The sequence below is a fragment of the Kineococcus rhizosphaerae genome, assembly GCF_003002055.1.
Lineage (GTDB): Bacteria > Actinomycetota > Actinomycetes > Actinomycetales > Kineococcaceae > Kineococcus > Kineococcus rhizosphaerae.
In genome coordinates this window covers 1-53,201 of record NZ_PVZF01000018.1, presented here as the reverse complement: position 1 = coordinate 53,201, position 53,201 = coordinate 1, and the positions used below count along the sequence as shown (strand labels likewise).

Here is a 53,201-nt window from a genome sequence, read left to right as displayed (position 1 = left end):
AACCTGGCTGCACCTCTACAACCATCACCGCCACCACACCGCCCTCGGCGGGCTAACGCCCGCCTCGCGCGTCACCAACCTCAGTGGTCAGTACACCTAGTGCACGTCCAGCCACACCGTCTTGCCCGGCGGGTCGGCGCGCACGCCCCACGCCGAGGCCAGCGCGTCGATCAGCTGCAGCCCACGACCTCCCACCGCCTCGAGGTCGATCTCGCGGCGCACGGGCGCGGCCGGGGCGGCGTCGCTCACCTCGAGGTGGACGCGGTCGGCGTCGACGTCCAGGACGAGGCGCACCGGGCCGCGGCCGTGGACGACCGCGTTCGTGACGGCCTCGCTGACGAGCAGGGTCGCCGTGTCGGCGGTCTCGTCGGGGATCCCCGCCAGCCGGCAGCTCTCCTGCACCAGGTGACGGGCGCGGGCCGCCGCCGTCGCCGTCGGGGGCAGCAGCTCGTCGAGCCGGGGACCGCCGACCGGGACCGCGCGGGCCAGCAGCAGGACCACGTCGTCCTCGGCGTCGCGGGCCAGTTCGGCGACGAGGCGGTCGCACAGCTCGTCGGGGGACAGGTGGGCGAGGGCGGCGGTGCGGGCGCGCAGGTCGGCGATGCCGTCGTCGACGGGGCGGTCGCGCCGTTCCACGAGCCCGTCGGTGTACAGCAGCAACGTCGCCCCGTCGGGGAACGGGTGCTCGTGCACCGACCGGCCCGTCCCCGTCCGGCAGCCCAGCAGGAGTTCGGGGTCGCGGGCCAGGACGTCCACCGACCCGTCGGGCAGCAGCACCAGCGGCGGCGGGTGGCCGGCGTTCGACCACCGCACCGAGCGCGTGCCGTCGGCGCCGGTGTGCACGGTCAGCAGGACCGCGCTGGCCAGGGCGTCCACGCCGAGGTCGAACAGCGCGTCGTCGAGGATGTCGAGCAGCTCGCCGGCGTCGGCCGGCACGGCGTAGGCGATGCCGCGCAGCAGCGACCGCACCTGCCCCATGAGGGCCGCGGCCTTCCCGTCGTGGCCGCTGACGTCCCCGACCGTCAGCGTCGTCGTCCCGTCGGCGGTGGAGAAGCCGTCGTACCAGTCCCCGCCGACGCGGGCCTGCAGCGCCGCGGCCTGGTACCGCGCGGTGACGGCCAGGCCGTCCAGCCGGGCGGGTCGCGGCAGCAGGCTGCGCTGCAGCGTCTCGGCCAGGGCCAGCGCGTTCGCGGCGGCGAGCCGTTCCACGTCGCGGGCGCGCAACCGGACCACCGTCTGGCCGTACTGGGCCGCGGCTGCCTCCACGACCCCGCGGTCGACCTCGGACAGTTCCCGCGGCTGCTCCCAGCCGAGCGCGTACTCCCCGAGGGCGATCCCGTCGACCACGACCGGGGCCTGGACCAGGGTCGTGCACCCGGCCGCCGTGACGACTCCGGCGGCCGTCCCGGGCGGGTGCTCGTCGAGCAGGGTCACGGCGGCGCTGGTGGCGTCGAGCACGAGCCGGGCGAACTCGCGCAGCACCTGCTGCGCCTCGGCGTGGGTGCTCGCGTCGGTCAGCTGCAGCGCGACGAGGGCCTGCGCCGCGACGGTGCGCGCAGCCGCCTGCTCCGCGCGCCGGGAGGCCTCCACCTCCTGCCCCCGCACGAGCAGCTCGGTCTCGACGCGTTCGCTGCGCGCCCGTTCCAGGACGGTGTCGGTGATGTCCTCGATCCGCTGCAGGACGAACTGCACCGTCCCGTCGGGACCGGGGAGGGGGACGTTGGCGATCGACCAGTGCCGCAGGTGGCGCTGCCCCGTGCGCGGGTCCAGCACGTCGTACTGCAGGGCGGGCAGGACGTCGGTGCCCCCGGCGAGGGCGCGGCGGAAGGACCTCTCCAGGGGGTGCACGCCGTCGGCGTCGAGGTTGGCGGGGTCCGGCGGGAACACGGCGAAGACGGGGTGGCCGACGAGTTCCTCGCGCGTGCGGTCCAGCAGGGCCGTGTAGGCCCGGTTCACCTCGGCGACGACCAGGTCGCGGTCGAGGAGGAGGTGGGCGGTGGGCAGGTGCTCGAAGACGGCCGCCAGGTCCGGCGCGTGCGGCATGGCCCCTCGATCCGTCGCGTTTGATTACACGTCGTAGCCCGTCGCTACCCTATGCGCGCGATCGTGCGGTGTCCGGAGAACGGCGAAGTCGCTACCGCCAGCAGGCCCGCAGGCTGTCCGCGGCCAGCGCGGTCAGCTCCTCGTCGCCGAACCCGGCCTCGTCCGCCAGCGCGCGGTAGTTGTCGCCCACGTAGCCGCGGAAGTAGCTCGGGTCGTCGGAGTTCACCGTCACCAGCACGCCGGCGTCGACCAGGGCCCGGACGGGGTGCGCCGCCAGGTCCGGCACCACCCCCAGCCGCAGGTTCGACAGCGGGCACACCGTGAGGGGGACCCGCTGGGCGGCCAGCAGGCGGACCAGGTCGGGGTCCTCGACGGAGCGGACGCCGTGGTCGATGCGCTCGGCGCCCACGTCGAGGGCCTCGCGGACGTAGTCCGGACCGCCCTCCTCGCCCGCGTGCGCGGTCGCGTGGAAACCTCGGTCGCGGACCGTGGCGAAGTACCGGGCGAACCCCGACGGCGGGTTGCCCAGCTCGGTGGAGCCGAGGCCGAACCCCACGATCCGCTCCGCCCACGGCATGACCGCGTCGAGCATCGCCAGGGCGTCGGCCTCCGGCCGGTGCCGCTGCGCCGAGGTGATGAGGGCCGCGTCGATGCCGGTCTCGGCCCGGGCCCGGTCGAACCCCTCGAAGATCCCCTCGAGCTGGTCGGCGAGGGGGACGCCGAGGGCCAGGAACGTCTGCGGGCCGAAGAACACCTCGGCCCGCACGACCCCGTCGGCGGCCGCGCGCGTCAGGTAGCGGTGGGCGAGGTCGGCGAAGTCCCGGCGCTCGCGCAGGACCCGGCAGCCGACGAAGAACACGTCGAGGAAGGACTGCAGGTCGCTGAACGCGTACGCGGCCCGCACCTCCTCCACCGTGCGCCAGGGCATCGCGACGTCGTGCCGGCGGGCGAGCTCCAGGAGGTGGTCGGCCTCCAGGGTCCCCTCCAGGTGGACGTGCAGCTCGGCCTTGGGCAGGTCCTCGACCCTCACCCGGTCCTCCTCACGCGCTCTCCCGCAGGAAGGCCCGGTTCGCGGCGATGTTCCGCTCGACCATCGCCTCCCAGCGGGAGGGACTGCGGCGCAGGAGCTCACGGCGGGTGCGGTTCACGGCGGCGACCACCGGGACGACGTGCTCCCACCCCCCGGCCGGCGGGACGCCGAGCGCGTCGGCCAGGTCGCCCTGCAACCGGCGCGCGACGACCCGGGCCAGGGTGAGCCCGACGCGGTGCGGGATCCGGGTGAGGTCCGTCAGGCCGTTCGCCAGGGCGTCCAGACCGGCGGCCGTCAGCGCCCGGGAGTCGGCGTTCGGGGGCCCGGTGAGGGCGTCGATCCGCTGCAGCAGCGCCAGCGCCGACGGGCGGTCCACGACGTGCGCGATGAACCCGGGGGAGATCCCGAGGAGTTCGCCCAGCACCCGCCAGTGGGCGAGGAACTGCGCGTACTCGGCGTCGGTGAGCCCGAACCCCAGGCGGTGCGCCGACCGGGGTGCGACGACCGTGAAGTCCAGCCAGGTGCGGACCTCGTCGAACTGGTTGATGCCGGTGCCGCCGGGCACCGAGCGCCGCACGAGGGCGTGCCCGAGCCGGACGTGGGCGGTCGCCCGCCAGCCCTCCGCGCCGCGTTCCAGCCCGCCGGGCAGGGAGGCGGCCGTCAGCCAGCGCGCGGTCTCGGTCAGCCGGTGGTGCGTGTCGTCGACGAGGCGGCCGGTGCCGGTGAGGATCGTCGCGGAGCGCGGCGGGCGGTAGGAACTGATGAGCGCACCCGCGCCGACGTCGAACACGTGCACGGCCTGCGGAGTCGTGAACGTCGCCCGCGCCCCCGCGCGCAGCAGGTCCGGGTCGGCGTCAGCGCTCACCCGTTCCAGGTGCTCCACGAAGGCGTGCACGGGACCGGACGCGGTCTGCGACCCCTCGCGCAGGGCCCTCGACAGTTCCCGCCGCACGCCCGGGTCGGCGTGGACGGCGTCGGCCAGGGCGTCGGCGAGGGGGTCGCCGGCGAACCGCGCGTCCTCGAGGTTCACCGCCGCCCCCGCAGGTCGTCCATCTCGCGCCGGTCGCGCTTGGTGGGCCGCCCCGCGCCGCGGTCGCGCGTCCCGAACGCGCCGAAGAACTCGTCCTTCGGAGGGGGAGGGGGCGACTTGTCGATGTACGCGGACTGCGCGATCGGTGCGCCGACGCGCTTCTCCAGGAGCTGCACGACCTCGAACACCTTCTCGTAGCCCTCCGCGCGGACCCGCACCTCGTCCCCGACGTGCACGGTGGTGGCGGGTTTGGCCCGCTCGCCGTTGAGCCGGACGTGCCCCGCCTTGACCGCGGCGGACGCGACGGACCGGCTCTTGTAGAGCCGGACCGCCCACGTCCACTGGTCGATCCTGGTCATCGGCGCCTCAGGACCCCAGAACGCCGTCCACGAGTTCCTGCGCCTCGCGCTGCACCGTCGCGAGGTGCTCGGCACCCTTGAACGACTCCGCGTAGATCTTGTACACGTCCTCGGTGCCGGACGGGCGCGCGGCGAACCACGCCGACTCCGTGACGACCTTCAGGCCGCCGATCTTCGCGCCGTTGCCGGGGGCCTCGGTGAGCTTGGCGACGATCTCCTCACCGGCCAGCTCGGTCGCGGTGACCTGCTCGGCCGACAGCTTCGACAGCGTCGCCTTCTGCTCGCGGGTCGCGGCGGCGTCGGAACGCTTGTACTCCGGCGCCCCGAAACGCTGCGTGAGGTCGGCGTAGTGCTCGCTGGGGGTCCTGCCCGTCACCGCGGTGATCTCGGAGGCCAGCAGCGCCAGCAGGATCCCGTCCTTGTCGGTGCTCCACACCCCGCCGTCCTTGCGCAGGAACGAGGCGCCCGCGCTCTCCTCGCCGCCGAAACCGACGGAGGAGTCCAGCAGACCCGGCACGAACCACTTGAACCCGACGGGGACCTCCAGCAGGTCGCGCCCCAGCGAGGCGGCGACCCGGTCGATCATCGAGCTCGACACCAGGGTCTTGCCGATCGCCGCGTCCTTCGGCCAGTTCTCGCGGTGGCTGAACAGGTACTGGATGGCGACGGCCAGGTAGTGGTTCGGGTTCATCAGCCCGTCGGCCGTCACGATGCCGTGCCGGTCGGAGTCGGCGTCGTTGCCCGTGGCGATCCGGTACTGGTCGCGCTGCGCGATGAGCGAGGCCATCGCCGACGGGGAGGAGCAGTCCATCCGGATCTTCTCGTCCCAGTCCAGCGTCATGAACCGCCACGTCGGGTCCACGAGCGGGTTCACGACGGTCAGGTCCAGCCGGTGCCGGTCGGCGATCGCCTGCCAGAACTCCACGCTCGCCCCGCCCAGGGGGTCGGCGCCGATGCGGATGCCCGCGTCGCGGATCGCGTCGACGTCCAGGACGTTCGGCAGGTCGTCGACGTAGGTGCCGAGGAAGTCGTAGCCCTGCGCCGCGGCGCGGGCCTTCGCGAACCCCACGCGCCGCACCCCGTCGAGCCCCTTCTCCAGGTACTCGTTGGCGCGGTTCGCGATCCAGCCCGTCGCGTCGGTGTCGGCCGGGCCGCCGTTCGGCGGGTTGTACTTGAACCCGCCGTCGCGCGGCGGGTTGTGGGACGGGGTGACGACGATGCCGTCGGCCAGGCCGGAGCCCGTGGTGCGGATGGAGGACCCCTGCCGGTTCGCGGCGAGGATCGCGTGCGAGACCGCCGGCGTGGGCGTCCAGGAGTCGCGGTCGTCGACCAGGACGGTCACGTCGTTGGCGCCCAGGACCTCCAGCGCCGACACCCAGGCCGGTTCGGACAGCGCGTGGGTGTCGCGGCCGATGAACAGCGGGCCGTCGTAGCCCTGCTCGCGGCGGTAGTCCACGATCGCCTGCGTGGTGGCGAGGATGTGGTCCTCGTTGAAGGCCGCGTCCAGGCTCGACCCGCGGTGGCCCGACGTGCCGAACGCGACGCGCTGGCCGACGTCGGAGGGGTCGGGCTTCGTGGCGTAGTAGGCCGTGACGACGTGGGCGACGTCGATCAGGTCCGAGGGTTCGGCGTGCTGTCCTGCCCGCGAAGTCGTCATGGCTTCCTCGTCACTCCCGCTGATCCGGCTCGGCTCTCAGTGCTCGATGATGCTGCACCCACCCGGGACCCGGCGCCACCGCCCCCGCCGCACGGCCGGCCGGCGTCCCCTCAGCGGCCGACGTGCGCCCTGCCGTGCCCCAGCCACGCCGCGACCAGGGAGATGAGCCCCGCCAGCGCGAGCCCCGCCCCGACGTGCCAGCGCAGCAGCGCCGCCCCGACCGCGGCCCCGGCCAGGATGAGCACGACCGCGCCGAGGCGCCGCCGCCACCCGTCCCCGGTGCCGCCGGCCAGCCGGGAGTCGGCCGCCAGACCCGTCAGCGTCGACGTGACGACGACCGTCGTGACGTCCTTGACCCCCAGCCGCCGGGCCGCGGCGGCCTGCCCGCCCATGGCCAGGCCCAGCACGGTCGTCACCAGGACGGCCGCGGGCGGCGGGCTCGTCCCCGGCTCCACCGGCACCCCGTCCAGCAGCGAGGTGACCACGGCCAGCGCCCCGAGCACCACCCCGACGAGGGCGAACACGACGCTGGAGGCCGTCGTCCACCCCGTCGCGGCCCGGCGCAGCACCCGGCCCACCAGGGCCGCCCCGCCCAGGAAACCCAGCAGGGCCAGGACCGGGCCCACGATGGGCAGGTCCTGCGAGCCGGTGAGGGCCATCCCGAGGATGACGACGTTGCCCGTCATGTTCGCCGTGAAGACGCGGTCCAGGCCCAGGTACCCGACCGCGTCGACGATGCCGGTGGAGAACGTCAGCACCAGCATGAGGGCCGTGTGCCAGTCCAGGGGGTCGCGTCGCGTCACGAGCGGCGATCGTAGGCGTCCGGCGCGTTCCCCCGTGACGCCCGCCGCGTGCGCCACCCTCCCGCCTTCCCCGCGCATCGCACACGTCGGACCCTCTTTCCCCGTCCAGGAAGGTCCGACGTGTGCGATGCGCGGGAAAGAGGGGGCGTGGGGACGGGGAGGAGGGGTCAGGGGAGGGTCTGCTCGGCCGAGCACCACCACGTCGTGCGGCCGCCGACGGTGGCGCGGACCATCTCCCCGCCGCACCGCGGGCAGTGGTCGCCGGCCCTCCGGTGCGGGACCACCTCGCCCGTGTGGACGCCGCCGTGCTTCACGGCGTGCCGGATCGCGCCGCGCAGTTCCCGCCGCAGGTGGTCCAGCTCGTCGACCCGCAGTTCTCCGGCGGGTCTCAGCGGGCTGAGACCGGCTCGCCACAGCGTCTCGTCCGCGAGGAGGTTCCCCACCCCGGCGAGCACCGACTGGTCCATGATGCGGGCCTTCAACGGGGCCGTCCCGCGACCGACGCGTGCGCGGAACTCCTCGCGGCCGACGAGTTCGGCGTCCGGGCCGAGGTCGCCGAGGTCCGGGTCGAGGCGGACGCGCCCCAGCCGCCGCTTGTCCCGCAGGCGCAGGGAGCCGCCGTCGGCGAAGTACAGGGAGAAGCGGTACCAGACGTCCCGGTCCGGCTGCGTCTCCGGCCGGGGACCGCCGTAGTCGCCGCCGATCGTCAGCCGGCCGCCGGGGTCGGTGATGAAGACGCGCCCGCTCATGCCCAGGTGGATCCCGAGCGCCGGCCCGTCGCCCGACGTGTCGCACCACATCGACTTCCCGCGCCGGTGCGCCGCGGTGAGGGTCCGGCCCACGAGCGCCGCCTTCAGGTCCCCGGGCGCGTGCGGGCGGCACTCGAAGGTGTCCGTGTCGTCCACGTCGGCGATCTCGCGGTGCAGACCGGCGGCCTCGATGGCGGCGCGGGCGGTCTCGACCTCGGGGAGTTCGGGCACCTGCGGAACGTACCCGAGGACGGGGAACCCCGCCGGTGGACGCCGGGGTGACCCCCGCAGAGCCACCCGGCGGCAGACCGGGCCGAACTACAGTGCGCGGGTGCGGAAGGTGTGCGGAGCGGTCCTCGCGGTCTCGGTGCTCGTCGTCGCGGGCTGCTCGTCGCCGGAGGACCCCGCGGGCCCGGACCGTCCCGCGCCGCGGCCCGTCACGATCGCCGTCGCCGGTGACGTGCACTTCGACGGCACGAGCGAGGCGGCGCTCGAACCCGGTGGGCTGCAGGCCGTCGCGCCCCTCCTGGAGGGGGCCGACCTCGCCGTCGTCAACGTCGAGACCGCCATCACCGACCGCGGGAGCGCCGCGGGCAAGAAGTACACGTTCCGGGCCCCGGCGAAGGCCCTCGGGGCGTTGAAGGCCGCCGGCGTCGACGTCGCGGCGATGGCCAACAACCACAGCCTCGACTACGGCCGCCAGGGGCTGAGCGACACCCTCGCCGCGGGGAGGTCCGAGGGTCTGCCGATCATCGGGCTCGGCACCGACGCCGACGCCGCCTTCGCCCCCCACCGCACCACCGTGAAGGACAACCGCGTCGCGGTGTTCGACGCGACGCAGGTCGTCGACTCCTCGCTCGCGACGGCGTGGACGGCGACCGACACCCAGCCCGGTCTGGCGTCGGTGCAGACGAGGTCCGGCCGGGAACGGCTCGTGGCGGCGGTGGAGGCCGAGCGGTCCCGCAGCGACTCCGTCGTCGTCGTCCTGCACTGGGGCAAGGAGTTGCAGACCTGCCCGACCGACGACCAGCGGGGGATCGCGGAGGAGCTCGTCGCCGCGGGCGCCGACGCCGTCGTCGGCTCGCACGCCCACGTCCAGCTCGGCCAGGGGTACCTGGAGGCGGGCGGGAAGAAGGGGTTCGTCGACTACGGGCTGGGGAACTTCGTCTTCTACGCCAAGAAGGGCGCCGCGGTGGAGACCGGTGTCCTCGAGCTCACCCTGCCCGGGACGGGTGGGGTCTCGGCGGCGCGCTGGCAGCCGGCCACCATCCGCAGCGGGGTGCCCGTGCCGCTCGAGGGGGACGCGGCCACGAAGGCCCTGCGGCACAAGGAGTCCCTGCGCGCCTGCGCCGACCTCGCGGCGTCCTGAAGCGACCTGCGCGACGCACACGTCGGACCCCTACCGGCGCGTCCCCGGGGCGCGACGTGTGCGTTGCGCGGTCGAGGCGGGGTGTGGAGGGTCCGACGTGTGCGTCGCGCGGGGAGGCGCAGGAGGGGTCAGGCGCGGGGCGTGAGGAACGGGTAGTCGGTGTACCCGGCCGCGCCCTGGCCGTACGACGTCGTCGGGTCCAGCTCGTTCTCGGGGTGCCCGCCGGTCCAGCGCTCCAGCAGGTCGGGGTTGGCCATCACCGCGCGGCCGACGGCCACGACGTCCGCGGCGCCGTCGGCGAGGTAACCGGCGACCTCCTCGCGCGTCGTCACCTGCGCGAACCCGGAGTTCACCATCAGCGGGCCGCCGAACCGCTTGCGCAGACCCTGGACGAACTCGCCCGCCGGGTCGGCGTGCAGGACGCTCAGGTACGCCAGCCCCAGCGGCGCCAGCGCCTCCACGAGGTGCGCGTACGTCGCCTCGACGTCGGCGGGGTCGGTCTCCAGGGCGTCCTGGATGTTGTGCGCGGGGGAGATGCGGATCCCGACGCGGCCCGCGCCGATCTCGGCGGCCACGGCCGTCGTCACCTCCACCGCCAGGCGGGCGCGGTTCTGCGGCGACCCGCCGTAGGAGTCGGTGCGGTGGTTCGCGCCGGGCGCGAGGAACTGGTGCAGCAGGTACCCGTTGGCGGAGTGGATCTCGACGCCGTCCAGGCCCGCGTCGACGGCGCGGCGCGCGGCCGCGACGAACTCCGCGACGACGCCGGGGATCTCGGCCTCGGTGAGGGCGTGCGGGACGGGGTAGGGCTTCTTGCCGTCGGCGGTGTGGGCCTCGCCGGCGATCGCGACGGCGGACGGCCCGACGATCCGGTCCGTGCCGGTGATGTCGGTGTGCGAGACGCGCCCGCCGTTCATCAGCTGCACGACGATGCGCCCGCCCGCGGCGTGGACGGCCTCGGCGACCCCGCGCCACCCCTCCTGCTGCTCGTCGGTGACCAGCCCCGGCTGGCCGGGGTAGGACCGCGACTCGTGGCTCGGGTACGTGCCCTCGGCCACGATCAGCCCGACCGAGGCGCGCTGGGCGTAGTGCTCGGCGACGAGGGCCCCGGGCACGCCCGCGGCGCCGGCGCGGGTGCGCGTCAGCGGGGCCATGACGAGGCGGTTGGGCAGGGCGAGGTCGCCCAGGGCGACGGGAGAGGTGATGTCCACGAGGGGCGGCAACAACCGGACTGCGGTCCGGATTCCCGCGCCCGTAGAGTTCACCCCCGTGTCCGGTGTCCTCGTCGCGGTCCTCAGCCTCCTGGCGCTGGTGGTGGTCGTGTGGGCGGTCGTCCTCGTCGCCCGGGACCGCCGCGTCGGGCGCGCCACCCTCGTCGCGCTCGGCGTGCTCGAGGTCGCCGTCCTCGCCGTCGCCGTCGACGGCTTCGCCGCCCTCGCCTCCGGCACCCGCCCCGTCGAGACCGCGACCTCCGTCGCCTACCTCGTCGTCGCCCCCTTCGTCGTGCCCGCCGGCACCTTCTGGGCGCTCGCGGACCGGTCCCGCCCCAGCACCCTCGTGCTCGCCGTGGCCGCGTTCGCCGTCATCGTCATCGCCTACCGCGCCTTCCTGCTGTTCGCGGTCACGAAGTGAGAGGGGTCCCCGTGCAGCAGCAGCGGCGCACCACCGGGCTCGGCCGTGTCCTCGTCGCGCTCTACGCCGTCTTCGCCGTCGCCGCGGTCTCCCGCGCCGCCGTCCAGATCGCCACCGACTTCCACACCGCCCCCGTCGCCTACCTGCTGTCCGCGTTCGCCGGGGTCGTCTACGTCCTGGCCACCGTCGGGCTCGGCCGCTCCGGCCCGCGCTGGCGCCGCGTCGCGTGGGTGGCCTGCAGCGTCGAGCTCCTCGGCGTCCTGGCCGTCGGCACGCTCAGCCTCACCGACCCCGCCGCGTTCCCGAAGGCCGCCGTCTGGTCGCACTTCGGCAGCGGCTACGGGTACGTCCCCGTGGTCCTGCCGATCCTCGGGCTGGTCTACCTGCGCCGGGAGGCGCGCCGGGCCCGCACCCCCGACGCCTGACCCGTTCGCCCGTCGAACCACCGGTGCGCGACGATGCGGGAGCCATGCAGACCTCCGCACCCGCCCCCCAGCGCGCCCGCCGCACCGCCGTCGTCCTGCTCGCCGGGCTGCTGCTCGTCAGCTGCGCGATGCGCGCGCCCCTCACCGGGGTCGGGTCCGTCCTCGACGAGATCTCCGGCGACCTCGGGCTGTCCGCCGCCGCCGCCGGCGCCCTGACGTCGCTGCCGCTGCTGGCCTTCGCCGGCAGCTCGCTCGTCGTCCCCGCGCTCGCGCGGCGGCTCGGGCAACGGCCCACGCTCGTCCTCGCCCTGTTCCTGCTGGCCCTCGGCGCGGGGCTGCGGTGGGTGCCCGGCGTCGTCCCGCTGTTCGCCGGGACCGCCGTCGTCGGCGTCGCCATCGCCGTCGCGAACGTCCTCATGCCCGCCCTCATCCGCACCGAGTTCCCCGGCCGCATCCCGCTGCTCACCAGCACGTACGTCGTGCTCATGCAGGTCGTCGGGAGCCTGGCCTCCGGCCTGGCCGTCCCGCTGTCGGAGTCCCTCGCCGGGGGCTGGCGCACCGCCATCGTCGTGTGGGCGGCCCCGGCGCTGCTCGCCGCCGTCCTGTGGCTGCCGCTCGTGCGCGACCACCGCGCCGCCACCGCCCACGGGCGCGCCCGAACCCCGTGGCGCTCCCCGCTGGCCTGGGCCGTGACCGCCTTCATGGGCTCGCAGTCGATCCTCTTCTACGTCCTGCTGTCCTGGCTCGCGACCATCGCCCGCGACCGCTCGGGCCTGGACCCCACCGAGGCCGGCGTGCTGCTGTCCGTCCTGCAGGTCGCCGGTGTCGTCGGGTCCCTGCTCGCCCCCGCGGTCGCCGGCCGGTCCGTCACCCGCACCCGCTGGGCCGCCGTCGGCTCCACCGTCCTGTCGGCGGCCGGCCTCGCGACCCTGCTGCTGGCCCCCGGCGCCGCCCACGCCGCCGTCGTCCTGCTCGGCCTCGGCGGCGGCGGTTCGGTCGTGCTGGCGCTCGCGGCCGTCTCCTCGCGGGCGGCGGACGGGGCCGGCGCGGTCGCGCTGTCGGGCATGGCCCAGGCCGTCGGGTACGGCGCGGCGGCCGTCGGGCCCGTCCTCTTCGGCGCGCTGCACTCGGTTACGGGGAGCTGGACGCTGCCGCTGGCGGTCCTGACGGCCGTCGCCGTGGTGCAGCTCGTGCCCGCCTGGGCGGCGAACCGGGACGCGACGGTCCGGGCCTGAGCGCCGCGCCCGGTGGCGCGCCGGGGCAGCGGTGGTTGGCTGGCGCCATGCGGATCTTCTTCACCGGGGGCAGCGGCAAGGCCGGTCACCACGTCGCCCCGTACCTGGCCTCGAAGGGGCACCAGGTCACCAACGCCGACCTCACCCCGTTGCGCCACCCCGACGTCGCCGACCTGCGGGTCGACCTGACCGACGCCGGCCAGGTCTACTCCGCCCTGGCGGGCACCCCCGCCGACGACCTCGACACCCCCGGCCCCAGCACGGGCGGGGGCTCGGCCTACGACGCGGTCGTCCACTTCGCCGCGATCCCCAGCATGTTCCTGGCCCCCGAGGCCACGACGTTCCAGACGAACATCGCCGCCCACTACAACGTGCTGGAGGCCGCGACCCGGCTCGGCATCCGCAAGGTGGTCTTCGCCTCCTCGGAGACCACCTACGGGATCTGCTTCGCCCGCGGGGAGCGCAAACCCCTGTACGTGCCCGTCGACGAGGAGCACCCCGTCGTGCCGGAGGACTCCTACGCCATCTCCAAGGTGGCCGGGGAGGTCGTGTCGCGCTCCTTCCAGGCCCGCACCGGCGCCGACGTCTACGGGTTCCGGATCAACAACGTCATCGAGCCCCACGAGTACGCCGAGAAGTTCCCGGCCTTCCTGGCCGACCCGTCGCTGCGGCGGCGCAACGTCTTCGCGTACATCGACGTCCGCGACCTCGGGCTGGCGACCGAGCGGGCCCTGCTGACCGACGGCCTGGGGTTCGAGGTCTTCAACGTCGCGAACGCGGACATGTCGGTGGCCGCGACCACGCAGGAGGTCATCGACACCTTCTACGCCGGGGTCGAGGTGCGCCGGGAGATGGGCCGCGACGAGACCTTCTACAGCATCGACAAGGCCCGGGACCTGCTCGGGTTCTCCCCGCAGCACTCCTGGCGCGACGTGCTGGAGGACCCGCGCGCGCAGGGCTGAACCCACCGGACCCGGGTGCGGGCCCGGTGGGACCACCTCTCGGACGCCTGCGCCGGGGCCGGCCGGCTCGAAGCACATTTCCGCGACGCCGTCGAGAAGGGGCGACCGTCGTCATGCGCGGGCTACGGCCACAGGGGCCGGGCTGGCACCACCCGCTGGCGCTGCTGACCGGAACCACCCCGCGGGTGCGAGTCTCCGACGAGGAGGTCTTCGGGCCGGTGGCTGTGCTGTCCACCGTCTCCAGCCGCCAGGAGGCCATCGACATCACCAGTCACCCCCAACGGGTTGGGGTCGAGCACCTGGGCGGAGGACGAAGAGGAGCTGCGGCCGCGAACTCACCGACCTGGGCGTGCACACCGTCACGAACGGCGTCGGGCCGCCCAGCGGCGAACAAGGCCAGCGCGACGCCTCCAGCGTCTCCAGGGCGGGTCCGTGCCTGGGACCGAGCCCGGTGACGGTCTGCGGGACGGCGTACGCATCGTGCTGCGCCCGGTGGGCAGCGGCCTACCCGGGGGTTCTTCGCCTTCGGTGCGGGATGGCGCTGCTGGGGGTCTGGACCTGGAGAGCGTCCCCCGTCGGGCAGTCCCCTCAGCTGAGCTGGACGCTCATCACGGTCGTCACACCGGCCGAGCTCGTGGCAGCGCTCATCGCCTCCGCTTCCCGTGACGGCCCCGCCGGCACCGGCCCGGGTCTGTTCGCCGCCGCGTGGTCCGGGACCGGGGCCTCCGGATGGGGCCAGCGCGGTGCCGGGTGTGCACCTGATCGTGTTCAGCACCGCGGTCGGGTTGCTGGCTCTCGCGGCGCGGGCGGCCGTCGACGGCTGTCGTCCTGACGCCGTCGGCGGTGCGCGGGTACTCCGACGGGGCCCACGAGTCAACGGGCCGGGCGCGGACCGCGCGGGCGTCCTGGCCCGGGTGATCACCCCGGCGGCCTTCCACGGCGTTCTGACGGGGCGGCTCAGCGACCTGCACCCCGAGCCCGGGTGCGCCGACGTCCGTGAGGGGCACGCCCTCACGGTGCGATGCTTCGTCGTCGTGTGCCTGCTCGAGCTGATCCGCTCGCGGCGCAGCCGGGATCGCAGGCGCAGGACGGTGAGGGTGCTGCCCCGCGCGCCGACGTCGACGACCGCGGGGCTGGTCCTCGGCGAGGTCGTCGTCACCTGCGCCCGCCTCGCCCGCCGCCGGTGGCTGGGCGTTCGAGGTCGCTCTCCTCGCAGCAAGGGGCCTGCTGGTCACACCGTTGGCCGCCCTGGGACGACTGTGGGCGTCAGCCGGGGGTGGCGGGTTCCGCCACCGCGTACCTCGCCCCACCGGCAGGGCTCACGTTGCGCACGTGCTGGTCGTCACCTGGTGGGACCGCTGTCACGCGGCGCGACGACCCGACCTCGGGCGGCGGGTTGGACGGCTCGGACCGAGGACGACGCCCAGCCACCTCCCAGGTCGACGGTGCGGACGGGCAGATCGCCGGTCGTCCCTACGGCTCGTAGCGCAACGCGCGGGCCTCGATGTCGAACAGGACGTCCTCGGCGGCAGCCGTGCCGACCTCGCCGCGGCGGCGTGCCTGCAGGACCGCCTCCCGCTCGGCCTCGCTGGCCCGCGCGAGCAGCCGACGCAGGTGCTGACCGGCGTCCTGACCCCCGGTCTCGGTCTCGAGCAGGTCGTCGACCGCCTCGCGGTAGTGCAGGCGTCCCTCGTACTGCTCCACCACCGCGCGGCGCACCTCGGCCGGTACCTCCTCCGCGTCCGGCTCCCGCCGGTCCCCTCGCCCAGCGGCACCGCTCCCGGTGGTGAGGAACCGCAGCCCAGCGCCGGCGGCCAGGTGGTGCAGGTGACGGACGTCGGCGGCGGGATCGGCGTCGCTGGCCACTCCCAGCCCGCGGATCAGGGGGGCCAAGGTCAGCCCTTGCAGCACCAGGGTGGCGATGACGACGACCAGCGCCACCGTCACCACCTCCTGCCGGTGGGGGAAGTCCCCCCCTCCGGCCACGCTCGCCGGCAGGGCCAAGGCAGTGGCCACCGTCACCACCCCGCGCATGCCCGCCCAGGAGGTCACCGCGGCCTCCCGCCACCCGGCGGGGGTCGCAGACTCGGCGCGGCGGGCACGGTGCCCGGCCACGGCGCTGGCGGTGAACATGGCTCCGACGCGCAGCAGGACCAGCACCGCCAGCACCGCCCCGGTCAGCGTCCACGTGGACGAGCGGCCCAGGGTGTCGTCCTCCTCCAGCACGCTGGTGAGTTCCACGCCCAGGAAGGCGAACAGCAGACCGCTGACGGCGAACTCGACGTACTGCCACACCGAGCGGCCCAGCAACCACCCGGCGGAGGTGACCTGGTCGGACACCCGGGCGCGGAGGAACAGGCCGGCCACCAGCACCGCCAGCACTCCCGAGGCCTGGACCTGCTCGGCCACGACGTACAGGGCGAAGGGCAGCGCGATGGTCACGGTGGTCTCGGCCGCGGGGTCGTGCAGGTGCCCGAGCGCCCACCGCGCCAGCCATCCACCGACCAGGCCCAGGACGAGCCCGCCGGCCACGGCCAGCAGCAGGGCCCAGCCGATCTGACCGACCGACACCCCACCGGCCACGACCGCCATGACCGAGACCTGGTAGACGACCAGGGCGGTGGCGTCGTTGAACTGCCCCTCGCCCTCCAGGACGCTCACCAGGCGGGCCGGCAGGTGCAGCCGGCCGGCGACGGCGCTGGCCGCGACCGGGTCCGGCGGGGCCACGACGCCGCCCAGGACCACGGCCACCGCCCACGGCAACCCCAGGGCGTGTCCCACGACCGCCACGGCGGCTGCGGTCAGCAACGTCAACCCGACGGCCAGTCCGAGGACGGGGCGGGCGGCCTGGCGCAGCTCGCGCACGGTGGTGGTCTGGGTCGCGGCGAACAACAGCGGGGGCAGCACCAGCGGCAGGATCAGGTCTGGAGCCAGGTCGGGGGCGGGCACGTGTGGCACCAGACCCAGGACCAGCCCGTAGACGGTCAGCAGCACCGGCTGCGGCACCTCGATCCGCTCGGCCAAGGGGGTGAGCACGATCAACCCGAGCACCAGCAGGCCCAGCAGCACGACGTCGTCCACGCCCCGATCCTGGGCGCAGCAGCGGTGTGCGACCACCCGGGCCCCTCGCAGCTGACCTCGTGCAGCAGGGCCACCCCAGCAGGGCCGTCGGGGCGCGGGGCGCCGTGGTCGCCGAGGATGGTGCCCACGGTCAGGGCTCCGACCCGGGTGCTGCGCCGGGGTGCTGGGCGACGTGCACCACGGCCCGGGACCCGACCTCGGGCTGGTGCATCGGCGCGACGGCCGGGGGTGGCCGGGCAGGTCGTCGGCGACCCGGGTGAACTGCAGCGTGTTCACGCCCGGCACGTGGACCGTGCACACCCGCACGTGACTGTTGTCGTGCAGGAGTTCGGTGATGACGGACTCGGTGAACCCGACGACCGCGTCCTCGGCGCCGCAGCAGGTCGTCCGCAAGGGGTGCCCCGGTGGGCCAGGGCGCTACCCGCCTGCACCAGGACCCGCGGTCGCGGGTCTTCATCCGCTTCAGCGCCGCCCGGGTGCCGTTGACGAGACCCAGGTACGTGACGCGGGCGGCCCGCTCGAAGTCGGCGGGGTCAACCTTCGGAATCCGGCGACCACCGAGGCCATCGTGTTGTTCACCCACACGTCGAAGGGACCCGGGACGGGTTCGACCTCGTCGGCCGCGGCCTCCACCTGCACGTGGTCGGCGACGTCGGTGACGGTGCCGACCGCGCGGTGCGCGGCAGCGGCGAACTCCTGCACGACGGCTCGGCCGTGACCCGCCGAACCGTCGGTCACCACCACGACTCCCCGCGAGGGACGGGTCCTGGTCCTGGTCGTGACACGCGGTCCGATGGGCCGACCGGTCGAGGACCGCACCGCCGGACATCGGCCCTGCGTCCAGGTTCACACGTCCTGGCGCCGTTCCTGCGCCCTCCGGCCGCCCGCCTCCGGGGACGGTCGCGCCGCTCGATCGGTGAGCAGTTCGTAGATGGGGCGTGAGCGCAGACCGACCGCGACGAGCATGGCCACGGCGCACGCGCCCAGCATCGGGAACAGCTGGTTGGTGCTGCCGCTGAGTTCGGTCGCCAGGACGAGGCCGGTGACCGGGGTGTGGACGGTCGAGGTGAAGAACGCCGCCATGCCGACCACCGCCAGCGCTGCGGGCGGTGGAGTCGAACCAGGGGCCAGGTGGGTCCCTACGATCCCGACGAGCAGACCGCTCTCGGAGCCGAGCACCAGCATGGGCGCGAACAACCCGCCGGGAGTGCCCGCGGCGTAGGAGACGACGCCCAGGACGAACCGCACCAGCAGCAGGCACCCGACGGCTGCCAGACTTCCCCGGCCGAGCAGGGCGTCCTGGGTGAGCCCGTCGCCGCCGCCGACCACCTGCGGCGCGGACCAGACGAGCCCGCCGACGGCCGCACCGACGAGAGCGGCCCGGGCCTCGGCCGGCCACCGGCTGGAGTCCGCGAGGCGCAACCCGGTCATGACGGCCCGGTTGTAGAGCACTCCCAGGACTCCGGTGAGGACCCCGACGGCCAGGACCCAGCCCGCACCCACCAGTCGGGGATCGTCCAGCGGGGGAACGGCGAACTCGGGATCGCCGTGGACGAGGGGGAAGGCGACGGCGAACCCCGCGGCGGAGGAGACGAGCGTGGCGATCGTCGCGCGGGGGTGGAACGACTTGAGGAGTTCCTCCAGCACGAACACCCCGCCGGCGATCGGGGCGTTGAACGCCGTGGCCAGGCCGGCGGCGGCACCGGCCGCCACGAGCAGGCGCAGGTCCTGCCGCGAGCGCCGGGTCGCGGAGGCGACGATCACGGCGACGGTGCTGCCCATCTGCACCGAGGGCCCCTCGCGGCCGAGCGCGAGGCCGCTGCCGATCGACAACAGGCCTCCCACGTACTTGACGGGCAGGACCCGGAAACGCCCGGGTTCGGTGCGCCCACGCACGACGGCCTGGACGTGGGGGATGCCGCTGCCCTCGGCGTGCGGTTCGACGCGGCGGACGAGCGCCGCGGCCAGGGCGGTGGCGGCGGCGCAGCCGGCGACGACCAGGACGGCTCCGGGGACACCCAGGTCGTGGGCGCGGGTCGCCAGCCGCTCGCGCACGTCGGAGGCGTCGGTGAGCAGGAGACGGAAGGTGGCGGCCGTCAGCCCCGTCAGCGCGCCCACGCAGGCCGCGGCCAGGGCGAAGCCGACGAGGCTCTCGGCGCCCTCACCGGTGTCGTCGACGGGGTGCGAGGTCGGTCGCTGCCACCCTGTGAAGGTGCTGCGCAGCCAGCGGAGGGTTCGGTCGGGATGCATTCCACCACGGTCCGGTCGAGCGGTCGGGACGGGACGAGGATCGCGCACCCGCGGTCGTCGACGTCTGGTCAGGGGGTGGTGAGGAGCGAGGCGTAGTCCGCGGCCGCGAGGTCGGCGGCGGTCAGCGCACCGCCGGGCAGGGGGACCTCCCGGTCCGTGCCGTCGCGTTGCAGACGGACGGCGTCGACCCCCGGAGCGGAGGTCAGGGTCAGGACGATCTGCCCGACGGCCAGCGGCAGGCGGTCCGCAGGCAGGGCCTGCGACAGGTCCGTGACGTCCACCAGCGCGACTCCGTCGTCGATCGAGGTGAGACGGAGAGCGACCTGCGGGCCGATCGTGCTCTGCAACCCGGCCGCTCGCTGGGCGTCGGTGGGGCCCGAGGTCAACTGCTCCAGGACGTCGGCGGCGGTGTCCGCGGAGTCGGCGGCCACCGGGGTCAGGTGGAGGTCACGGTCCACGAAGTACGTCCGCGGTTCGTCGCCGGCGGCCGGTGCCGGAGGTGGCGCGGAACCCACCGCGGCGGGCTGCGACGGTGCGGTCAGGACGTACGGGACCTGCGAGGGGTCGATCGTCCGGGCCCGGCCTCCGCTGGGGACGCCGCACGCCGACAGCGCCGGGAGCAGCGCCAGGGCCAGCCCTGCTCCGAGCACCGCCGCGGGACCGGGCCGGGACCGGGCGACGCCCGCCGCCTTCACGCGCGGACCCCGTCGTCGGGCAGAGGCAGCCGCAGGAGGAACCGGGCGCCACCGCTGGGGGAGCAGGTGCACCGCACCGAGCCCCCGTGCCCCCGGACCGTCTCGGCGACCAGGCTCAGACCCAGGCCCGAACCGGGCAGGGCGCGGCGTGAGCCGGCGCGGGCGAAGCGCTCGAAGATCCGTTCCCGCTCCTGCGGGGGTACTCCGGGTCCGTCGTCGTCGACCGTGATCACGGCGCTCGCCCCCCGCACCTGCAGACCCACCCCGGTCGATCCACCGCCGTGCCGGTCGGCGTTCTCGAGCAGGTTCACGAGGGCCCGGGCCACCTGCTCCTTGTCGACGATGACGAGGACCGGTTCCGCAGGAGCGACGAAGAGGGTGCTCTCCCGGTGGGTCCGGGACAGGACCTGCCGCACGAGGTCGACGGCATCGACGAGCACGCGTTCGTGGTCGGCGACACCGGCCTCCAGGCGCCCCAGTTCGAGCAGGTCGTCCACCGTGCGCGTGAACCGGTCGAGTTCACGGGACACGAGGTCGAGCGCCCGCCGAGACCGCTCGGGCAGCTCGGCGCGGCGACGGTTCAGCACCTCCACCCCGGTGACCAGCGTCGTCAACGGCGAGCGGAGCTCGTGGCTGACGTCGGCAGAGAACCGGGACTGCCGTTCGATCTCCTCCTCCAGCGCGTCCACCATGCTGTTGAACGATCCGACGATGGTCGCCAGGTCCGGGTCCTCCGTCGTCTCCAGTCGGGTCCCCGTCTGGCCGCCGGCGATGGAGGCCGCCGCCCGGGCCACGGCGTGCAGGGGGGCGACGGCCCGTCGGGAGGTCCACGAACCGAGCGCGGCGCCTCCGGAGGCGATGAGCACGGCGCAGCCGGTCAGCGCGAACCGCAGGGTGGACAGGGTGCGGCTCAGTTCATCCGTCCGCACCACCTCGAAGAAGCCGGCGTCGACGGCCGGCAGCGGTACGCCGACGACCAGGACGGCGTCCCCGGCGATCGTCGTCCAGGCCAGTCCGGCGTCCCCGGCCTGCACGCCGTCGGTCACCGTGGCCGGCAGGCCGTCGGCGGCGACGTCCAGGCTGGAGGAGTACCACTGCCCCTCGCGGTGCACGAGCACGGCGGAGCCCGCCGGGCTGCTCACCGAGCCCAGGACGTCGCTGACCTGCACCCCGGAGGTGCGCAGCCCCTCCTGCACGAAGGAGGCGTCCGCGAACGTCTGCCGCGTCGCGGAGTTCTCCCGCTGGCTCAGCAGGTACCCGCGGGCGATGGCGTACGTGCTCAACGCTCCCACCACGGCCAGGACGGCGGCTCCGATGGTGAACATCAGGGTCACGCTGGCGCGCAGGCCCAGTGTCGTCGACGGGAGCCTCACCGCAGGTCCAGCCGGTACCCCAGACCGCGGACCGTGGCCACCAGCCGCGGGGACGACGGGTCCCGTTCGACCTTGGTGCGCAACCGGCGGACGTGAACGTCCACGATCCGCTCGTCGCCGAAGAACCCCCGGTCCCACACCCGTTCCAGCAGAACTCCCCTGCTGAGGACCCGGCCGGGTGCGGCGGCCAGTTCGCACAGCAGCCGGAACTCGGTGACGGTCAGGTGCACGAGGTCGCCGCCGCGGCGGACCTGCCCCCCGTCCACATCGAGCTCGACCGGTGGCCAACCTCCTTCCCCGCTGTCCAGCACCACCGTCGTCGGAGTGGGGGTGGTGCCGGAGAACCGGCGCCGCAGCGCCTTGAGCCGGGCGGCGAGCTCGTCCACGTCGAACGGCTTGGTGACGTAGTCGTCGGCACCGACCTCCAGCGCTGCGATCACGTCGGTCTTGTCCCGGCGGGCGGAGACCACGATCACCGGAGCTCCGCTGAGGGGGCGCACCCGGCGGATGAAGGAGAACCCGTCGATGCCGCCCAGCATGAGGTCCACGACCATCACGTCGGGCTGCTGCCCGTCCTCGACGAGGGACGACACGAGCGTCAACGCCTCCTCGGCGGTGGCCGCGCTGCTGACCTCGTACCCCTCGTCCTCCATGGCCAGGGCCAGGGACGTGCGGATCCCGTCGTCGTCGTCGAGCACGAGCAGTCGGAGCGCCACGTGGTCATGCTGCCAGCCGACCCACTGGACCCCCACCTGCCGGGGGGTGGTGGCGGTGGGTCGTCACGCGATCGCAAAGAAGCGGAGCGGACAACCGCAACACGCGGCTGCCAGGGTGGGACCACGCCCCGCCGTGACGGAGCGACGGGGCGGCCAGACGTGGGTCCTGCTCGACGGCGGGGCGTGGCCGGACCGCCGGGGGTGGCCCAGGAGGAGGGGACGTGGACGGGACTGCGCTCGAGCACGGGGGGGACGGTCCCGTCCTGGTCCTCGACGACGACGGGCTGCGCCAGGGGCTGAGCGCCCTGCGCCGGCACGCCGGGCCGTTGCTGGACGCCGACCCCACCGGGCTCGTGGTGGACGTGAGCCGGTTGTCGAGCCTGTCCTCGACGACCGTCGCGGTCCTCCTGCGCACGCGCAGGCTCTGCCGCGCCCGCGGGGGTCGGCTGACTCTGCAGGCGCCGCAGCGCCACGTCGTCGCGATCCTGCGCCGTGCCGGGCTCGAGGAGCTCTTCGACATGAGCACCGCCGACACGGCTGGCGCCGACGTGGGTGCTGCGGTGCCTGGCCGCCGAGACCCCGTACCCGCCGTTGGTGGCGGGTGAACGGAGGAGATCGGTGGCCCTGCTGTCCGGCTCCCCGCGGGAGTCGCCGCCCGGAACAGCACGTGGGTCCTGGGTCTCACCGCTGCGGGACGAACGGGATCGTCCCCGCCCTTCCCCGGCAGACGGTTCACGTGTTCTCCCGGCAGGTCGGGGGACGGGTCGCCGCGGCTCGTCCAGGCAGGTCCACGACCTGCCCGGACCTGCCCGGACGAGCACGAGACCGGTCCGGTGCCCGGAGTCCCGACCACGACTCCACCCGGCTTCGTCCTGCGCGTGCGGTACGCGGTCGACCGTGCGGACAGCAGTCTGGTCCAGAGCTCGAGAGGAGCGTGTCTTCGTGGCTTTCCCGTACGTCGTCGTCGTCGTGTGCGCCACCGGCCTGATCGTCGTCGCAGCTCTCGTCGCGCAGTTCCTGCACCGCCGTCGTCGCGATCGCGTCGATCTGGGCCGTCCTCGGCGGAAGACCCGTTGACGTCCTCGTCGGGTCCTGCGGTGGTCGTCCTGCTCACCGCCGGGTCTGCTCCTGGTGACTGCCTCAGGTGCGGGTCCGGGTGGGTCGCGCTGTTGAGGTGGCAGGAACCGGTCGATGAGGCCCGTGGGCTGAACCGGCCAGGGGGTCGGCCTTCGCGGCGATGGCCTGCGTCGTCGACTTCCCGTCCGCAGCAGCGGTGCAGATCACGGGCGAGGCCACCGACGAGACCGTCGCCGGCATCGAGCCGCTGTCCGAACTGTCCGCGCAGTTCCCCGACCTGCACCGGGTGGGGTCGGGGCTCTCGCCGCTGCGACGCGCAGGACGGGCCGACGGTGACAACCACCCCGCCCCTCACCCGACCACGAGCACGCTGAACCCTTCGGAGAGGAAACACCGATGAGCGACGAACGAGCCCGCATCCTGACCGGTCTGTCCGACAGCGGCCGCACCGTCGCCGACCCCGCCCAGGACGTGCGCGGACTGACCGTGCGCGACACCTCCGGTGAGGAACTGGGAAAGGTCGCCGACTTGATGGTGGACGCCGAAGCCGACCAGGTGCGGATGCTGCGGATCGAACACGGCGGGCTGCTCGGCATCGGAGCCGAGACACTCCTCCTACCGGTGGAGGCGGTCGTCACGATCGCCGACGACGAGGTCATCGTCGACCAGACCCGCGACCGGGTCGCCTCCGCCCCGGCCTACGAGCCGGAGCTGGCCGATCAGACCGGTTACTACGACAACCTCTACGGGTACTACGGCTACACCCCGTACTGGGCGCCTGGAGCCGGCGGCCAACCGTGGTTCCCGCCTCGCCCCTGACGTCGCCGGCCACCGCTGCGCCGGCCAGTCCGGTGCTCAGTCCATCATCGACAGCATCTGCCGGCCCCCGGTCCGTGCGAAGCGGGCCACCAGCACCAGGGCCACGACGCCGAACGCGACGTCCAGGACGCTGGTGTAGTTCCACGTCACCTCCGACAGCCCACCGGCGGCGGTGGTGGCGTGGCGCTGGTCCGGGACCAGGCCGACCAGGGTGAACAGGCCGTCGACGACGTACCCGGCGACCACGGCGGCCAGGTAGAGCACGCCGGTCAGGCGCAGGGCCGCGCCCGTGCCGTAGTACTTGCGGTAGATGATGACGACGGGGGCGATGACCAGGTCGGCGAACAGGAAGCTGACCATCCCGCCGAAGCTGATGCCGCCGTTCCACAGCACCGCCGCCAGCGGGATGTTGCCCACCGAGCAGACGAAGCTGGCGACCGCGACGACCGGGGCGACGAGCGGGCCCCACACCTGGGTCAGGACCGGGTGGCCGGTGAGGAAGAACGCCTGCCAGAAGCCGGTCGGGACCCAGGCGCTGACGGCGCCGGCGATGAGCAGGCCGATGGCGATGTCGCGCACGACCGCGGCCCACTCCATGACGAAGACGTGGCTGACGGAGGTGAATCCGTCGCCGCTGAGCAGTCGCCGCCACCACGGGCCCTCGCCGCCGACGCTCATGTCCATCGCGGCGTGGCCCTCCATCGAGCCGGTGCGGCCCCGTTCGGCCTGCTCGCGGGCCGCCCGGACCAGCGGTGGGCGCAGCACGACGCGCAGCAGCAGGGCCACGACGACGATCATGACGACACCGCCGGTGTAGGAGGCGGCGGTGAACTGCCAGCCCATGAGCAGCGCGAGCAGGATCCCCATCTCCACGACGAGGTTCGTGGAGGCGACCTGGAAGACGATCGCGGCGGTGAAGTCGGCGCCCTTGCGGAACAGCGAGCGGGCCAGCGCCACCGCGGCGTAGGAGCACGACGAGGACGCGATGCCCAGCCCCGAGGCGGTGGCCAGGGTGCGGGGGCGGGCGTCGCCGAGCAAGCCCGTGACCGCGTCGCGGCGCACGACGGCCTGGACGACCGCGGACAGGGCGAAGCCGAGGATCAGGGCCCAGGCGATGTGCCAGGCCATCGCGACGGTGGCGCCCAGCGCGTCACCGACCGCGGCGAGCGCGTCGTAGAGGTGCACGGGCCGTCCTTCCTCACAGGGGCCCCGGCCGGGGCGGTGGGGTCACAATACCCCCGCGGGGTATGTCTTGCGCGGCGTGGCGGGAGCCGCGCGGACCGCTGCGCCGGGCCGCGCCGGTGCAGCGCTGACAGAGTGCGTCCGTGAGCAACTCGTCGAAGCCGCGGGGCATCAGGCTGGCGGCGCTGCAGGAGGCTGCACGCACCCGGCTGTGGCCCGTACCGGTGGCGGGTGTCGTGCTGGCGCTGGTCGCGGGCGTCCTGCTGCCCCTGCTGGACGCGCGGGTGGACGAGAACCTGCCGGACCCCATCGCGGACCTCGTCTTCGGCGGGGGCGCCGGGGCGGCACGGACCGTCCTGGACGCCGTCGCCAGTTCCCTGATCACGGTGACGTCGCTGACCTTCTCGCTGACGGTCGTCACCCTGCAGCTCGCCAGCAGCCAGTTCTCCCCCCGGCTGCTGCGCACCTTCACCCAGGACCGGTTCGTCCACGCCACCCTGGCGGTGTTCCTGGCCACCTTCACCTACGCGCTGACGGTGCTGCGCACGGTCCGCAGCCCCGACGACGCCGGCAGCAGCGCCCTGCCGTCGTCGGCGGTCGTGCCGCGGATCTCGGTGACGGTCGCCTTCCTGCTCGCGGTGGCGAGCGTGGTGTGCCTCGTGCTGTTCCTGGCGCACCTGGCGCGCGAGATCCGGGTCGAGACGATGCTCTCGCGCGTGCGGGCGGACGCCTGCCGGACGGCCGACCTGCTGTACCCGAGCGACGGCACCGCCCGCTCGCTGCCCGGCGCCGGGACCGTGCCCGTCCCGGACGCCGCCGTCCCGCTGCCGGCGGGGGCCTCGGGGTTCCTCTGCTTCGTCGACGAGGAGGCCCTGCTGGAGGCCGCGACCGGGACCGGCGTCGTCGTCGCGGTCGAGCGGTGGCCGGGCGGGTCGGTGGTCCGCGGCACCCCGCTGGCCCGGTGCTGGACCGACGACGGCGCGGCCCCACCGGTGGAGGTGCTGGAGCGGCTGGAGGACGTGCTCGGGACGGCCGTCGTCATCGGCAGCGAGCCCACCCAGGCCCAGGACCTGGCCTTCGGCTTGCGCCAGCTCGTCGACGTGGCCAGCAAGGCGCTGTCCCCAGGCGTCAACGACCCGACGACCGCCGTCCACGCCGTCGGGCACGCCGCGGCGTTCCTGTGCCACGTGGCCGACCGTGACCTCGGGGACCAGGTCGCCCGCGACGAGGACGGCCACCCGCGCCTGGTCGTCCACCGCCCCGACCTGCCGGCCCTGCTGGACCTGGCCGTCGCCCAGCCCCTGCGCTACGGCGCTGCGGACCCGGTCGTCCTGACCCGGCTGGCCACACTGCTCGCCGAGGTCGCCTGGTCCGGTCCCCGCGACGTCGTGCGTAGCGCCGTGCAGGACCAGCTGGACCGCCTCGTGCGGACCGCCGCCGGGCAGGACCTCGACGAGATCGCCCGCGCCCAGCTCGACGACGCGGTCCGCGGGGCCCGGGACGCGCTGCGGCCTCGGGGGGGACGAGCGTGGACCGGGGGGTGAGCGCGGCGACGGCGCCGCCCACTCGCCGCCCGGGTGGCACCACCCTGCACCAGGACCCCTGAGAGGTGCGTGGGCTCTGCACCCACCGCACGGACGCGCCGATGTGCGTCCTGCGTCCGCGGGCGTGCTGTACGGCGCGTGCAGAGCCCGTGCGCACCCGGCCGTCCAGCGCCGGTCCACCCCCGGCGCCCGCGGGTCACTCCTCGCCGAGCGCGTCCTCGGTCTTCTCGACGTCCTGGCGCGCGGCGCCCGTGGTCTGGTCCTTCTCGCCCTGGGCGGTCAGCTCGGCGTCGTCGGTGCGCTTGCCGACGACCTCCTCGGCCTTGCCGACGGTCTGCTGCACGACGTTCTTGGCCTTGTCCCCGATGGACATGTCCCGCTCCCTGTTCGACGTGGTGGCCGGTGGACCCGGCACCGCCACACCAGGAACCCTCACGCGGTCCCACCCGCTGGAAAGGCGCGAGGCGGCTCAGGCCCCGGCGAGCTCGAACCAGACGGTCTTGCCCAGCGGCCCGACCGCGAGGTCGGTGCCCCACCGGCTCGACAGGAGCTCCACCATGGCCATCCCGCGGCCGCTCTCGGCGTCGGCGCGCTGGGCGCCGATGAGGGGCATGCCGCCCCCGTCGTCGGAGACCTCCACGCGCAGCGACGCGCCGTTCACGCGGCTGACGGCGAGCTGGACCATCCCGTCGCCGTGGACGACGGCGTTGGTGACGACCTCGCTGGCCAGCAGCAGCGCGGCCTCGACGGTGTCCTCGGGGATCTCGTGGGCCGCCACCCAGGGCGCGCACCACTCGGTGATGAGCCAGCGCGCGATGCCGACCGAGCGGGGGTTGGGTGGGAGGACCACGTGGAACAACGGTCCTCGACCCCCCCAGCGTCAATCCACCGCGGTTCCTCCACGGCGGCCCAGCACCCACCCGTACGAGCACTGTCATCGTCTCGTGACGCACAGTCAATCACTCGGCCCGCCGGTTGTCCGCACGCAGCAGGACGCGCGCCCGGGACGGCGCCGGCTCCGAGCTTCACACGGGCAGGTCCAGACCCGCCACCTCGAGGGCCGTCAGGACCGCCAGCACGGCGCACACGACGCCCCCGACGCGGCTCACCGCCGCGACGCTGAGCTTGCGGACGATCGTCCCGCCGACCGCCGCGGCCAGCCCCGAGACGACCAGCAGCGCCGCCCACGACCCCGCGAAGACCGAGACCGGGTCGTCGTAGCGCGCGGCGAGCCCGGCCGTGAACAGCTGCGACAGGTCGCCCCACTCCGCGAGGAAGATCACCCCGAAGCACGCCAGGACGGCCCGCCAGCCCGACGTCCCGCCCCGCACCTTGCCCTCGTACTCGACGCGGGCCTCCTCCTCGGCCTGCTGCGCCTTCGCCGCCCCGCGGAACAGCGTGAACGCGCCGACGGCGAACAGCAGGGCGGCGACGGCCGCCACCGGCCGGTCGGGCAGCTGGGCCAGCAGGCGGCCGGCGACCACGGCGATGAGGCACTGCACGGCGAAGGCGAGGCCCACGCCGATCCACGCGGTCAGGGGGCGGAAGCGGGTCGCGAGCACGAGGGTGGCCACGAAGGTCTTGTCGGGCAGCTCCAGCAGCAGGATCGGCAGGAAGCTGGCGGCGAGCACGGCGGGGTCCACGCGGGGCACCAGATCACGACCGGGCCGGGCCGCGAAAACCCCAGCACTCCGGTTCGGCGCACCGAACAACTGGTTGCGACCTCCCGGGTGCCCCAGACTGTCGGCGTGCCGGAGCTCCCCGAGGTCGAAGGGCTCGCCGCGTTCCTGCGCGAGCGCCTGGTCGGCCGCGTCGTCGCCCGCGTCGAGGTGGGCGCCCTCAACGTCCTGAAGACCTACGACCCGCCGACGACCGCCCTGCACGGGCTGCTCGTGTCCGGGGTCGAGCGGCGCGGGAAGTGGCTGGACGTCGACGTCGACGGTCTGCACCTGGCGGTCCACCTGTCGCGCGCGGGGTGGTTGCGCTGGTCCGACGCGCTGCCGAGGGCGCCGCTGAAGCCCGGGGGCAAGAACCCCGTCGCGCTGCGCGTGCGGCTGGCGCCCGAGGACGACGAGGACCCCGGCACCCCACCCGGCTTCGACCTCACCGAGGCCGGGACGCAGAAGCGGCTGGCCGTGCACGTCGTCCGGGACGTCGCGCAGGTGCCCGGCATCGCCACGCTCGGGCCCGACCCCCTCGACGACTCCTTCGACCTCGCCGCCTTCCGGGCGCTGCTGGCGGGCTCGCGCCAGCAGGTCAAGGGGTTGCTGCGCGAGCAGTCGGTCCTGGCCGGGGTCGGCAACGCCTACTCCGACGAGGTCCTGCACGTGGCGAAGCTCTCGCCCTACGCCGTCTCCGGGAAACTGCCCGAGGCCGACGTCGAGCGCCTGTACGCCGCGCTGCGCACGACGTTGCGCGACGCCGTCGCCGCGGCCGGCGGGAAACCCGCGAAGGAGCTCAAGGACGCCAAGCGGGCCGGGATGCGCGTGCACGGCCGCACGGGCGAGGCGTGCCCGGAGTGCGGGGACGTCGTGCGCGAGGTGTCGTTCGCCGACCGGTCGATGCAGTACTGCGCCACGTGCCAGACGGGCGGGAGACCGCTCGCGGACCGCCGGTTGTCGCGACTGCTGAAGTAGCCGTCCTCCCCCGGGAGGACGAGGCGTTTCCACCCTCGGCACGATGCGCGCGCACAGGTGACGGGCCGATGCTGGTCGTGTCGGAACGCAGCAGCACGCAGCAACGCTCGGGGGGACCGGATGGACGTCGTGGTGGGGATCGTCGGTGTGGTGGGTGCCGTGGTGCTCGTGCTGCTCGTGGCCGGCGGGCGGGCCGCGCGCGAGGGGAGGGGCGTCGGGCACCAGTTGCTCGTCGCCCCGCGCGGTGCCCGGTTCGGGGACGCGTCGCGGGCCGTGCTCGACGCCGCCCGGGCGCAGGAGGAGCAGGCGCAGTTCCTGCGGCGGCACGAGAACCTGCCCGAGCACGGCGACGCGCACGCCGCCTGAGGCGAACGGTCTGGAGATCAGGGCGCCCGGTAGGTGCGAGGCGGGGTGAGGAACCCGCGAGCCGGAGGCTCCTCGGTGCCGAGACGGAACCAGTGGACACGTCCACGGTCGTCCGTCGCTCTGATCCACCGGCGACCGACGGCCTGCACCTGCGCCAGGACGACGTGTTCGCAGGACGCGTCGGTGAGAGAGGCGGAAGCGCCGTCCGCGGAGAAGACGACCACGTGCGTCTGCGTCAGCGCGAGCAGGACGGGGACCGGACGCCACCGCCGGGGCCCCCGCACGAACCACTGCAGACGGTGGCGAGCCGCCCGGGCGTGCGAGACCCGCGCGACGGGCTCGCGCAGGACGCTGCAGATCTCCTGCTTGAGCTGCTGGTAGAGGTTGGCCACGGCGGAACTCTCGCTTTCGGCGACCGGGCCCGTCGGGAGCGGCTGACCGCGTCCCCCGGACCTCGGTGGTCCCTGCGGGGCAGCGGCACGGTGCAGCGCTTCTCGTACCGGCGTCAGTGGCGGTTTCGGCATCGGCACCGGAACTGGCGTCGGCACCGGTGGAGCGGTCGGTCTGAGAGCGGGAACGTGCGTGGAGGAGCGGGCACCAGGACGAGCCGGAACCGGGGTGGACGCCTGCGCGGTGCGGCAGCGGAGGCTCCGCTGCCGCACGGCTGCACGTGTCAGGTGCTCGCGTCGGGTGCAGGATCGGCCGGAGGGGTCAGGAGGCGAGGAACTCCAGGAGCACGCGGTTGAACTCCTCCGCGTGGCTGACGTTGATGCCGTGCGGGCCGCCGGCGACGACGTGCAGACGGCTGCCGGCGATGGCGGCGTGGGTGCGGGCACCGGACCCCTCGAACGGCACGGTGCCGTCACCGTCGCCGTGGATGACCAGCGTCGGGACGTCGACCTCGGTGAGGTCCTGGCGGAAGTCGGTGGTGCCGAAGGACTCCATGGCCTTCAACGCGGCCTTCTCGTCGGCCTGCTCGGTCAGCGCGAGCGCGTCCTGGCGCTGGGCCTCGGTGACCTTCAGGACGCCGTCGACGGAGAAGAAGTCGGTGATGAAACCTTCGTAGAAGGTGTCCTCGTCGGCCTTGAGACCGGCTTCCATCTGGTCGGCCAGTTCGGAGGTCAGCGGGCCGTCGGGGTTGTCCTCGTTCTTGGCCATGTAGGGCGGGACGGCGGCGGCGAAGACGACGCTGCGCAGCCGCTCGTGGCCGTGCTTGGTGAAGTATCGGGCGACCTCGCCGCCGCCCATGGAGAACCCGACGAGGGTGACGTCGCGCAGGTCGAGCTGTTCCAGGAGGGCGTGCAGATCCTCGGTAAGGGTGTCGTAGTCGTAGCCGGTGCGGGTCTTGTCGCTGCGCCCGAAGCCGCGGCGGTCGTAGGTGACGACCCGGTAGCCGGCGGTGGCCAGGGCGGGGACCTGCTCGGACCAGGACTCACCGGACAGCGGCCAGCCGTGGATGAGGACGACGGGGCGGCCGGGGCCGCCGGTGTCGTCGACGTGCAGGTCGGTGTCCTTGAACAGTCCGTGGTGGGCGGTGATCTCGCTCATGGCTCTCGTTCGGAGCTGTGGCCCCCGTGGTCTGGTCCGGATCTGCCACGGATCCTCCGTCGGCAGCCGCCGGCAGGCGGACGCCGGTCCCCCGAGGGTGACCGGCGAGCAGTGGGCGGGACGTTCCGGGTGCGCCCTCGCGGCTCACGCCGCATCCTCACGACCATGACCAGTTCCACGACCTCGTCCGCCGATCAGCCGGTGTCCCGTCCCACCGGACTGCACCACGTCCGCCTGTCGGTCAGCGACATCGCACGGTCGCGAGCCTTCTACACCCAGCTGTTGGGTACCGATCCGGCCATCGACAACACCGCTGAACTGTCCGATCCCACCGCCGTCGACGACCCCCAGCGCCTCTACGGCGGTGTGGTGTTCGAAGTCGGTGAGCAGATCCTCGGTCTGCGTCCGGTCCCCGGTGCCGCCGGTGAGACGTTCACGCCCAACCGGGTCGGCTTGGACCACGTGAGCCTGGCGGTCTCCTCGCGCGCTGACCTGGAGGCTGCGGCCGCACGTCTTTCCGCTGCCGGTGTGGAGCACGGGGAGATCGTCGAACTGTCCGAGCAGGGCCTGCAGATCCTCTCGATCCAGGACCCGGACGACATCAACCTCGAACTCACCGCCCCGCTCCCCTCCTGAGGCGGCGACCCGCCCGCAGTGGGCGGTGGGCGTCGGCCCTGCACGGGTTCACCCGGGCGCACGGCGGTGCGGTGGTCCTGGACGGTTCAGGACCACCGCACCGGACTCGTCGTGGCAGGTGCTACTGGACGGCTGCGGTCGCGGCGTCGGCGGCGGCCTGCGGGACCGAGGGGGTCCCGCCGAAGATCCACCCGGTGCCGCGGCCGGTGTAGCTGGCCTTGTGCGCGGACAGGTACGCGGTGGTCGTGGCCCCCAGGGAACCGTCGAAGTCGATGAACACCAACGGCACCCCCTGGGACCCGGCGACGGGTGCGGCCGACAGGGCGTCGGCCGCGGTGGCGTCGGCGCCGCCGACCAGGGCCACCGACTGGGTGTCGAAGTTCTGGCTGCTCGTGGCGTAGTCGGCGATCTTCGTGGCGGTGTCCTGGCGGCTGGTGCCGCCCAGGCGCGAGGTCCCCTTCGCCTCCGCGTACACGGCGTCCGAGACCGAACTGCTGCTGCCCAGGACGACGCGGTCGGTGGTGCCGAGCGCGGCGAGGGCGTCGGAGGTGGCCTTCGGCAGCGACCCGGCCTCGGTGAGCAGGATCGGGTAGTTCTTCGCCCAGGCGACCGGGCCGGCGGCCAGGGCGTCGGCGGTGGAGGTGCCCGAGGCGATGAACACCTGCTCGGGGGAGTTGCCGTTGGGGTTGTCCCCCTCCGTCGCGGTGCCCCCGGCCTCGGCGACCAGCGCGGCGGTCTGGTACCGGTCGGCGCCGGCGATGCGGGTGACGTCCTTGCCGGCCGCCTTCCACGCGTTCTCCTGCGCGGTGGGGACGCGATCGGCACCACCGATGATCCAGACGTTCTTCGCGCCCAGGCGGGCGATCTCGGCGGCGGTGACCGCCGGGACACCCGCGGTGTCGGTGTAGAGGATGGGCGCGCTCTTCAGCCCCGCCAGGTAGGACGCGGTGAGGCCGTCGACGGTGGCGTAGCCGTTGACGATGACGACGTCAGTCGCGGCGCCGTCGGTGGGTTCGAGCAGCTTCGAGGACTCCACCGCAGTGGCGAAGCGGTCGGCGCCGGCGATGCGGTGGTCGAACTTGAAACCCGTCGCTGCCTGCGCGGGGGCCGCTACGGCGGCAGCGCCACCGAGGCCGACCAGCAGGGCCAGTCCGGCGGTGGCGAACGTGTGCTTCTTCACGATCGTGTGCTCCAAGGTCTCAGGAAGGTTCGAGGAGGACGTGCTGGCCGCCCGGGCGCACGCGGGAGCGCGTTGCTCGGGGTGCCGCGACAGCGACGGCGTGGTGGTCGCTGCCGGTGGTGCCGGATCCGCTGCGGTGCGGGTCAGCTGGTGGCGATGTCGCCGTTGAGGCCGTTCGGGTAGAACCCGCCCTTGGTGACGCCCGTCCCCGGGGTCAGGTACACGATGTTCAGGACCTCCTGGGGGGAGCGGCTGTACGCGATGGCGTTCGCGTCCGCGGCGACGAGGTTCGCGCGTCCACCCGACCCCACGGTGATGCCCTGGTCCTTGTCCGCGCCGGACCCGTCGAGGGCGTCGCGGGCGTCGGAGATGAGGTTCGTGGGGGCGCTCAACCCGTTCTCGTACAGCAGGGTGCGCACGATGCCGGAGTGGTAGGCCTCGACGGCGAGGATCCCGGCGGCGGCTTCGAGGTAGGCGGGGGTGGAGATCAGCGGGGCTGCGCCCTTGTAGGCCGTGACGCCGACGTCCTCGAACAGGAACGCACCGAGCAGGAAGAACGCCTCGGAGGAGAACGGGTCGAACGTCTCACCCTGCTTGATGACCCCGGCGGCGACGGCGGCGGCGGTGAAGGAGTCCTGCAGGTTGATGGCCGGTCGCGAGACCGCGGCCGACCCCAGCGCGGACCGCAGGAACTTCACGTGGGCGATCTCGTCGTTGGCGATCTCCTCGGCGTAGTAGCGCATCGCCTTGGACTTGAACGGGACCCGGTGCCCGCCGGTGACCCCGCCCTGGGTCCCGGTGCCGGTCGCCATGGACTCGGCCAGGCCGTGGCCGTAGGCGGCGTAGCAGTAGAACTCGGCTTCGAGGTACTCGAGGTTCAGTGCGAAGTTCAGCACGCTGCCCTCGCTGGGGGTGGCGGCGGAGGCGGACTCCGCCGTCGCGGTCCCCACCAGCCCGGCGCCCACGGCACCGGCGGACAGCAGGCCCATCCCGCGCAGGAAGTTCCTGCGGTCGGCGGGGGTCTCGGAGCTGCGGTTGATCATGTCGACGAGGAGGGTCTTCTTGAACATGGGCCAGCCCTAGGAGTCTGGGCGCCGTCTCTGGACGCCGGAACCCGACGCGACACTCGTCACGCCGTCGTGATCGGACGTCTCGTGTTCGGCGCCGGGAGCTGCCCGGATGGGTCGACCTCGCCGATCTTTCGACGAACCTAGATCAGACTGCCCCAAGGATCACGATCTGGCTACCCAACGTGTTGCGTTCGTCACGTACCGCCTCCGGACCCTCCCCGGCCCGCCGGGGTCCCCGGCTGCAGCAGGGGCGCGATCCGGTCCCAGCGGGCGATCTCGCAGCCGTCCTCGCGGTTGAACGCCGCGTCGACGTCGACGCCGTCCCAGGTGCCCTTCACGGTCGCGGTCTGCGGACCGCCGTAGATCATCGTGCACGCCGCGTCCTTCGGGACCGGGGCCCACGGCTTCTTCGCGGCCGCGATCGCGGCGCACGCGTTCTGCGCGTCCGGGTGGTCGCCCGCGACGACGCCGTCGGCCGAGCACGACAGTTCCCACGTCTGCCGGCCCCCGTTCCCGTCGTCGACGGTGACCGTCACCGAGCTGCCGGTCGCGCTCGCGCTGACGGGTCCGCTCGGACTGGCGCTGCTGGACATCCCCGGTCCTCCTGCCTGCTGGTCGCCACAGCCTCCCAGGAGCGCGAGCCCGGCCACCGCGAGGGTGGCAGCCCCGGCCCGGAGGCTGCGCTGGACGGTCCTCGGCACGCTCACGTCAGTGGGACGCGGGGCGTCCCGGACCGGTTCCCGCCGGGACGACACGCGGCGGGTGACAGGGTTCGCGCGGTCGGGGTACGGTGGGGATTTACCTCGATCGGGGTTATCCCGGCGCCACCACGGACATCGTCCCGCAGACCGCGCGCTGATCACAACGTTGTTGTCGTGCAGCGGTTCCGGCAGAATCGGACGCCGATCCCCGGAGGAACCGTGTCCGACACCGACCCCGTCCTGGCCGCCGAGCAGGCCCACCTCGACCACGCCCGCGCCGAGCTCGCCCGGATGCGCGAGCACACCCTGTCCCTCGTCCCCGACGGCGGTGACGCCATCGCCGACGAGGCCCTGGCCTGGGCGCTGCACCGGCGCGCGGCCAGCCTCGTCGACGACCCGTCCAGCACCCTGTTCTTCGGCCGCACCGACCACGACGGGGGCGAGTCGCTGCACATCGGCCGCCGGCACGTCACCGACTCCGCCGGCGACCCCGTCGTCATCGACTGGCGCGCCGACGTCTCCCGCGGCTTCTACCGCGCCACCCGCGACGACCGGGGCGGGGTGCGGCTGCGGCGCCGGTTCGGCGTCGAGGACGGACGCCTGACGGCGTACGAGGACGAGCACCTGCTCGACGCGCACGAGGAGGACCACGCCTCCGCGATCCTGGCCCGCGAGATCGAGCGGCCCCGCTCCGGGCCCATGCGCGACATCGTCGCCACGATCCAGCCCGAGCAGGACGCCCTCGTGCGCGCCGACGCCCAGACGACGGTGTGCGTGCAGGGTGCCCCGGGCACGGGGAAGACGGCCGTGGGCCTGCACCGCGCGGCCTGGCTGCTCTACGCCCACCGCGAGCGGCTCACCCGCCAGGGCGTCCTCGTCATCGGGCCGAACCGCGCGTTCCTGTCGCACATCTCCGCGGTCCTGCCCGCGCTCGGCGAGGTCGAGGTCGAGCAGCGGACCGTCGCCGAACTCCTGACCGTCGCCGCCGAGGGCCGCAAGGAGGTCAGGGTCCGCGCCGACGAACCCGCCGTCGTGGCGACCCTGAAGGGCGACGGCCGGATGGCCGAGGTCCTGCGCCGCGCGGTCTGGTCCGCGGTGGGGGACCCTGCGCGGGTCCTGGAGTCCGGGGCCGTCGTCGTGACGCGCGGTTCGCGGCGCTGGCGGGTCCCCGGGTACCTCGTGAAGGACCTCCTCGACGAGCTCACCACCCGCGGGATCCGCTACGAGGCGGCGCGCAACCTCCTGCCGCAGCGGCTCGCGCACGCCGTCCTGCAGCTGTTCGAGGCCGCGGGCGACTCCCCCGACGACGTCGTGCAGGACTCCGTGGCACGCAGCCCCGAGGTGAAGCGGGCCGTGAAGGAGCTCATGCCCGTCCAGGACGCGGCGAAGGTGCTGTTCCGGTTGCTGTCCGACCGGGAGTTCCTGAGCGCGAGCTCGCAGGACCTGCTGACCGAGGCCGAGCGGGACCTGCTGCTGTGGCCGAGACCCCCGCGCACCGCGGGGTCGGCGAAGTGGACCGCGGCCGACGCCGTGCTGCTCGACGAGATCGCGGACCAGTTGCAGCGCACGCCCTCGCGCGCGCACGTCGTGCTCGACGAGGCGCAGGACCTGTCGGCGATGCAGTTGCGGGCCGTCGGCCGGCGCTGCTCCACGGGGGCGGCGACGGTCCTCGGCGACATCGCGCAGGGCACGACGCCGTGGTCGGCGAGCAGCTGGGACGACGTCCTGGGGCACCTGGGCAAACCCGACGGTGCGCTGGAGGTCCTCGACCGGGGTTTCCGCGTCCCGTCGGCCGTCATCGACTACGCGGCGAAGCTGCTGCCGAGCATCGCCCCCGACCTGTCCGTCCCCCGGTCGGTGCGCGAGGACCCGGGCCTGCTCGAGGTCGTCGAGACCGCCGACCCCGTGGCGCGCGCCGCGCGGGTGACGGCGGGGCTCCTCGAGCTCGAGGGGTCCGTGGGGGTCGTCGTCGCGGGTGACCAGGTGGACGCGGCGGCCGCGGCGCTGACGGCGGCGGGCGTGGGGTTCTCCCGGCTCGACGTCGACGAGGAGGTGCGCCGGGTGTCCCTCGTCCCGGCGGGGCTGGTCAAGGGGCTGGAGTTCGACCGGGTCGTCGTCGTGGAACCCGCCGCGATCGTCGCCGGCGAACCCGACGAGCGCACCGGGTTGCGGCGGCTGTACGTGAGCCTGACCCGCGCGGTCAGCGCGATGGTCGTGCTGCACGCGCGGGAACTGCCCGCCGAACTCGCCGCCTGACCGACCTCCGCGGGGCGGGCCGGGGCCGTCAGAGCCCGGCGAGGAACCCGTCGACCAGCGCCCAGGTGCCCTCGGGGTTCTCCAGGTGCGGCAGGTGCCCGGCGGCGGGGACCTCGGCGAACCGCGCACCGGGCACGGCGGTCGCGACGGCGCGTCCGTGCGCGGGGGTGACCACGCGGTCGCTCTCGCCGAACAGGACGAGCGTGGGGACCGCGACGGTGGCGAGGCGGCCCAGGAGCGTCGGGTCGCTCAGCGAGCGCCCCGCGAGGGCGGCCATGGTCCGCCCGTTCGCCCGCTGCACCGCGCGCTGGCCCTCGGTGAGGGAGGCCGGGTCCAGGTAGCCGCGGTCGGGGTCGTGCCAGGCGAGCTCGGCGAGCCCCCGTGCGTCGAGCGCGAAGAAGTCCGCGACCGGCTCGCCCTCGACGACCGCGCCGACGCCGTCGACGTCGACGACGGCCCCCACGACGCCGTCGTAGCGCTCCCCGGCCGCGGCCAGGACCGCCATCTCCAGGGCGAGCCAGCCGCCGAGGGAGGAGCCGACGAGGACGACGTCGCGCTCGCCATCGCGGTGCAGGCGTTCGAGGTAGGCCGCGGCCAGGGCGGCGACGGAGTCGACGTCGTCGGGCCGGCTCGTCCCGTCCCAGCCGGGGTGGGTCGGGGCCAGGACGTGGAAGGACGGCGCCAGGTGCTCGACGATCGCGGCGACCGTGCGGGGACCGCCACCGCCGTGCAGGACCAGCGCGGTGCGTCCGGTGGGGTCGCCGGTGTCGACGACGGGAAGGTCGTGGGGGAGGGAGGGAATCACGGCAGCACCTTTCTCAGTATCTTTATCTACGCATGCTTATATGCGGATGTTGATACGTTAGCACCGTGACCACGGACCTGGAAGCCCTCGGGCAGGCGATCAAACGGGTGCAGCACCGCAACCACCGGACGATGGACGCCGCCCTGCGCGACGTCGGCGTCACGCTCGTGCAGTGGGACGCCCTGCGGGCGGTCGAGCGCATGCCCCGCGCCTCCGGCCACGACCTCGCCGTCGCGACCTTCCAGAGCGACCAGGCCTTCGGCACGCTGGCCGGCCGCCTCGTCGACCGCGGGCTGATCGTCCGCACCGCCGGGCACGGGCGGCGCATCGAGCACGCCCTCACCGAGGAGGGGCGCGCCGTCCTCGCGCAGGGGCACCGTGTCGCCGAGGGCGTCCTGCAGGACCTCTTCGCCCCGCTCGCCGCGACCGAGCGCCGGTCCCTGGCCGCGGTCCTCGCCAAGCTCGTGGAGGGGGAGGCCGCCGGGGGGCCGGCGCTCTGACGGGCGCGAGGGTCAGCCGGCGCGCACCGGCTCCGCGACGAGCATCCGCAGCAGCTCCAGGGACTCGGCGTCGCGGGAGCCGGGCACCGCGGTGTAGAGGACCAGCTGCTGGTCGCGGTCCGGCAGCAGCAGGGTGTCGCACTCGACGGTGATCGGGCCGACCCCCGGGTAGCGGAACGTCTTGGTGATGACGGGAGCGGCCTGCACGTCGTGACGCCCCCAGAGCCGGTCGAAGTCCGCGCTGCCCGCCCGCAGCTCGGCGACGAGGTCCCGGATCAGCGGGTCGGCGGGGTAGCGGACCGCCGCCGTGCGCAGCTGGGCGACGACGTGGTGCCGGAACTCCGTCAGGTCGGCGACCTCGGCGCCGGTCCTGTGCGCCACCTCCGGCAGGAAGGCGCGACGGGCGAGGTTGCGCTCGGACGGGCTCGCCCCCTCGAGGTTCCCCAGGACCGCCGCGGCGAGGTCGTTCCACGCGAGCACCTCGAAGGCGGCCGACAGGACGAAACCCGCCGCGCCGGGCAGGCGCTCGATGAGGCCGGTCATCCCGGCCCGCACGCTCCGGTCGTGCACCGCGTCCTTCCTGCGGGCCGTCCCGGCGAGTTCGTGCAGGTGGGCGTTCTCCGCCTCGGTCAGCAGCAGCGCGCCGCCGATGCCGGCCAGGACGTCGCTGGACGGCCGCGGCGCCCGGCCCTGCTCCAGGCGCGTGTAGTACTCCACCGAGACGTGCGCCAGGACCGCGACCTCCTGACGGCGCAGGCCCGGTGTCCTGCGGCGGGTGCCCGAGGGCAGGCCCACGTCCACGGGGTGCAGCCGTTCGCGCCGGCTGCGCAGGAAGTCGCCCAGCTCCTTCTTGTCCACGTCCCCATCCTGGGCCGCCGCCGGCCCGGGGGCGGCGGCCCAGACGGGTACAGCCTGTGCCTGCCTGCGGCGCGCGGTCCCGGCCAGGCTCACCACCGTGGCCGCGACCACCGGCGCGGACGTCACCGCCGCCCGGGGCGCGTCACGGCCACCCCGCCCCACGACCGCACCAGCGCAGGAGACACCCGTGACCACCACCCTCATCACCGGCGGCAACCGCGGCATCGGCCACGAGACCGCCCGTCGTCTCGTCGAGGCCGGCCAGACGGTCTGGATCGGCGCGCGCGACGAGCGCAGCGGCCGCAGCGCCGCGCAGGCCCTCGGCGCCCGCTTCGTCCAGCTCGACGTGACCGACGACGCCTCCGTCGACGCCGCGGTCGAGACGCTGCGCGCCGACGCCGGCCACCTCGACGTCCTCGTCAACAACGCGGGCGTCCTCGGGGAGGTGGCCTCCCCGGAGGAGATGACCGTCGAGCAGGTCCGGCACGTGTACGAGACCAACGTCTTCGGGCTGGTCCGCGTCACCCGCGCGTTCCTGCCGCTGCTGCGCGCCGGCACGGACCCGTCGGTCGTCAACGTCACCAGCGGTCTGGGCTCGTTCACGCTGACGTCGGACCCGGAGCGGGTCGAGTCGCGCTACCCGCTGGCGGCCTACGCCTCCTCCAAGACCGCGGTGACGATGCTGACGGTGCAGTACGCCCGCGCCGTGACCGGTGTGAGGTTCAACGCGGTGGACCCGGGCCAGACCGCGACCGACTTCACGGGCCACCTCGGGCACGGCGTCGAGGAGGGCGCGACGGCCGCGGTGCGGATCGCCCTGCTGGGGGCCGGGGCCCCCACGGGCACGGTCACCGACCGCGACGGGGTCCTGCCGTGGTGACCGGCTCCCCGCCCCGCGCGGGTCAGGCGAGGCGCGCGGCGGGTTCCTCGGCGGCGGGTTCCTCGGCGGCGGGTTCCTCGGCGGGTTCCCCGGTGGGGTGCTCCTCGGTGCTGCGGGAGTCCGTCAGCGACGCCGCCCCGAACCCGGCGACGAGACCGACCACGACCGCCAGCACGGTGAAGGCGATGCGCTCGCCGTGGAAGAACGAGTGCACGAGCTCGGTGCTCCACGTGCCCGCGGGCAGGGTGGCGGTGACGAGGGCGGCGATGAGGGTCCCGACGACCGCGGTGCCGACGCTGGTGCCGACCTCCTGGGCGGTGTCGTTCAGCGACGCCGCCAGCGAGGTGCGGTTCGCCGGGGCGGCGCTGACCAGGGCCACCGCGCAGATGGTCATGACCGTGCGCAGGCCGACGGTGAGCACGACCAGGCAGGCGGCGATGACGGGGTAGCCGTGGTCCACGCCGACGGCGAGACCGGCCAGGGCCGCCGTCAGCAGCCCGGCCCCGACGAGGCAGGCGGCCCGGTGCCCGAGGCGCCGGGCGAGCTGCTCGGAGACCGGCGTCGCCGCGATCATGGTCAGGATCAGCGGCAGGTTCGCCAGCCCGGCGCGCACCGGGCTCCAGCCGTAGGCGTACTGGAAGTGCAGGATCAGGCTGAACATCACGGCGGCCATGGCGATCGAGGTGCCGACCTGCGCCACGGCGGCGCCGCGGACGGTCCCGTCGCGGAACAGGGCCAGGTCGAGCATCGGCTGGGCGGCGGTCCGCTCCCGGCGGACGAAGGCGAGCAGCGCCAGCACCGCGCCGACGGCCGAGCCGATCGTGACCGGGGAGGCCCAGCCGTGCTCGACGCCGCTGGTCAGGGCGTAGCAGGCGAACCCGATCGTGGCGATGGACAGCGCCGCGCCGGGCAGGTCGAGGGCGTCGCCGGTGAGGTCGGCGCGCCGGTCGGCGGGGACGCCGAGGCGCACGCCGATCACGGCGACCAGGGCGATGGGGGCGTTGACGACCAGCAGCCACTGCCAGCCGACGTGGGCCAGCGCGGTGCCGCCCAGCAGCGGCCCGAGCACGAAACCGCTCATGCCCACCACGATCATCACCGTCATGGCGCGCATGCGCAGCGCCTGGTCCTCGAAGAGCCGGAACACCAGGGAGTTGGTGATCGGCGCCATGGCCGCCGCGGCGACGCCGAGGGCGGCGCGCAGGGCGATGAGCTCCCCGGCGCTCGTCACGACCGCGGCGAGCAGGCTCACCGCGCCGAAGACGGTCAGCCCGAGCAGCAGGACGCGGCGCCGGCCGAACCGGTCGGCGGCCGAGCCCGCGGTCAGCAGCAGCCCGCCGAAGGTCAGGGAGTACGCGCCGGTGACCCACTGCAGCGCGGTGGTGCCGCTGCCGAGGTCCCGGCCGATGGTCGGCAGCGCGATGGTCAGCAGCGTGTTGTCGACCATCTCGACGAAGAAGGCCAGGCACAGCGCCAGCAGCGGGATCCAGGCGGCGCGCAGCGAGGGGTAGGTCGCCGGTGCGGGGGTGGTCTGCGGGGTGGGGTTCACGGTGTCGCTCCTCTCGGGTGGCCGCCCGGTATCGAACGACGTTCGGTAGAATAGAACGACGTTCGGTCCATTGTCGAGGGTGTGGTGGGATGGGGACGTGACGGATGCGCGGACCAGTCCTCGAGCCCGACCCGGCGGCGGCCGGTCCGGGGGCGCCCGGGCGACCGGCGGGACCCGTCAGCGCGCCTCGCACTCCCTGGAGGCCGTGGTGGGCGAGGCCGTGGCCCTGCTCGACGAGGCGGGGGAGTCCGCGCTGACCTTCCGCGCGCTGGCGGCCCGCCTCGGCGGCGGGGTCGGCAGCATCTACTGGTACGTCTCGGGCAAGGACGAGCTCGTCGACCTGGCCGGCGACCACGTGATCGCCTCGGTCCTGGCCGCCACCGAGGGCTGCACGGGGGCCGAGGACCCGCTGGAGGACGTGCGGGCCATCGCGGTCGCGTTCTTCGACGCCGTCGTCGTGCGCCCCTGGCTGGGAGCCCGCTTCCTGGGCAACACCGAGCAGCAGCCCAACGGCATGCTCCTGTACGAACGCCTCGGCCAGCAGGTCGTGCGGCTGGGGCTCGGGCCGCGGCGCAGCTTCGAGGCCGTCTCGGCGGTGCTGGGCTTCGTCGTCGGGACCGCCGCGGACCTCGGCCGCCAGTCGACCGCGCTCGGCCCCGAGCGCGACGGCGACCTCGAGCAGCACGTCGAGCACTGGCGGGCCCTGGACGAGGAGGAGTTCCCCTTCGTCCACTTCGTCCTCGACGAGTTCGCCACCCACGACGACGGCGAGCAGTTCCGCGCCGGGCTGGACCTCCTGCTGGCCGGGCTGCGGTTGCAGGCCGGCGCCTGAGGGGAGCCGGCTCAGGACGGGGCCGGGCCGGTCGATGGGGGTGCACCCGCTGCGTCGGGAGGGTGCAAGGAAGTCGCCCGAGCCTGCGAAAGGTCTGCCTCCCCCATGTCGTCCCTGTTGCGTCGTGCCCGCGTCGGCACCCGTCTGGCCCTGGCCTTCGGCGTCGTGCTGGCCCTGCTCACCGCCACCGGGGCGACGGCGCTGAGCAGCATCGCCACGCAGTCGCGCTCGCTGGGCGAGCAGCAGCGCATGACGCAGCTGCTGGGCTTCGTCGACGAGCAGCGCTTCTACGACGCCGACGTCAGCGGCTGGCAGGTCGCCTACGCCTGGGACGGGCGCCGGATCGGGGCCGCGGAGGCCGTGCAGGACTCCTCGGCCAACCGCGCCGGGTTCCTGGCCGACCGCGCGAAGCTGGAGCAGGCGCTGGCCGCCGCCCCCACCGCCGCGATGACCGCCCGCGAGCGCGAGCTCACCGCGAAGCTGTCCGACCTGTGGGCGGCGTACTTCGCCTCCGACGACCGCGCCGTCGCGCTGTACCGCGCCGGGCAGGTGGAGGCGGCGGAGAAGGAGATCCTCGACGTCGGGTACGCCGCCTACGGCGACATGCTGACCACCACCCAGGACCTGACCGCCTCGGTCCAGGGCCGCGCCCGCGCCGCTGCCGCGCAGGCGCACGCCGACGCCCGCCGGAGCCGCACCCTGGTCGTCGCCGCGCTCGTCCTGGCGGCCGTGCTGACCGTCCTGCTGCTGGTCGTCCTGACGCGCAGCGTCGTGGGGCCGCTGCGCCGCACGATGGCCGACCTGCACCGGGTGGCCGAGGGTGACCTGAGCGTCGTCCCCGTCGTCGACGGCCAGGACGAGTTCCGCGAGATGGCGCAGGCGCTGGACGTGGCGGTCTCGGCCACCCGTCGCACCGTCGGCGACCTGGCCACGGCGGCCTCCGAGGTCTCGGGCATGGCCGACGAGCTGTCCGGGCGGGCGCAGGAGCTGTCCGCGGCCAACGAGCGCACCACCGGCGACGCCGACCGCGCGGCCCGCTCGGCCGACGTCGTCTCCGCCGACGTGGCCACGATCGCCACCGGAGCCGGCGAGCTGGGCTCGGCCATCAACGAGATCTCCTCGAGCATGGCGCTGTCGGCCTCCGTGGCCCGCGAGGCCGTCGAGGCCGCCGAGACGACCCGGGCGACCGTCGCGGAGCTGGGGGAGGCCACCCGGGCCATCGCCAGCGTCGTGGGGACCATCACGGCCATCGCCGAGCAGACGAACCTGCTGGCCCTGAACGCGACCATCGAGGCCGCCCGGGCCGGGGAGATGGGCAAGGGCTTCGCGGTGGTGGCCGGGGAGGTCAAGGAACTGGCCCAGCAGACCGCCGGGGCCACCGAGGACATCACCCGCAAGGTCGCCGCCATCGAGCGCGGCAGCACCGAGGCGGCCGACACCATCGGGCGCATCGTCGAGGTCATCGCCCGCATCGACGACCACCAGGCCACCATCGCCGCGGCGGTGGAGGAGCAGACCGCGACCACCGGCGAACTGGCCCGCACCGTGTCCGGCGCGGCCGAGGGCACGCACGAGATCGCCGGCGTGCTCACCGCGGTCGCCGGGGCCACCGCCGCGGACCGCTCCAGCCTGGAGCAGGTGCGCGCCTCGGTCGAGGCGCTGCGCGAGACCGCGGGCCGGCTGCGCCAGGCGGTGGGAGCCTTCCGCCTCTGAGCGTCCCGGCCCCGTCCCGGCCCCGTCCCGGCGCTCGTCGCGGCAGCGTCGCGGCAGCGGTGTGACGCACGGTGACACCGGGGCACGGCGGGGTCGTACGCTGCGGGGATGAGCGACCCCCGCACCTTCGACGTCGACGGCGTCCCCACCACCACGGCGTCCGACCTGGCCGACGACGCGGTGGTCGTCGACGTCCGCGAGGACGACGAGTGGGCCGCCGGGCACATCGCGACGGCGCTGCACATCCCCATGGGGCAGGTCCCGCAGCGGCTCGAGGAGCTGCCCGAGGGCCCGTTCAACGTCGTGTGCCGCTCCGGCGGCCGGTCGCGCCGCACGGTGGAGTGGTTGCAGCGCAACGGGTACGACGCGGTCAACGTCGACGGCGGCATGGGGGCCTGGGCCGAGGCCGGCCGGCCGATGGTCTCCGACTCCGGTCAGGAGCCGTTCGTCCGCTGAGCCGGGCTCGGCCGTCCGGGTGGTTCGAGGTTTGACCTCCCGGGCGCCCGGGTACCCACTGCTCGGTCAGCAGCCGGGAAGAGGGGGAACATGCCGACGGGAGCACGGCCCGTACCGGCCACGCACTGGGCCACGTTCGCCCACGACGCGGCGTCCGTCCCCCGGGTCAGGCACGTGGTGCGCTCGGTCCTCGACGGCGCCGGTCTGGACGAGATGACGACCGCGGAGATCGAGATCGTCCTGTCCGAGATCGTCGGCAACGCCGTCCGGCACGCCCGGCCGCTCGGCGACGGCGCGATCCACGTCCAGTGCGAGGTGACGCCCGAGGCACGGCCCCACGTCGAGATCGCCGTCACCGACGGCGGTGCCCCGGGCCGGGTGGTCTCGCCGCGGACGGCCGCGGACTCCGACACGGGCGGGCGGGGGCTGTTCATCGTCGACGGCCTCGCCGACGAGTGGGGTGTGGTGGAGAACCTCACCGACCTCAGCCGGACGGTGTGGGCCTCCTTCGGCGGCCCGACGCGCCACCACCCGCACTGACGGGCGCATCACCCGGACAGCGCACTCCCCGTGCGCGACCGACCACTCACAGCCCCGGGTCGGCTACCGTCGGGTGACGACCCGGTACCGCGCCGGTCGTGCGACCAGGACCGGGAGGCGGCTGCGTGGACACGCCTGCTGCCCTCGAGAGCGCCACCGACCGGCCCGTCCAGCCGCTGGGTCTGCTGCAGCGCACGGCCGCCGAGCTGGCCGCCGCCCTCGACGTCCGCGACGCCGTCACGGCCGTGCTGCGCACGGGGCGCGACGTCCTGCGCACGAACACCTGCGGGATCGCCCTGCTCGACGAGACCGGCACCGTCCTCGTCCCGCAGGTGCCGCACGACGGCGACCTCGCCGGGCTCGGGGTGGGCCGGGAGGTCCCGCTCGACTCGGCCACCCCCAGCGCCGAGGCCGCCCGCACGCGGCAGCCGGTCCTGCTGCGCGACCGCGCCGAGCTCGTCACCCGCTTCGGCGCGCCCCAGGCCCTGAACGCGAGCGTGCTCGACCTCGGGGAGAACTCCTGGGCCATGTACCCGCTCGTCGCCCGCGGCCGCGTCGTGGGGGTCCTGCGCTTCGGCTTCGCCCGCGAGGGTTCCCTGGACGCGCAGGAGCAGGTCTTCGCCGCGACCCTCGCCGGGCAGTGCGCCCTGGCCGTCGAGCGGGCCCGGCTGCTGGAGGACGCCCGGCGCTCGGCCCACCGGTACCGGACGCTGGCCGAGGTCGGCTCGCTCGACGTCTTCACCGCCCGCCCGGGGGTGGGGATCACCAGCGAGATGCCCGGCTGGGCCGCCCTGACCGGCCGGGAGTCCGTCAGCGGCACGGAGTGGCAGAGCGACGTGCACCCCGACGACCTGCCGGGGGTCCTGGAGGACTTCTACGCCTCCGTGCGCGACCGGACCCCGGCCCGGTTCCGCGTCCGGGTCCGGGGGACGACGGGCTGGCGCTGGATCGCGGCCGTCGCCGTGCCCGTGGTGGCCGACCCGACCGACCCGGACTCCGAGGTCGTGGAGTGGGTCGGCTCGCTCGACGACGTCACCGACCGCGTCCGGGCCCGCCGCCGCACCCGCGCCCTCAACGACCTCACCGCGGCGCTGGCCGCGGCGAGCACGTACCCGCAGGTGCTCGACGCCGTCCTGCACGCCTGCCACGAGGGGGTGGGCGCCGTGCGGGCCACCCTCACGGTCGACGAGGGACCCGGCGAGGTGGCCCTGCGCGTGCACCGGATGCTCGGTGACCGCACGCGCCGCTCCGAGGACGTGCCCCACCTGAGGCTCGACGACCTCGTCGAGGTGGCCGGGGAACGGGGCGTCTTCCCCGTGGGCCGGGCCGGGATCGAGGACCTGCCCGCCGGGGTGCGCCCGTTCTTCCACGCGGCCGCCGACGGGGGCGAGACGTCCTGGGCGGTGCTGCCGCTGGCCTCCCGGACCCGCTGGCTGGGGACGCTGACGCTGGGGTTCACCGACGCCGAGGCGCTCGACGCGGACGACCACGAGTTCTTCCTGGCCTTCGCGCGGCAGGTCGCCGGCGCCCTGGACCGGATGCAGCTCCTGCAGCAGCAGCGGGCCACGGCGGACGTCCTGGCCGACGCGCTGCGTCCCGGGCCGCTGCCCCACGTGCCGTGGCTGAGCACCCACCGCGTGGCCGTCACCAGCGCGGGCGTCGAGGTCGGCGGCGACTGGGCCGAGATCATCCCGCTGCCCGGGGAGCGGGTCGCGGTCGTGCTCGGCGACGTCATGGGCCGCGGGGCCCGGGCGGCGACCGTCATGGGCGAGGTCCGGACCCAGGTCCGCACCCTGGCCCTGGTCGACCCCCACCCGACCGCCGTCCTGCGCGGGCTCGACGCGCTGGCCGCGGCCGGTGGCGCCGAGGACCTCGTGACGATCTTCTACGCCGTCCTGGCCCGGGACGGGCACCTGCTGGCCGCGAGCGCCGGGCACCTGCCGCCGTTGACGTGCAGCGGCGGCCCGCACTACCTCGACGTGCCGCCCGGGGTGCCCGTCGGGGTGGAGGGCGACGAGCGCACCGAGGTCCTGGACGTCCGGCTCGAGGCGGGCAGCGCCCTGGTGGTGTTCTCCGACGGTCTCGTCGAGACGCGGGAGCGGTCCCTGACGCAGGGGCTGGCCGAGGTGCTGGGGCACTTCCGCGACACCGCGCACGGCGAACCCGACGAGATCGTCCCGACGCTGGTGCGGCGCATGGTGGGGGAGGACCCCGCCGGCACCGACACCACCCTCGTGGACGACGACGTCACGGTCCTCGGTCTGCGGCTGCGCTAGCGTCGCCGCCGTGCCCGCGCTGCGCCCGTCCCCGACCGTCGCGGTCGTGATCCCCGCCAAGGACGAGCAGGAGCGCATCGCCGCGACTGTGCGCGCGGTGTCGTCGCTGCCGGTCGTCGACGTCGTCGTGGTCGTCGACGACGGGTCGTCGGACCTGACGTCGAAGGCGGCCCGCGACGCCGGGGCCGTCGTCGTCGCCCACCGCCGCAACCGGGGCAAGGCGGCCGCGATGCACACCGGCGCACGGGCCGTCGCGGAGCGCGAGCGCGCCCGTCCCCGCCCGGGGGTGGGTCCGCGTCCGCTGCTGTTCGTCGACGCCGACCTCGCCGACAGCGCGGTCCGGACGGCTCCGCTGGCCGGGCCGGTGCTGGCGGGCGAGGCCGACATGACCATCGCGGTCCTGCCCCGGCAGGCCACCGCCGGGGGTGGGCGCGGCCTGGTGGTGGGCCTGTCCCGCAAGGGGACGGTGGCCGCGACGGGCTGGTCGCCGGAGCAGCCGCTGTCGGGGATGCGGTGCCTGACCCGGGCCGCGTTCGAGGCCGCGCTGCCGCTGGCGCCCGGGTGGGGGGTCGAGACGGCGCTGACCATCGACCTGCTGCGCGCGGGGTTCCGCGTCCGCGAGGTCCCGTGCGACCTGCACCACCGGGTCACCGGCAAGGACCTGCGCGCGCAGCTGCACCGGGCCGCGCAGTACCGCGACGTGGCCCGCGCCCTGGGCCGCCGGCGGGTCCAGGACGCCCTGCGCCGCCTCACCCGCTGACCGTTGTCCGACCCCGCCGCGCGCCCGGCCCGCTGGGCGGCCCTCCTGAGCGCGCTGTGCCTGCTGACCTGGGCGTCCGTCGCGGTCCTGGGCCCTTCGGCCGCCGTCCCCGCTCTGGGCGCCGGCCGCGTCCCGTTCGACCTGGGCCTGCACCCGTCGTCGGCGACGGTGACGGTCCTGCTCGCGGTCGCGGTGGTGTGCGGAGGGGGAGCCCTCGCGGCGGGGTTGCGGGCCCTGGCCCGCGGGTGGCGCCCGCGCCGGTTCCTGCTGTTGGCCGTCGTCGGGGCCGTGGTCCTGACGTGCGTGCCGCCCGTGGGCTCGGCCGACCACCTCAGCTACGCCGCCTACGGCCGGATCGCGGCCCTGGGCGGGGACCCGTACAGCCAGCCCCCCGACACCTTCGCCGCCGGGACGGACCCCGTGGTGTCCGCCGTGCGCGACCCGTGGCGCTCGACGACGTCGGTGTACGGGCCGGTCGGTGGTCTGCTGATGGCGCTCTCCTCGCTGGCCGGCGGGGCGTCGGTGCGCACGACGGTGTGGGCCTGGCAGCTGCTGCTCCTGCTCGCCTGGGCCGTGGTGGCCCTCGTCGCGCGGCGGGTGCTGGCCGGCGACGACCGGGCGCGGGCCCGGTTCCACGTCCTGTTCACCGCGAACCCGCTGCTGCTGACCGTGGGGCTGGGGGGCGCGCACGCCGACGTCCTCGCCGGGGCGGCGGCCGTCGTGGCGCTGCTGCTGGCCCGCGGGCGCCCGTTCTGGGCGGGGGTGGCGCTGGCGGTCGCCGTCGGCACGAAGGCCCCGTTCGGGGCGGTGGCCGTGGGGATCGTCGTGGCGGCGGTCGCGGCGCGCCGGTGCGGTGCGGCCTGGCTCGCGCGGGGGGTGGGCGGCGCGCTGCTCGTCCTGGTCCCGGCGCACGTGTGGGCGGGTGCGCACGCCTACGACCAGACGCGCACGGCGAGCCGGTACGTGTCGCTGGCGACGATCTGGCGGCCGCTGGTGGAGGCCGGGGTGCCGCGGGGGGTGCTGCTGCCGGGGCTGGTGCTGGTGGTCGCGCTCGTGACGTGGCTGTGGTGGCCGGTGCTCGTGCGCGGCGGGCAGCTGCAGCGGGCGGCGGGGGTCACGGTCCTGCTGGCGGCGGGGTACCTGCTGGGCGCGGCGTACGAGCTGCCCTGGTACGACCTGCTGCTGTGGGGGCCGCTGGCGCTGGTGCCGGCCCCGGTGGCGCTGACGGGCACGGCCGCGGCCCGGCTGACGTTGCTGGCGCTGGCGTACGTGCCGGGGCTGGTGGACGGCATGAGCCCGCTGGTGGAGGCGGTGACGCTGGGCTACCGGCGGGAGGTGGGGCCGTGGGTCGCGTGGGCGGCGCTCGTCGCCGTGGTCGTCACCGGGATCCGTCAGCGACGCACGGTTGAAATCCGGTGACTGTGTGGCATATTCATTGCGGGCTCATCCAGTGGGCCGCTCACCCGGGACGCAGGACGCCCCGGGTGCGAGGAGGATGGGCCGGCGAGTCCCTCCGCGGCGGGGCCGAACGGTTCACCCGCCCGGGTGGACCTTCCGGCTCCCGGTCAAGGTGGGCCGGCGACGTCCCGAACCTCGAGGTGTGCAGGGGCCCGAGCCCCGGGGCAGGACACTTCGGTCGAGCAGCGGCAACGAAGGACAGAGAGGTCGGCGGGACATGGAGCAGAGCAACGTCGCGGTCGTGGACGGCGACCTGGTGAAGGTGCCGACCGACTGGTGGGGCGACGTGCTGCGCGCCGTGGCCGACGGCGACCGCCGCATGATCGTCGAGGACGCGGCCGGCAACCGCTTCGTCCTCGTCTCCGAGGCCCGCTACCGCGCCCTCGAGGACGCCGAACGCACCCAGTCCCCCGGCCGCCCCGACGTCACCCTGACCGTCCGCGAGCAGGAGATCCTGCAGATGATCGCCGACGGCTGCCCCGGCTCCGTCGTCGCCGAACGCCTCGGCCTGGCGCCGAACACCGTGGCCCAGCACCTGGCCTCCGTCCGCCGCAAGTACGGCGTGCGCTCCTCGGCCGCCGCCGCCGCCGTCGCCCGCCAGGACGGCCTCATCTCCTGAGGGGACCCCTCACGGGCTGGGCATGGTGAAGCCGACGACCTGCTCGGTGTCCCCGTCCTCGCCCGTCAGGGCGTGCCCCACCGTCGACAGCCACCGCACCTCACCGTCCGGGTCCGCCACGCGGAAGCGCAGGCTCAGCGACGAGCACTTCGCGATCGCCTCTCGCGTCGCCCGGTCCACCTCCGCCCGGTCGTCCGGGTGCACCCGGTCCAGGACCTCCTCCCACGTCAGCCGCCGCTGACGCGCCGGGTACCCCAGCAGCCCGCTCACCCGCTCGTCCAGGTCCACGACCTGCGGGTCGACGAGCATCGCGAACGCCCCCGACGGCGTCTGCGGCAGACCGCGCGTCGCCACCCACGCCGACATCGCCCGCGGGTCCACCGTCGCCGCCGCCAGGTCGACGCGCGCGCGCACCGCCGGCGGCAGCTCCGCCAGCACCGCCGCGCCCACCGGGCTCGACAGCAGCAGCCGCACCAGCACGGGGAACGGGATCGCGTCCCCCTGCACCAGCACCCCGCTGCGGCGGCCGTGGTCGTCGTCCAGCGCCAGCGCGTCCACCAGGGACGTCATCTGCGGGTCCGGTCCCGGCGGGGCCTCGTCCCCCCACAGCTGCGCGAGGTCGGAGCGGACCTGTTCGGCCCGGCGCCGGACGTGGTGCTCACGGGTCAGGCGGTCGTCGTCGTCGACGGTGCCCACCCCCTCCGACGGAAAGATCACCGGTGCCAGGGTCAGGATGACGCACGAACCCCGCCAGCACCACGGTGCACCGCGCACGTCCGGTCCGCAGGTCCACCGGGTGCGACCATGGAGGGGCCATGACGCTCACCGAGACCGCGCTCCCCGACCTCCTGCCCGCCGCGGGCAGCGCCGCCGCCGACGACCCCGACACCGTCCTCGACGCCTTCACCACCTGGGTCGCCTCCCGCGGCATCACCCTGTACCCCGCCCAGGAGGAAGCCCTCCTCGAGGTCGTCTCCGGCGCCAACGTCGTCCTCGCCACCCCCACCGGCTCCGGCAAGTCCCTCGTCGCCGCCGGTGCCCACGCCGCGGCGCTCGCCGGCGGTGTCCGGTCCTTCTACACCGCGCCCCTGAAGGCCCTGGTGAGCGAGAAGTTCTTCGCCCTCATCGAGGTCTTCGGCGCGCACAACGTCGGGATGATGACGGGGGACGCGTCCGTGAACCCCGGCGCCCCCATCGTCTGCTGCACCGCGGAGGTCCTCGCGAACCTCGCCCTGCGCTCGGGCGCGTTCGCCGACGTCGGCCAGGTCGTCATGGACGAGTTCCACTTCTACGCCGACCCCGACCGCGGCTGGGCGTGGCAGGTGCCGCTGGTCGAGCTGCCGCAGGCGCAGTTCCTGCTGATGTCCGCGACCCTGGGCGACGTCACCGCCCTGCGCGACGACCTGACGCGCCGGACGGGACGGCCGACCGCGCTCGTCACGTCGGTGGAGCGGCCCGTCCCGCTGCACTACTCCTACGCCACGACGCCGTTGCAGGAGACCGTCGAGGAGCTCCTGCAGACCGACCGCGCCCCGGTCTACGTCGTGCACGCCACCCAGGCCGCGGCCGTCGAGCAGGCCCAGGCCCTGACGAGCGCGAAGATCGCGACCCGTGAGCAGCGCGACGCCATCGCCGAGGCCGTCGGCGCCTTCCGGTTCGCCGCGGGGTTCGGCAAGGTCCTGAACCGGCTGCTGCGGATGGGTGTCGGCGTCCACCACGCCGGGATGCTGCCGAAGTACCGCCGCCTGGTCGAGACCCTCGCGCAGGCCGGGTTGCTGAAGGTCATCTGCGGCACCGACACCCTGGGCGTGGGGATCAACGTCCCCATCCGCACCGTCCTGTTCGGCGGGCTGACGAAGTTCGACGGCCGCCGCAACCGGCACTACCGCGTCCGCGAGTTCCACCAGATCGCCGGCCGCGCGGGCCGCGCCGGGTTCGACACCGCCGGCACCGTCGTCGTGCAGGCCCCCGAGCACGAGGTGGAGAACGCGCGCCGCGTCGCCAAGGCCGGCGACGACCCCAAGAAGCTCAAGCGCGTCCAGCGCGTCAAGGCCCCCGAGGGGTTCGTCTCCTGGTCCCAGCAGACCATGGAGAAGCTGGTCGACGGCGAACCCGAGCAGCTCACGTCGCACTTCCGCGTCACCACCTCGATGCTGCTCAACGTCCTGCAGCGGCCCGGGAACCCCGTCGAGGCGATGCGGCACCTGCTGCTCGACAACCACGAACCCCACAAGAACCAGCTCAAGCACGTGCGCCGCGCCGTGGAGCTGTTCCGCGCGCTGCTGGACGCCGGGATCGTCGAACGGCTCGACGAACCCCTGCCCGACGGCCGCCAGGTCCGGCTCGTGGCCGACCTCCAGCTCGACTTCGCGCTCAACCAGCCGCTGTCGCCGTTCGCGCTCGCCGTCGTCGACGACCTCCTCGACCCGGAGTCGGTGACGTACGCGCTCGACGTCGTCTCCGTCATCGAGTCCACCCTCGACGACCCGATGAAGGTCCTGCTGGCCCAGAAGTCGAAGGCCAAGGGCGATGCGGTGCAGCGCATGAAGGCCGACGGCATCGAGTACACCGAGCGCATGGAGCTCCTCGAGGACGTCGAGTGGCCCATGCCGCTGGCCGAGGAACTGCGCGGCGCGTACGAGACGTACCGGGCGGGGAACCCCTGGGTCGGCGACTACGAGGTGCGGCCCAAGTCCGTCGTCCGCGACATGTACGAACGCGCCATGACGTTCGGCGACTACGTCCAGCACTACCAGCTCGCCCGTTCGGAGGGTCTGGTCCTGCGGTACCTGTCCGACGCGTACAAGGCGCTCAAGCAGACGGTCCCCGACGACGCCCGCACCGAGGAACTCACCGACGTCGTCGAGTGGCTCGGGGAAGTGGTGCGCCAGACCGACTCCTCGCTCCTGGCCGAGTGGGAGGCGCTGCGCGACGGGGTCGACGTCGAGGACGTGGAGAACGTCGTCGCCCCGCAGGAGGAGGAGACCCCGCCCGTCACGGCGAACGTCCGCGCGTTCCGGGTCCTGGTGCGCAACGCGGTGTTCCGGTTCGTCGAGCTGTGCGCCCTGGACCGGCCCGAGGCCCTCGCCGCCCTCGACGGTTCCCCCGACGAGGACACCTGGGCCGACCAGCTCGACGCCTACTACGACGAGCACGAGACGATCGGCACCGGCCCGGACGCCCGCGGTCCGCACCTGCTGCAGGTCGACGACGGGTCCGGGCCGGACGCCAAGGGGTCGCCGCGGAACTGGTACGTGCGCCAGGTCCTCGAGGACCCCGCCGGTGACCGGGACTGGGCGATCGTCGCCGAGGTCGACCTCGACGCCTCCGACGAGGCCGGTGCCGCGGTGCTGAGGGTCGCGGGGCTCCTGCAGCTCTGAGTGACTGTTTCAGATGTGGGTCTTGGTAGGGCATGCTGCTGAGGTGGCTGGCGATCGTGAGGCGTATCCCTCTGACCTCAGCGATGCGGAGTGGGAGCTCATCGAGCCGCTGCTACCCAAGCAGGGCCGGATGGGTAGACCGCGCCAAGACCTG

The 53,201-nt window shown here is 74.3% G+C and carries 54 protein-coding genes; 27 read left to right on the top strand and 27 right to left on the bottom strand.

Annotated features, from left to right (window positions below):
- Nucleotides 1-96: 96 nt before the first annotated feature.
- The 7 genes from CLV37_RS24750 to CLV37_RS24720 all read right to left on the bottom strand — a co-directional run bounded on the left by CLV37_RS24750 (nucleotide 97) and on the right by CLV37_RS24720 (nucleotide 7,902).
- The gene (locus CLV37_RS24750) at nucleotides 97-2,043 is read right to left on the bottom strand and encodes an ATP-binding SpoIIE family protein phosphatase (protein ID WP_106215418.1); all 1,947 of its coding nucleotides are present in this window, start codon (nucleotides 2,041-2,043) and stop codon (nucleotides 97-99) included.
- Nucleotides 2,044-2,134: 91 nt separating this feature from the next.
- On the bottom strand, nucleotides 2,135-3,073 hold the full coding sequence (gene add / locus CLV37_RS24745; RefSeq protein WP_106215417.1) for an adenosine deaminase: 939 nt from the start codon (nucleotides 3,071-3,073) through the stop codon (nucleotides 2,135-2,137).
- Between the two features lie 10 nt (nucleotides 3,074-3,083).
- Nucleotides 3,084-4,103, bottom strand: a complete 1,020-nt coding sequence (locus tag CLV37_RS24740) for an oxygenase MpaB family protein (RefSeq protein ID WP_106215416.1) — start codon at nucleotides 4,101-4,103, stop codon at nucleotides 3,084-3,086.
- Nucleotides 4,100-4,462, bottom strand: a complete 363-nt coding sequence (locus tag CLV37_RS24735; protein ID WP_106215415.1) for an RNA-binding S4 domain-containing protein — start codon at nucleotides 4,460-4,462, stop codon at nucleotides 4,100-4,102. Before CLV37_RS24735 ends, CLV37_RS24740 begins: the two co-directional genes overlap by 4 nt.
- A 7-nt stretch (nucleotides 4,463-4,469) precedes the next feature.
- Nucleotides 4,470-6,119, bottom strand: a complete 1,650-nt coding sequence (pgm, locus tag CLV37_RS24730; protein WP_106215414.1) for a phosphoglucomutase (alpha-D-glucose-1,6-bisphosphate-dependent) — start codon at nucleotides 6,117-6,119, stop codon at nucleotides 4,470-4,472.
- Between the two features lie 110 nt (nucleotides 6,120-6,229).
- Nucleotides 6,230-6,922, bottom strand: coding sequence for a YoaK family protein (locus tag CLV37_RS24725; RefSeq protein WP_245885817.1), 693 nt, complete (start codon nucleotides 6,920-6,922; stop codon nucleotides 6,230-6,232).
- Nucleotides 6,923-7,089: 167 nt separating this feature from the next.
- On the bottom strand, nucleotides 7,090-7,902 hold the full coding sequence (locus CLV37_RS24720) for an Fpg/Nei family DNA glycosylase (RefSeq protein ID WP_106215413.1): 813 nt from the start codon (nucleotides 7,900-7,902) through the stop codon (nucleotides 7,090-7,092).
- A gap of 100 nt (nucleotides 7,903-8,002) precedes the next feature.
- On the opposite strand from CLV37_RS24720, the gene CLV37_RS24715 reads away from it, so the two are divergent.
- Entirely contained in the window at nucleotides 8,003-9,040 is a 1,038-nt protein-coding gene (locus tag CLV37_RS24715) for a CapA family protein (RefSeq protein ID WP_245885815.1), read from the top strand.
- 128 nt (nucleotides 9,041-9,168) lie between these two features.
- Here CLV37_RS24715 and CLV37_RS24710 read toward each other — a convergent pair whose 3' ends face one another.
- A complete protein-coding gene (locus tag CLV37_RS24710) occupies nucleotides 9,169-10,248 on the bottom strand; it encodes an alkene reductase (RefSeq protein WP_106215411.1) in 1,080 nt (359 codons plus the stop codon).
- 58 nt (nucleotides 10,249-10,306) lie between these two features.
- On the opposite strand from CLV37_RS24710, the gene CLV37_RS27860 reads away from it, so the two are divergent.
- The 5 genes from CLV37_RS27860 to CLV37_RS29230 are packed head-to-tail and all read left to right on the top strand — an operon-like array spanning nucleotide 10,307 to nucleotide 13,746.
- Nucleotides 10,307-10,669: a hypothetical protein gene (locus tag CLV37_RS27860; protein WP_106215410.1), complete on the top strand. Its 363-nt coding sequence runs from the start codon at nucleotides 10,307-10,309 to the stop codon at nucleotides 10,667-10,669.
- On the top strand, nucleotides 10,666-11,094 hold the full coding sequence (locus CLV37_RS24700) for a hypothetical protein (protein ID WP_170127487.1): 429 nt from the start codon (nucleotides 10,666-10,668) through the stop codon (nucleotides 11,092-11,094). Before CLV37_RS27860 ends, CLV37_RS24700 begins: the two co-directional genes overlap by 4 nt.
- 44 nt (nucleotides 11,095-11,138) lie before the next feature.
- Nucleotides 11,139-12,329: an MFS transporter gene (locus CLV37_RS24695; protein WP_106215408.1), complete on the top strand. Its 1,191-nt coding sequence runs from the start codon at nucleotides 11,139-11,141 to the stop codon at nucleotides 12,327-12,329.
- 47 nt (nucleotides 12,330-12,376) lie between these two features.
- Entirely contained in the window at nucleotides 12,377-13,291 is a 915-nt protein-coding gene (locus tag CLV37_RS24690) for an NAD-dependent epimerase/dehydratase family protein (protein WP_106215407.1), read from the top strand.
- 26 nt (nucleotides 13,292-13,317) lie between these two features.
- Nucleotides 13,318-13,746, top strand: coding sequence for an aldehyde dehydrogenase family protein (locus CLV37_RS29230; protein ID WP_425433634.1), 429 nt, complete (start codon nucleotides 13,318-13,320; stop codon nucleotides 13,744-13,746).
- A 1,018-nt stretch (nucleotides 13,747-14,764) separates the two neighbouring features.
- Here CLV37_RS29230 and CLV37_RS24685 read toward each other — a convergent pair.
- The 6 genes from CLV37_RS24685 to CLV37_RS24660 all read right to left on the bottom strand — a co-directional run bounded on the left by CLV37_RS24685 (nucleotide 14,765) and on the right by CLV37_RS24660 (nucleotide 21,406).
- A complete protein-coding gene (locus tag CLV37_RS24685) occupies nucleotides 14,765-16,372 on the bottom strand; it encodes a cation:proton antiporter (RefSeq protein ID WP_170127486.1) in 1,608 nt (535 codons plus the stop codon).
- A 462-nt stretch (nucleotides 16,373-16,834) separates the two neighbouring features.
- Nucleotides 16,835-17,074, bottom strand: coding sequence for a hypothetical protein (locus tag CLV37_RS24680; protein WP_146149573.1), 240 nt, complete (start codon nucleotides 17,072-17,074; stop codon nucleotides 16,835-16,837).
- Between the two features lie 144 nt (nucleotides 17,075-17,218).
- Nucleotides 17,219-18,622, bottom strand: coding sequence for a ClC family H(+)/Cl(-) exchange transporter (locus CLV37_RS24675; protein WP_106215404.1), 1,404 nt, complete (start codon nucleotides 18,620-18,622; stop codon nucleotides 17,219-17,221).
- A gap of 68 nt (nucleotides 18,623-18,690) precedes the next feature.
- Nucleotides 18,691-19,317, bottom strand: coding sequence for a GerMN domain-containing protein (locus CLV37_RS24670; RefSeq protein WP_170127485.1), 627 nt, complete (start codon nucleotides 19,315-19,317; stop codon nucleotides 18,691-18,693).
- The gene (locus tag CLV37_RS24665) at nucleotides 19,314-20,642 is read right to left on the bottom strand and encodes a sensor histidine kinase (protein ID WP_146149572.1); all 1,329 of its coding nucleotides are present in this window, start codon (nucleotides 20,640-20,642) and stop codon (nucleotides 19,314-19,316) included. The genes CLV37_RS24670 and CLV37_RS24665 overlap by 4 nt, the downstream gene beginning before the upstream one ends.
- Nucleotides 20,643-20,686: 44 nt before the next feature.
- A complete protein-coding gene (locus tag CLV37_RS24660; RefSeq protein ID WP_106215421.1) occupies nucleotides 20,687-21,406 on the bottom strand; it encodes a response regulator transcription factor in 720 nt (239 codons plus the stop codon).
- Nucleotides 21,407-21,627: 221 nt separating this feature from the next.
- On the opposite strand from CLV37_RS24660, the gene CLV37_RS24655 reads away from it, so the two are divergent.
- From CLV37_RS24655 to CLV37_RS24645, 4 genes are all read left to right on the top strand, one after another.
- Nucleotides 21,628-22,011: an STAS domain-containing protein gene (locus CLV37_RS24655; protein ID WP_106215401.1), complete on the top strand. Its 384-nt coding sequence runs from the start codon at nucleotides 21,628-21,630 to the stop codon at nucleotides 22,009-22,011.
- 337 nt (nucleotides 22,012-22,348) lie between these two features.
- On the top strand, nucleotides 22,349-22,483 hold the full coding sequence (locus CLV37_RS28920) for a hypothetical protein (protein ID WP_281260557.1): 135 nt from the start codon (nucleotides 22,349-22,351) through the stop codon (nucleotides 22,481-22,483).
- 160 nt (nucleotides 22,484-22,643) lie between these two features.
- Nucleotides 22,644-22,883: a hypothetical protein gene (locus tag CLV37_RS24650; RefSeq protein WP_106215400.1), complete on the top strand. Its 240-nt coding sequence runs from the start codon at nucleotides 22,644-22,646 to the stop codon at nucleotides 22,881-22,883.
- Nucleotides 22,880-23,302, top strand: coding sequence for a PRC-barrel domain-containing protein (locus tag CLV37_RS24645; RefSeq protein ID WP_106215399.1), 423 nt, complete (start codon nucleotides 22,880-22,882; stop codon nucleotides 23,300-23,302). The genes CLV37_RS24650 and CLV37_RS24645 overlap by 4 nt, the downstream gene beginning before the upstream one ends.
- Nucleotides 23,303-23,338: 36 nt before the next feature.
- Here CLV37_RS24645 and CLV37_RS24640 read toward each other — a convergent pair whose 3' ends face one another.
- On the bottom strand, nucleotides 23,339-24,487 hold the full coding sequence (locus tag CLV37_RS24640; RefSeq protein WP_211298933.1) for a permease: 1,149 nt from the start codon (nucleotides 24,485-24,487) through the stop codon (nucleotides 23,339-23,341).
- 140 nt (nucleotides 24,488-24,627) lie between these two features.
- Between CLV37_RS24640 and CLV37_RS24635 the strand changes: the two genes are divergently transcribed.
- On the top strand, nucleotides 24,628-26,028 hold the full coding sequence (locus tag CLV37_RS24635) for a DUF2254 domain-containing protein (RefSeq protein ID WP_106215398.1): 1,401 nt from the start codon (nucleotides 24,628-24,630) through the stop codon (nucleotides 26,026-26,028).
- 196 nt (nucleotides 26,029-26,224) lie between these two features.
- Here the strand turns inward: CLV37_RS24635 and CLV37_RS24630 are convergent, their stop codons facing one another.
- The 3 genes from CLV37_RS24630 to CLV37_RS24620 all read right to left on the bottom strand — a co-directional run bounded on the left by CLV37_RS24630 (nucleotide 26,225) and on the right by CLV37_RS24620 (nucleotide 27,671).
- A complete protein-coding gene (locus CLV37_RS24630) occupies nucleotides 26,225-26,401 on the bottom strand; it encodes a CsbD family protein (protein WP_106215397.1) in 177 nt (58 codons plus the stop codon).
- A 96-nt stretch (nucleotides 26,402-26,497) separates the two neighbouring features.
- Complete coding sequence (locus CLV37_RS24625) at nucleotides 26,498-26,878, bottom strand: ATP-binding protein (protein ID WP_170127484.1); 381 nt, start codon at nucleotides 26,876-26,878, stop codon at nucleotides 26,498-26,500.
- 175 nt (nucleotides 26,879-27,053) lie between these two features.
- Nucleotides 27,054-27,671, bottom strand: coding sequence for a TMEM165/GDT1 family protein (locus CLV37_RS24620; RefSeq protein ID WP_106215395.1), 618 nt, complete (start codon nucleotides 27,669-27,671; stop codon nucleotides 27,054-27,056).
- A gap of 105 nt (nucleotides 27,672-27,776) precedes the next feature.
- Between CLV37_RS24620 and CLV37_RS24615 the strand changes: the two genes are divergently transcribed.
- Nucleotides 27,777-28,664: an Fpg/Nei family DNA glycosylase gene (locus tag CLV37_RS24615; protein WP_106215394.1), complete on the top strand. Its 888-nt coding sequence runs from the start codon at nucleotides 27,777-27,779 to the stop codon at nucleotides 28,662-28,664.
- A gap of 120 nt (nucleotides 28,665-28,784) precedes the next feature.
- Nucleotides 28,785-29,030, top strand: a complete 246-nt coding sequence (locus CLV37_RS24610) for a hypothetical protein (protein WP_106215393.1) — start codon at nucleotides 28,785-28,787, stop codon at nucleotides 29,028-29,030.
- Between the two features lie 17 nt (nucleotides 29,031-29,047).
- On the opposite strand, the gene CLV37_RS24605 is transcribed toward CLV37_RS24610, so the two are convergent.
- Nucleotides 29,048-29,422, bottom strand: coding sequence for a hypothetical protein (locus CLV37_RS24605; RefSeq protein WP_106215392.1), 375 nt, complete (start codon nucleotides 29,420-29,422; stop codon nucleotides 29,048-29,050).
- A 319-nt stretch (nucleotides 29,423-29,741) separates the two neighbouring features.
- Entirely contained in the window at nucleotides 29,742-30,578 is an 837-nt protein-coding gene (locus tag CLV37_RS24600; protein WP_106215391.1) for an alpha/beta fold hydrolase, read from the bottom strand.
- Nucleotides 30,579-30,779: 201 nt separating this feature from the next.
- Here CLV37_RS24600 and CLV37_RS24595 point away from each other — a divergent pair, with 201 nt between their 5' ends.
- Nucleotides 30,780-31,214 (top strand): VOC family protein, encoded by a 435-nt coding sequence (locus CLV37_RS24595; RefSeq protein ID WP_211298932.1) that lies wholly within the window; start codon nucleotides 30,780-30,782, stop codon nucleotides 31,212-31,214.
- A gap of 121 nt (nucleotides 31,215-31,335) precedes the next feature.
- Here the strand turns inward: CLV37_RS24595 and CLV37_RS24590 are convergent, their stop codons facing one another.
- From CLV37_RS24590 to CLV37_RS24580, 3 genes are all read right to left on the bottom strand, one after another.
- On the bottom strand, nucleotides 31,336-32,394 hold the full coding sequence (locus tag CLV37_RS24590; protein WP_146149571.1) for a cell wall-binding repeat-containing protein: 1,059 nt from the start codon (nucleotides 32,392-32,394) through the stop codon (nucleotides 31,336-31,338).
- A 143-nt stretch (nucleotides 32,395-32,537) separates the two neighbouring features.
- On the bottom strand, nucleotides 32,538-33,464 hold the full coding sequence (locus CLV37_RS24585; protein WP_106215388.1) for a ferritin-like domain-containing protein: 927 nt from the start codon (nucleotides 33,462-33,464) through the stop codon (nucleotides 32,538-32,540).
- 194 nt (nucleotides 33,465-33,658) lie between these two features.
- Nucleotides 33,659-34,057: an SSI family serine proteinase inhibitor gene (locus tag CLV37_RS24580; RefSeq protein WP_106215387.1), complete on the bottom strand. Its 399-nt coding sequence runs from the start codon at nucleotides 34,055-34,057 to the stop codon at nucleotides 33,659-33,661.
- A 327-nt stretch (nucleotides 34,058-34,384) separates the two neighbouring features.
- On the opposite strand from CLV37_RS24580, the gene CLV37_RS24575 reads away from it, so the two are divergent.
- On the top strand, nucleotides 34,385-36,421 hold the full coding sequence (locus CLV37_RS24575) for a HelD family protein (protein WP_106215386.1): 2,037 nt from the start codon (nucleotides 34,385-34,387) through the stop codon (nucleotides 36,419-36,421).
- Nucleotides 36,422-36,449: 28 nt separating this feature from the next.
- On the opposite strand, the gene CLV37_RS24570 is transcribed toward CLV37_RS24575, so the two are convergent.
- Nucleotides 36,450-37,226 (bottom strand): alpha/beta fold hydrolase, encoded by a 777-nt coding sequence (locus tag CLV37_RS24570; RefSeq protein WP_106215385.1) that lies wholly within the window; start codon nucleotides 37,224-37,226, stop codon nucleotides 36,450-36,452.
- Between the two features lie 65 nt (nucleotides 37,227-37,291).
- Between CLV37_RS24570 and CLV37_RS24565 the strand changes: the two genes are divergently transcribed.
- A complete protein-coding gene (locus CLV37_RS24565; RefSeq protein ID WP_106215384.1) occupies nucleotides 37,292-37,726 on the top strand; it encodes a MarR family winged helix-turn-helix transcriptional regulator in 435 nt (144 codons plus the stop codon).
- Nucleotides 37,727-37,738: 12 nt separating this feature from the next.
- Here the strand turns inward: CLV37_RS24565 and CLV37_RS24560 are convergent, their stop codons facing one another.
- Nucleotides 37,739-38,584, bottom strand: a complete 846-nt coding sequence (locus tag CLV37_RS24560; RefSeq protein ID WP_106215383.1) for a helix-turn-helix transcriptional regulator — start codon at nucleotides 38,582-38,584, stop codon at nucleotides 37,739-37,741.
- Nucleotides 38,585-38,771: 187 nt separating this feature from the next.
- Here CLV37_RS24560 and CLV37_RS24555 point away from each other — a divergent pair, with 187 nt between their 5' ends.
- The gene (locus CLV37_RS24555; RefSeq protein ID WP_106215382.1) at nucleotides 38,772-39,464 is read left to right on the top strand and encodes an SDR family NAD(P)-dependent oxidoreductase; all 693 of its coding nucleotides are present in this window, start codon (nucleotides 38,772-38,774) and stop codon (nucleotides 39,462-39,464) included.
- A 22-nt stretch (nucleotides 39,465-39,486) separates the two neighbouring features.
- Here CLV37_RS24555 and CLV37_RS24550 read toward each other — a convergent pair whose 3' ends face one another.
- A complete protein-coding gene (locus CLV37_RS24550; RefSeq protein WP_106215381.1) occupies nucleotides 39,487-41,013 on the bottom strand; it encodes an MFS transporter in 1,527 nt (508 codons plus the stop codon).
- Between the two features lie 97 nt (nucleotides 41,014-41,110).
- Here CLV37_RS24550 and CLV37_RS24545 point away from each other — a divergent pair, with 97 nt between their 5' ends.
- The 8 genes from CLV37_RS24545 to CLV37_RS24510 all read left to right on the top strand — a co-directional run bounded on the left by CLV37_RS24545 (nucleotide 41,111) and on the right by CLV37_RS24510 (nucleotide 49,667).
- Entirely contained in the window at nucleotides 41,111-41,845 is a 735-nt protein-coding gene (locus CLV37_RS24545) for a TetR/AcrR family transcriptional regulator (protein ID WP_106215380.1), read from the top strand.
- Between the two features lie 105 nt (nucleotides 41,846-41,950).
- A complete protein-coding gene (locus CLV37_RS24540; protein WP_106215379.1) occupies nucleotides 41,951-43,558 on the top strand; it encodes a methyl-accepting chemotaxis protein in 1,608 nt (535 codons plus the stop codon).
- 108 nt (nucleotides 43,559-43,666) lie between these two features.
- Nucleotides 43,667-44,014, top strand: a complete 348-nt coding sequence (locus tag CLV37_RS24535; protein WP_106215378.1) for a rhodanese-like domain-containing protein — start codon at nucleotides 43,667-43,669, stop codon at nucleotides 44,012-44,014.
- A 90-nt stretch (nucleotides 44,015-44,104) separates the two neighbouring features.
- Nucleotides 44,105-44,554, top strand: a complete 450-nt coding sequence (locus CLV37_RS24530) for an ATP-binding protein (RefSeq protein WP_106215377.1) — start codon at nucleotides 44,105-44,107, stop codon at nucleotides 44,552-44,554.
- A 125-nt stretch (nucleotides 44,555-44,679) separates the two neighbouring features.
- Nucleotides 44,680-46,830: a SpoIIE family protein phosphatase gene (locus CLV37_RS24525; protein ID WP_170127483.1), complete on the top strand. Its 2,151-nt coding sequence runs from the start codon at nucleotides 44,680-44,682 to the stop codon at nucleotides 46,828-46,830.
- 10 nt (nucleotides 46,831-46,840) lie between these two features.
- Nucleotides 46,841-47,590 carry a glycosyltransferase gene (locus CLV37_RS24520; RefSeq protein WP_106215375.1) on the top strand — a complete coding sequence of 250 codons (750 nt, stop codon included), beginning with the start codon at nucleotides 46,841-46,843 and terminating at the stop codon, nucleotides 47,588-47,590.
- Nucleotides 47,591-47,593: 3 nt separating this feature from the next.
- A complete protein-coding gene (locus tag CLV37_RS24515; protein WP_106215374.1) occupies nucleotides 47,594-49,009 on the top strand; it encodes an MptA/MptB family glycosyltransferase in 1,416 nt (471 codons plus the stop codon).
- Nucleotides 49,010-49,265: 256 nt separating this feature from the next.
- Nucleotides 49,266-49,667, top strand: coding sequence for a helix-turn-helix transcriptional regulator (locus tag CLV37_RS24510; protein ID WP_170127482.1), 402 nt, complete (start codon nucleotides 49,266-49,268; stop codon nucleotides 49,665-49,667).
- A gap of 9 nt (nucleotides 49,668-49,676) precedes the next feature.
- Here CLV37_RS24510 and CLV37_RS24505 read toward each other — a convergent pair whose 3' ends face one another.
- The gene (locus tag CLV37_RS24505; protein WP_146149570.1) at nucleotides 49,677-50,384 is read right to left on the bottom strand and encodes a PAS domain-containing protein; all 708 of its coding nucleotides are present in this window, start codon (nucleotides 50,382-50,384) and stop codon (nucleotides 49,677-49,679) included.
- 98 nt (nucleotides 50,385-50,482) lie between these two features.
- On the opposite strand from CLV37_RS24505, the gene CLV37_RS24500 reads away from it, so the two are divergent.
- Together CLV37_RS24500 and CLV37_RS29095 are read left to right on the top strand one after the other, a co-directional pair.
- Nucleotides 50,483-53,047 (top strand): DEAD/DEAH box helicase, encoded by a 2,565-nt coding sequence (locus CLV37_RS24500; protein WP_211298931.1) that lies wholly within the window; start codon nucleotides 50,483-50,485, stop codon nucleotides 53,045-53,047.
- Nucleotides 53,048-53,060: 13 nt separating this feature from the next.
- Nucleotides 53,061-53,201, top strand: a 141-nt coding sequence (locus tag CLV37_RS29095; RefSeq protein WP_146149480.1) for a transposase, incomplete at its 3' end; no start/stop codon positions are given.

Coding starts and splice junctions, on each gene's coding strand:
- CLV37_RS24750 (WP_106215418.1), bottom strand. CDS start 2,043: ATGCCGCACGCGCCGGACCTGGCGGCCGTCTTCGAGCACCTGCCCACC.
- CLV37_RS24735 (WP_106215415.1), bottom strand. CDS start 4,462: ATGACCAGGATCGACCAGTGGACGTGGGCGGTCCGGCTCTACAAGAGC.
- pgm (WP_106215414.1), bottom strand. CDS start 6,119: ATGACGACTTCGCGGGCAGGACAGCACGCCGAACCCTCGGACCTGATC.
- CLV37_RS24695 (WP_106215408.1), top strand. CDS start 11,139: ATGCAGACCTCCGCACCCGCCCCCCAGCGCGCCCGCCGCACCGCCGTC.
- CLV37_RS24690 (WP_106215407.1), top strand. CDS start 12,377: ATGCGGATCTTCTTCACCGGGGGCAGCGGCAAGGCCGGTCACCACGTC.
- CLV37_RS24675 (WP_106215404.1), bottom strand. CDS start 18,622: ATGCATCCCGACCGAACCCTCCGCTGGCTGCGCAGCACCTTCACAGGG.
- CLV37_RS24665 (WP_146149572.1), bottom strand. CDS start 20,642: ATGTTCACCATCGGAGCCGCCGTCCTGGCCGTGGTGGGAGCGTTGAGC.
- CLV37_RS24650 (WP_106215400.1), top strand. CDS start 22,644: ATGGCCTGCGTCGTCGACTTCCCGTCCGCAGCAGCGGTGCAGATCACG.
- CLV37_RS24645 (WP_106215399.1), top strand. CDS start 22,880: ATGAGCGACGAACGAGCCCGCATCCTGACCGGTCTGTCCGACAGCGGC.
- CLV37_RS24630 (WP_106215397.1), bottom strand. CDS start 26,401: ATGTCCATCGGGGACAAGGCCAAGAACGTCGTGCAGCAGACCGTCGGC.
- CLV37_RS24610 (WP_106215393.1), top strand. CDS start 28,785: ATGGACGTCGTGGTGGGGATCGTCGGTGTGGTGGGTGCCGTGGTGCTC.
- CLV37_RS24600 (WP_106215391.1), bottom strand. CDS start 30,578: ATGAGCGAGATCACCGCCCACCACGGACTGTTCAAGGACACCGACCTG.
- CLV37_RS24585 (WP_106215388.1), bottom strand. CDS start 33,464: ATGTTCAAGAAGACCCTCCTCGTCGACATGATCAACCGCAGCTCCGAG.
- CLV37_RS24580 (WP_106215387.1), bottom strand. CDS start 34,057: ATGTCCAGCAGCGCCAGTCCGAGCGGACCCGTCAGCGCGAGCGCGACC.
- CLV37_RS24540 (WP_106215379.1), top strand. CDS start 41,951: ATGTCGTCCCTGTTGCGTCGTGCCCGCGTCGGCACCCGTCTGGCCCTG.
- CLV37_RS24535 (WP_106215378.1), top strand. CDS start 43,667: ATGAGCGACCCCCGCACCTTCGACGTCGACGGCGTCCCCACCACCACG.
- CLV37_RS24530 (WP_106215377.1), top strand. CDS start 44,105: ATGCCGACGGGAGCACGGCCCGTACCGGCCACGCACTGGGCCACGTTC.
- CLV37_RS24510 (WP_170127482.1), top strand. CDS start 49,266: ATGGAGCAGAGCAACGTCGCGGTCGTGGACGGCGACCTGGTGAAGGTG.
- CLV37_RS24500 (WP_211298931.1), top strand. CDS start 50,483: ATGACGCTCACCGAGACCGCGCTCCCCGACCTCCTGCCCGCCGCGGGC.